This window comes from Streptomyces sp. DH37, assembly GCF_029813835.1.
Taxonomy (GTDB): Bacteria; Actinomycetota; Actinomycetes; order Streptomycetales; family Streptomycetaceae; genus Streptomyces.
The window spans coordinates 1-57045 of the sequence record NZ_JARVKV010000031.1; the positions used below are offsets into that span (position 1 = coordinate 1).

Annotated in this window: 48 protein-coding genes (1 of these 48 only partly in view); 28 read left to right on the forward strand and 20 right to left on the reverse strand. The window is 75.9% G+C overall.

The features are described from left to right. Positions 1-107: 107 nt before the first annotated feature. A complete protein-coding gene (locus QC029_RS17005; protein WP_279556567.1) occupies positions 108-701 on the forward strand; it encodes an HAD domain-containing protein in 594 nt (197 codons plus the stop codon). Positions 702-798: 97 nt separating this feature from the next. Here the strand turns inward: QC029_RS17005 and QC029_RS17010 are convergent, their stop codons facing one another. After that, a complete protein-coding gene (locus QC029_RS17010) occupies positions 799-1668 on the reverse strand; it encodes a hypothetical protein (protein ID WP_279556519.1) in 870 nt (289 codons plus the stop codon). A gap of 196 nt (positions 1669-1864) precedes the next feature. Between QC029_RS17010 and QC029_RS17015 the strand changes: the two genes are divergently transcribed. Further along, positions 1865-3052 carry a lactonase family protein gene (locus QC029_RS17015; RefSeq protein WP_279556520.1) on the forward strand — a complete coding sequence of 396 codons (1188 nt, stop codon included), beginning with the start codon at positions 1865-1867 and terminating at the stop codon, positions 3050-3052. Positions 3053-3322: 270 nt separating this feature from the next. Beyond that, a complete protein-coding gene (locus QC029_RS17020; protein ID WP_279556521.1) occupies positions 3323-4687 on the forward strand; it encodes an MBL fold metallo-hydrolase in 1365 nt (454 codons plus the stop codon). Positions 4688-4853: 166 nt separating this feature from the next. Here QC029_RS17020 and QC029_RS17025 read toward each other — a convergent pair whose 3' ends face one another. Next, positions 4854-5144 carry a metal-sensitive transcriptional regulator gene (locus QC029_RS17025; RefSeq protein WP_279556522.1) on the reverse strand — a complete coding sequence of 97 codons (291 nt, stop codon included), beginning with the start codon at positions 5142-5144 and terminating at the stop codon, positions 4854-4856. Positions 5145-5428: 284 nt separating this feature from the next. On the opposite strand from QC029_RS17025, the gene QC029_RS17030 reads away from it, so the two are divergent. The 3 genes from QC029_RS17030 to QC029_RS17040 all read left to right on the forward strand — a co-directional run bounded on the left by QC029_RS17030 (position 5429) and on the right by QC029_RS17040 (position 7967). Continuing rightward, positions 5429-6481 carry an NAD(P)-dependent alcohol dehydrogenase gene (locus QC029_RS17030; protein WP_279556568.1) on the forward strand — a complete coding sequence of 351 codons (1053 nt, stop codon included), beginning with the start codon at positions 5429-5431 and terminating at the stop codon, positions 6479-6481. Positions 6482-6601: 120 nt separating this feature from the next. Further along, on the forward strand, positions 6602-7264 hold the full coding sequence (locus QC029_RS17035; protein WP_336621596.1) for a pyridoxamine 5'-phosphate oxidase family protein: 663 nt from the start codon (positions 6602-6604) through the stop codon (positions 7262-7264). Positions 7265-7358: 94 nt separating this feature from the next. After that, the gene (locus QC029_RS17040) at positions 7359-7967 is read left to right on the forward strand and encodes a tyrosine-type recombinase/integrase (RefSeq protein ID WP_279556523.1); all 609 of its coding nucleotides are present in this window, start codon (positions 7359-7361) and stop codon (positions 7965-7967) included. Between the two features lie 13 nt (positions 7968-7980). On the opposite strand, the gene QC029_RS17045 is transcribed toward QC029_RS17040, so the two are convergent. Then, the gene (locus QC029_RS17045; protein ID WP_279556524.1) at positions 7981-9189 is read right to left on the reverse strand and encodes a cytochrome P450; all 1209 of its coding nucleotides are present in this window, start codon (positions 9187-9189) and stop codon (positions 7981-7983) included. A 133-nt stretch (positions 9190-9322) separates the two neighbouring features. On the opposite strand from QC029_RS17045, the gene QC029_RS17050 reads away from it, so the two are divergent. From QC029_RS17050 to QC029_RS17060, 3 genes are all read left to right on the forward strand, one after another. After that, complete coding sequence (locus tag QC029_RS17050; protein WP_279556525.1) at positions 9323-10003, forward strand: TetR/AcrR family transcriptional regulator; 681 nt, start codon at positions 9323-9325, stop codon at positions 10001-10003. 549 nt (positions 10004-10552) lie between these two features. Continuing rightward, positions 10553-10921 (forward strand): co-chaperone YbbN, encoded by a 369-nt coding sequence (locus tag QC029_RS17055; RefSeq protein ID WP_279556526.1) that lies wholly within the window; start codon positions 10553-10555, stop codon positions 10919-10921. A 58-nt stretch (positions 10922-10979) separates the two neighbouring features. Continuing rightward, complete coding sequence (locus QC029_RS17060; RefSeq protein ID WP_279556527.1) at positions 10980-11606, forward strand: bifunctional 2-polyprenyl-6-hydroxyphenol methylase/3-demethylubiquinol 3-O-methyltransferase UbiG; 627 nt, start codon at positions 10980-10982, stop codon at positions 11604-11606. 49 nt (positions 11607-11655) lie between these two features. On the opposite strand, the gene QC029_RS17065 is transcribed toward QC029_RS17060, so the two are convergent. After that, the gene (locus QC029_RS17065) at positions 11656-12132 is read right to left on the reverse strand and encodes a VOC family protein (RefSeq protein WP_279556528.1); all 477 of its coding nucleotides are present in this window, start codon (positions 12130-12132) and stop codon (positions 11656-11658) included. A gap of 366 nt (positions 12133-12498) precedes the next feature. Further along, the gene (locus QC029_RS17070) at positions 12499-13869 is read right to left on the reverse strand and encodes an endo-1,4-beta-xylanase (RefSeq protein WP_279556569.1); all 1371 of its coding nucleotides are present in this window, start codon (positions 13867-13869) and stop codon (positions 12499-12501) included. An 825-nt stretch (positions 13870-14694) separates the two neighbouring features. Here QC029_RS17070 and QC029_RS17075 point away from each other — a divergent pair. Both QC029_RS17075 and QC029_RS17080 read left to right on the forward strand, forming a co-directional pair. Further along, on the forward strand, positions 14695-15150 hold the full coding sequence (locus QC029_RS17075) for a TerB family tellurite resistance protein (protein WP_279556529.1): 456 nt from the start codon (positions 14695-14697) through the stop codon (positions 15148-15150). A 158-nt stretch (positions 15151-15308) separates the two neighbouring features. Then, a complete protein-coding gene (locus tag QC029_RS17080; RefSeq protein ID WP_279556530.1) occupies positions 15309-16286 on the forward strand; it encodes a TIGR03557 family F420-dependent LLM class oxidoreductase in 978 nt (325 codons plus the stop codon). 291 nt (positions 16287-16577) lie between these two features. On the opposite strand, the gene QC029_RS17085 is transcribed toward QC029_RS17080, so the two are convergent. From QC029_RS17085 to QC029_RS17095, 3 genes are all read right to left on the reverse strand, one after another. Then, entirely contained in the window at positions 16578-18068 is a 1491-nt protein-coding gene (locus QC029_RS17085) for an MFS transporter (RefSeq protein ID WP_279556531.1), read from the reverse strand. A gap of 318 nt (positions 18069-18386) precedes the next feature. Then, positions 18387-19172, reverse strand: a complete 786-nt coding sequence (locus QC029_RS17090; RefSeq protein ID WP_279556532.1) for an SDR family NAD(P)-dependent oxidoreductase — start codon at positions 19170-19172, stop codon at positions 18387-18389. Between the two features lie 128 nt (positions 19173-19300). Continuing rightward, positions 19301-20128: a phosphotransferase enzyme family protein gene (locus tag QC029_RS17095; protein WP_279556533.1), complete on the reverse strand. Its 828-nt coding sequence runs from the start codon at positions 20126-20128 to the stop codon at positions 19301-19303. Positions 20129-20295: 167 nt separating this feature from the next. Here QC029_RS17095 and QC029_RS17100 point away from each other — a divergent pair, with 167 nt between their 5' ends. After that, positions 20296-21069 carry an SDR family NAD(P)-dependent oxidoreductase gene (locus QC029_RS17100; protein ID WP_279556570.1) on the forward strand — a complete coding sequence of 258 codons (774 nt, stop codon included), beginning with the start codon at positions 20296-20298 and terminating at the stop codon, positions 21067-21069. Positions 21070-21084: 15 nt separating this feature from the next. On the opposite strand, the gene QC029_RS17105 is transcribed toward QC029_RS17100, so the two are convergent. Together QC029_RS17105 and QC029_RS17110 are read right to left on the reverse strand one after the other, a co-directional pair. Beyond that, positions 21085-22458 carry a GDSL-type esterase/lipase family protein gene (locus tag QC029_RS17105; RefSeq protein WP_279556534.1) on the reverse strand — a complete coding sequence of 458 codons (1374 nt, stop codon included), beginning with the start codon at positions 22456-22458 and terminating at the stop codon, positions 21085-21087. A 164-nt stretch (positions 22459-22622) separates the two neighbouring features. Beyond that, a complete protein-coding gene (locus QC029_RS17110; protein ID WP_279556535.1) occupies positions 22623-23780 on the reverse strand; it encodes an amidohydrolase family protein in 1158 nt (385 codons plus the stop codon). 306 nt (positions 23781-24086) lie between these two features. On the opposite strand from QC029_RS17110, the gene QC029_RS17115 reads away from it, so the two are divergent. Next, positions 24087-25388 (forward strand): alpha/beta fold hydrolase, encoded by a 1302-nt coding sequence (locus tag QC029_RS17115; protein ID WP_279556536.1) that lies wholly within the window; start codon positions 24087-24089, stop codon positions 25386-25388. Between the two features lie 217 nt (positions 25389-25605). Next, positions 25606-27501, forward strand: a complete 1896-nt coding sequence (locus QC029_RS17120) for a calcineurin-like phosphoesterase family protein (RefSeq protein WP_279556537.1) — start codon at positions 25606-25608, stop codon at positions 27499-27501. 121 nt (positions 27502-27622) lie between these two features. On the opposite strand, the gene QC029_RS17125 is transcribed toward QC029_RS17120, so the two are convergent. After that, positions 27623-27931, reverse strand: a complete 309-nt coding sequence (locus QC029_RS17125; protein ID WP_279556538.1) for an MW1434 family type I TA system toxin — start codon at positions 27929-27931, stop codon at positions 27623-27625. Between the two features lie 214 nt (positions 27932-28145). Between QC029_RS17125 and QC029_RS17130 the strand changes: the two genes are divergently transcribed. Genes QC029_RS17130 through QC029_RS17140 form a run of 3 tightly spaced genes read left to right on the forward strand, consistent with a single transcriptional unit; the run spans position 28146 to position 32560 of the window. Then, on the forward strand, positions 28146-28601 hold the full coding sequence (locus QC029_RS17130) for a hypothetical protein (protein WP_279556539.1): 456 nt from the start codon (positions 28146-28148) through the stop codon (positions 28599-28601). A gap of 6 nt (positions 28602-28607) precedes the next feature. After that, entirely contained in the window at positions 28608-31181 is a 2574-nt protein-coding gene (locus tag QC029_RS17135) for a substrate-binding domain-containing protein (protein WP_279556540.1), read from the forward strand. Beyond that, complete coding sequence (locus QC029_RS17140) at positions 31178-32560, forward strand: extracellular solute-binding protein (protein ID WP_279556541.1); 1383 nt, start codon at positions 31178-31180, stop codon at positions 32558-32560. Before QC029_RS17135 ends, QC029_RS17140 begins: the two co-directional genes overlap by 4 nt. Positions 32561-32734: 174 nt before the next feature. On the opposite strand, the gene QC029_RS17145 is transcribed toward QC029_RS17140, so the two are convergent. The 3 genes from QC029_RS17145 to QC029_RS17155 all read right to left on the reverse strand — a co-directional run bounded on the left by QC029_RS17145 (position 32735) and on the right by QC029_RS17155 (position 37552). Further along, positions 32735-34396, reverse strand: a complete 1662-nt coding sequence (locus tag QC029_RS17145; protein WP_279556542.1) for a DUF4139 domain-containing protein — start codon at positions 34394-34396, stop codon at positions 32735-32737. An 8-nt stretch (positions 34397-34404) separates the two neighbouring features. Further along, positions 34405-36561: a DUF4139 domain-containing protein gene (locus QC029_RS17150; RefSeq protein ID WP_279556543.1), complete on the reverse strand. Its 2157-nt coding sequence runs from the start codon at positions 36559-36561 to the stop codon at positions 34405-34407. Between the two features lie 175 nt (positions 36562-36736). Beyond that, the gene (locus tag QC029_RS17155) at positions 36737-37552 is read right to left on the reverse strand and encodes an NAD(P)H-dependent oxidoreductase (RefSeq protein WP_279556544.1); all 816 of its coding nucleotides are present in this window, start codon (positions 37550-37552) and stop codon (positions 36737-36739) included. A gap of 209 nt (positions 37553-37761) precedes the next feature. Here QC029_RS17155 and QC029_RS17160 point away from each other — a divergent pair, with 209 nt between their 5' ends. The 3 genes from QC029_RS17160 to QC029_RS17170 are packed head-to-tail and all read left to right on the forward strand — an operon-like array spanning position 37762 to position 40609. Further along, positions 37762-38919 carry a Gfo/Idh/MocA family protein gene (locus QC029_RS17160; protein ID WP_279556545.1) on the forward strand — a complete coding sequence of 386 codons (1158 nt, stop codon included), beginning with the start codon at positions 37762-37764 and terminating at the stop codon, positions 38917-38919. Continuing rightward, positions 38916-39851 (forward strand): PmoA family protein, encoded by a 936-nt coding sequence (locus tag QC029_RS17165; RefSeq protein ID WP_279556546.1) that lies wholly within the window; start codon positions 38916-38918, stop codon positions 39849-39851. The genes QC029_RS17160 and QC029_RS17165 overlap by 4 nt, the downstream gene beginning before the upstream one ends. Next, on the forward strand, positions 39845-40609 hold the full coding sequence (locus QC029_RS17170) for a cupin (protein ID WP_279556547.1): 765 nt from the start codon (positions 39845-39847) through the stop codon (positions 40607-40609). Before QC029_RS17165 ends, QC029_RS17170 begins: the two co-directional genes overlap by 7 nt. Before the next feature lie 771 nt (positions 40610-41380). Here QC029_RS17170 and QC029_RS17175 read toward each other — a convergent pair. The 3 genes from QC029_RS17175 to QC029_RS17185 all read right to left on the reverse strand — a co-directional run bounded on the left by QC029_RS17175 (position 41381) and on the right by QC029_RS17185 (position 43207). After that, positions 41381-41953 carry a peptidoglycan-binding protein gene (locus tag QC029_RS17175; RefSeq protein ID WP_279556548.1) on the reverse strand — a complete coding sequence of 191 codons (573 nt, stop codon included), beginning with the start codon at positions 41951-41953 and terminating at the stop codon, positions 41381-41383. A 405-nt stretch (positions 41954-42358) separates the two neighbouring features. Further along, positions 42359-42856 (reverse strand): YchJ family protein, encoded by a 498-nt coding sequence (locus QC029_RS17180; protein ID WP_279556549.1) that lies wholly within the window; start codon positions 42854-42856, stop codon positions 42359-42361. Between the two features lie 108 nt (positions 42857-42964). Beyond that, positions 42965-43207 (reverse strand): acyl carrier protein, encoded by a 243-nt coding sequence (locus QC029_RS17185; RefSeq protein ID WP_279556550.1) that lies wholly within the window; start codon positions 43205-43207, stop codon positions 42965-42967. 156 nt (positions 43208-43363) lie between these two features. Between QC029_RS17185 and ppk2 the strand changes: the two genes are divergently transcribed. Together ppk2 and QC029_RS17195 are read left to right on the forward strand one after the other, a co-directional pair. Continuing rightward, entirely contained in the window at positions 43364-44227 is an 864-nt protein-coding gene (ppk2, locus tag QC029_RS17190; RefSeq protein WP_279556551.1) for a polyphosphate kinase 2, read from the forward strand. A 265-nt stretch (positions 44228-44492) separates the two neighbouring features. Further along, positions 44493-45593 (forward strand): CapA family protein, encoded by a 1101-nt coding sequence (locus tag QC029_RS17195; RefSeq protein WP_279556552.1) that lies wholly within the window; start codon positions 44493-44495, stop codon positions 45591-45593. Positions 45594-45666: 73 nt separating this feature from the next. Here the strand turns inward: QC029_RS17195 and QC029_RS17200 are convergent, their stop codons facing one another. Further along, entirely contained in the window at positions 45667-46314 is a 648-nt protein-coding gene (locus QC029_RS17200) for a LysE family translocator (protein WP_279556553.1), read from the reverse strand. A 178-nt stretch (positions 46315-46492) separates the two neighbouring features. On the opposite strand from QC029_RS17200, the gene QC029_RS17205 reads away from it, so the two are divergent. The 5 genes from QC029_RS17205 (at position 46493) to QC029_RS17225 (ending at position 52963) form a co-directional block, all read left to right on the forward strand. Further along, entirely contained in the window at positions 46493-47833 is a 1341-nt protein-coding gene (locus QC029_RS17205; RefSeq protein WP_279556554.1) for a PLP-dependent aminotransferase family protein, read from the forward strand. 161 nt (positions 47834-47994) lie between these two features. Then, the gene (locus QC029_RS17210; RefSeq protein ID WP_279556555.1) at positions 47995-49179 is read left to right on the forward strand and encodes a PHB depolymerase family esterase; all 1185 of its coding nucleotides are present in this window, start codon (positions 47995-47997) and stop codon (positions 49177-49179) included. A gap of 215 nt (positions 49180-49394) precedes the next feature. Then, a complete protein-coding gene (locus tag QC029_RS17215; protein WP_279556556.1) occupies positions 49395-51008 on the forward strand; it encodes a substrate-binding domain-containing protein in 1614 nt (537 codons plus the stop codon). Positions 51009-51119: 111 nt separating this feature from the next. Beyond that, entirely contained in the window at positions 51120-52169 is a 1050-nt protein-coding gene (locus QC029_RS17220; RefSeq protein ID WP_279556557.1) for a hydroxyacid dehydrogenase, read from the forward strand. 128 nt (positions 52170-52297) lie between these two features. After that, positions 52298-52963 carry a hypothetical protein gene (locus QC029_RS17225; RefSeq protein ID WP_279556558.1) on the forward strand — a complete coding sequence of 222 codons (666 nt, stop codon included), beginning with the start codon at positions 52298-52300 and terminating at the stop codon, positions 52961-52963. On the opposite strand, the gene QC029_RS17230 is transcribed toward QC029_RS17225, so the two are convergent. Both QC029_RS17230 and QC029_RS17235 read right to left on the reverse strand, forming a co-directional pair. Next, entirely contained in the window at positions 52854-53645 is a 792-nt protein-coding gene (locus tag QC029_RS17230) for an SDR family NAD(P)-dependent oxidoreductase (protein WP_279556559.1), read from the reverse strand. The genes QC029_RS17225 and QC029_RS17230 overlap by 110 nt on opposite strands. A 140-nt stretch (positions 53646-53785) precedes the next feature. Beyond that, complete coding sequence (locus tag QC029_RS17235; RefSeq protein WP_279556560.1) at positions 53786-54811, reverse strand: helix-turn-helix domain-containing protein; 1026 nt, start codon at positions 54809-54811, stop codon at positions 53786-53788. 257 nt (positions 54812-55068) lie between these two features. On the opposite strand from QC029_RS17235, the gene QC029_RS17240 reads away from it, so the two are divergent. After that, positions 55069-57045, forward strand: the 5' portion of a protein-coding gene (locus QC029_RS17240) for a hypothetical protein (RefSeq protein WP_279556561.1). The gene runs 1677 nt beyond the window's last position; the window shows 1977 of its 3654 coding nt (coding positions 1-1977); its start codon is at positions 55069-55071; its stop codon lies beyond the right edge, outside the window.

The following is a 57045-nucleotide window of genomic DNA, read 5'->3' on the forward strand; positions in this document are numbered from 1 at the left end:
GCCCCGCTCCGACGGGGCGCCCGGCGGACCGCCGCTTCACGGGCCGGCCACCGGGCTGTATGGCCTGCCCGGCTCTCCCGCCCCCGGCGGCCCTCCGCCGTGAGGGGCTGTCGTGCCGCCGTGACCGGCCCAGCGCAGCGCCCCTCCTCTTCCTCGACGTCGACGGACCCCTCATCCCGTTCGGGCCGTCGGCCCGTCGGTCCCGGAGCGCGCCCGCCTCCGGCTCCGAGGCGTTCACCGAGCGGGGGAACCCGCTGCTGGGACGGCTCGACCCCGGCATCGGGCCGCGCCTGACGGCGCTGGGATGCGATCTGGTGTGGGCCTCGACCTGGACGGACGACGCGAACGAGGCCGTCGCCCCACGGGTCGGGCTGCCGAGGCTGCCCGTGGTGAGGTGGCCGCAGGAGTCCACCGGCGAGGGTCCGCGCGGCCTGCACTGGAAGACCCCCCACCTCGTCGAGTGGGCCGGACACCGCCCGTTCATCCGGGTCGACGACGAGATCGGCGCCATGGACCGCCTCTGGGTCGCCGCACAGCACCGGGCGCCGGCGCTGCTGCACCGCGTCGACCCGGGCAGGGGCCTCACCGACGACGATGTCGCCGTGCTCGCCGACTGGCTCCGCACCACCGTGCCGAACCGCGCGGCAGGAGCGGGCGCCCGGCGCTCCCCGTCCCCCGCCGATGCCGGACCCGGCCGCTGAACGCCCCGGACCGCGACCGGTCCGGGGCGCTCGCGCGCGTGCCCCGGCAGGACGCGGTCCGGGGCGCCCGCTCCGGGAGAGCGGCCGTCAGCGACCGTCAGCGGCCGCAGCCCACGCGCCCGGTGGACAGGGCCAGGTCGTCCAGGAGCAGGTCGTAGGAGTCCGGGGTGGGGTCGCCCTGGTAGAGCTGCCAGCCGATGCGGACGGTGTCGACGTCCGGGAGGACGAAGTCGACGGGGTGGCCGCCGTGGCGGGTGGTGGTGACGGTCAGGTCCGGCTTGGGCTCGCCGTCGATCCACACCGAGACGCGGTTGTCGTCCGCGTCCACCTCCCACTCCAGGCACGTCCACCTCCCGGCCTCGGCCGGGGCGGACTCGCGCCAGTCGGTCCAGTCGCCCGTGGGCCCGCCGTCGGAGCCCACGCCCCACAACTGCGCTCCGTCCCCGACGGTCGGCACGTACTGGCCGCCGAGGGGCCGCACCACGCTGCCGTCGCCGCGGCCGGTGGCCTCGACCAGGGTGAAGTGGGCCCAGTCCGGAGCGGTGGGGAAGGCGTCGACGCGGACCCGCATCCGGCCGAAGAAGCTGTTGCCGGGGGCGTCGAAGTCGTCGACCTCCAGGAAGGCGTGTCCGTTGCCCTCGGTGCGCAGGTGCAGCACCTGCCCCGGCCGGTGCCCGCCGCCGCGTTCGCGTCCGGCGGACCGCTCGACGGCCAGCGTGCCGTGCCGGGTGTCCACGCCCCAGTCCAGGCTGGTGCCCGCGCCGCGGGGCAGGTCCTCGAAGTCCTCGCAGAACAGCAGGGCGGGGGAGGGGGCGCAGGTACGGTGCGGCGGGCGGTCGCCGGGCCGGTCGTGCGCGGGGGCGGTGCCGGCGGTGCCACCGGTGCCGGCCACGGCGGTGACGGCGGCCAGGGCGAGGGCGCCGAGCAGGCCGGACAGCCGGCGGGAGGTGCGGGGTAAGGGACGCATGCGGTTCTCCTGCGGGAGGCGGGGGGCTGCGGACCCTTATGGGAGCGCTCCCATAGGGTCGTCCGGCACCCTACGGCAGCCCGCCGCTCCCGGCCAGGGGTGGCGGGGCGGAACGCCGGACGCCTACTTCCCCGGCCGGGAGCGGACGGTGATCCTTGACGGGCGCTCATGGAACCGATCCCAGACGGAGGAAACGATGAACGGACAGCGGTACCGCCCCACCCGGCGCACGGTCCTCGCCCTGGCCGGCGCGACGGCCGCGGGGCTCGCGCACGCACCGGGGGCCGCCGCGCGGCCGAGGGGGCCGGAGGGGCGGCGGGGGCGGCGCTTACGCGTCTACCTGGGTGCCTACACCGGCGGCGACGCCGCCCACGGCATCGGGGTGGCGAGCGCGGACCCGGACACCGGCGCCCTGCGCCTGGAGTCGGTGGTCCCGGCCGAGGACCCCTCCTTCCTGGCGCTGTCGGCGACGAGGCGCGTGCTGTACGCCGTCAACGAGGTGGAGGAGGGCGGGGTGTCGGCCTACGCGCTCGCCCCGGACGGCGCCGTCCGGCGCTTCCTGGGCCGGTCCCCCAGCGGCGGCGCCCACCCCTGCCACCTCGCCCTGCATCCCGGTGGACGCCATCTGTTCACCGCCGACTACACCTCCGGCACGGTCGGCGTCGTCGCGCTGCGGCCCGACGGCGCGCCGGGGGAGGTGGTCCAGGTGGTGCGCTACACCGGCTCCGGTCCCGACCCCGAGCGGCAGGACGGGCCGCACGCCCACATGGTGCTGCCCGACCCCGCGGGCAGGCGGCTGCTCGCCGTCGACCTGGGCACCGACACCGTCCACGTCCACCGCTTCGACGCCCGGCGCGGCCTGCTGACGGACGGCGCCGAGGCGCGGATGGCCCCCGGCTCCGGCCCGCGGCACCTGGCCTTCCACCCCTCCGGGCGGACCGTCTACGTCCTGGGCGAGCTGGACTCCACGCTCACCTCCTGCGCGTACGACGCCGCCCGCGGCACCCTCACGCCCGTCGCGACCGTCCCGATCCTGCCAAAGGACGCCGACCCGATCCCCTCCACCGCCGCCGAGGTGCTGGTCTCGGCGGACGGCCGGTTCGTGTACGCCTCCAACCGCGGCCACGACACCGTCACCGTGCTGGCCGTCGACGCCTCCGACACGACCCGGCTGCGTCCCGTGTCCCACCACCCCAGCGGCGGGAGCTCACCCCGCCACCTGGCCTTCGACCCCGCCCAGCGTCTTCTGTACACGGCCAACCAGCACTCCGGGACGGTCGCCGTGCTGCGGCGCGACCCGGTGAGCGGGGCCCTGTCCCCGGCCGGTGAGCCGCTGGCCTTCCCCCGGGCGGTGTGCGTGCTGCCCGCGGGGAGGGGCCGGTGAGGACGCCCCCGCCCGGAGCCGCCACGGCTCCGGGCGGGGGCGGGGCGGCCGGTACGGGCCGGTCAGGGGCGGTCAGCGCGGCCGGTGTGGTCGCGGCTCCGGCGTGCCCCCGGCGCCCGAGGGCGCGCGGATTCCGTTTCCGCCCGCCCCGGCGGGTACACGCCGGGAAGGGGCAGCGCGAGCCCCTGATTCCCGATGTGCCCCAGCGGGTATGCGCGTCACGGCGGTGATCACACCCCGGGGGTGGAACGACCCGGAAGGAGCGACACCGTGTTCTTCGTCGACACCGTGGAGATCCAGGGACTGGGCAACCGGAGCTATCTGGCCGGAGGCCGGTCGGCGGCCGTCGTGGTGGACCCGCCGAGGGACATCGACCGGATGCTCGTGCCGGCGGCCCGGCGGGGGGTGCGGATCGCCCTCGTCGCCGAGACCCACGTGCACAACGACTACGTCACCGGCGGCCTCGAACTGGCCCGTCTGACGGGCGCGGAGTACCTGGTGCCCGCCGACGCGCACGTGTCGTACCCCCGGACGCCGGTGGCCGACGGCGACACCGCCGAGGTCGACGGAGGACTGGCGCTGCGCGCGCTGGCCACCCCCGGGCACACCCCGCACCACACCTCCTACGTCCTGGAGGAGGACGGGCGCGCGGTGGCGGTCTTCACCGGCGGCTCGCTGCTGATCGGCACCGTCGGACGGCCGGACCTGGTCGAACCGCGGATGACGCGCGAACTGGCCCGCGCCCAGCACGCCTCCGCCCGCCGGCTGGCCGGGGAACTGGACGACGAGGTGCCCGTGATGCCCACCCACGGCTTCGGCAGCTTCTGCTCCTCCACCCAGGCCGAGGGCGACTCCACCACCATCGGCAAGGAGCGCGCCGTCAACGACGCGCTGGTCAAGGACGCGGACGCCTTCGTCGCCGACCTGCTCGCGGGCCTGGACGACATCCCCGCCTACTACGCCCACATGGGGCCGGTGAACTCCGCCGGACCGGCGCCGATCGACCTCACCCCGCCCCGGCGCGCGGACGCGGGGGAGATCGCCGCCCGGCTGGCGGCGGGGGAGTGGGTGGTGGACCTGCGCAGCCGCGTGGCGTTCGCCGAGGGGCACGTGGCCGGGGCGTTCAACTTCGAGGCCGACGGCAAGCTCGCCACCTACCTGGCCTGGCTGGTCCCGTGGGGCAAGCCGGTCACGCTGCTGGCCGAGAACTCCGGGCAGCTCGCCCGCGCCCAGCGGGAACTGGCCCGCGTCGGCGTCGACCGCCCCGCCGCGGTCGCCACCGGCGGCCCCGCCGACTGGCTCGGCGCCGGTGCGCGGCCGCGCACCTTCCCCCGGGCCGACTTCGCCGGGCTGGCCGGCGCCCGCGAGCGCGGTGAGGACGTGGTCGTGCTCGACGTGCGCCGCGACTCCGAGCGGGCGAACGGCTACGTCGACGGATCGGTCCACATCCCCGTCCACCAGGTGCACGGCCGCGTCGCCGAGGTGCCCGGCGGGACCGTCTGGGTCCACTGCGCCAGCGGCATGCGCGCGGCGATCGCCGCCTCGATGCTGGACGCGGCCGGCCGCGAGGTGGTCGCCGTCGACGACGCCTTCGACGAGGCCGAACGAGCCGGGCTGACCGTCGTACGGCCCTGACCGCGCCCCTCTGCGCCTCCGCCCCCCGCGTCCCCTCCGTCCCGCCCGTGCCCGTCCACCGGGGAGAGCACCGTGTCCCCCGTGCCGCCGTGTCCCCGTGCCGTCCGGCTCCGGGGCCGGACGGTCCCGGGCGCGGGCGCGGGCGCGCCGACGCCCGGGGAGCGGGTCAGGCCAGGGAGAGGAAGAGCTTCTCCAGCCGGGCCCGCATCTGCTCGCGGTCGAGCGCCGCGGCGGGGTCACCGTCGGAACCGTCGGCCAGGCAGCGCTGCAGACCGGTGGCGATGACCGCGAAACCGGCCTTGTCCAGCGCCCGGGAGGCCGCCGCGAGCTGCGTGACCACCTCCTCGCAGTCCCGCCCCTCCTCGATCATCTTGATCACCCCGGCGATCTGGCCCTGTGCCCGGCGCAGCCGGTTGACCACCGTTCTCAGTTCCTCGGCCGCCATCGCCAGTTCCACGGCACCTCTCCTCTCATACCCCTCGGGGTATCCTACCGGCTCGGTCGCTCCCCCGTGACGGGGGGAAACATCTCACACGTGCCCGCCGCGCCCGCGTTCACCGCCGAGCGGAGCGGCTCCCGCGTCCACGGGCCGACCGGCGCCGTCGCCGACGCGCACCCCGGCGCCCCGCGGCTCCGGTGGTGTCGCACCGGCACCGCCGGGGTACCGCGGTGCGGACGGACGCCGGGACGGCCCAGACGCCGGGACGGCGACGCACGGACGGGAGGAAGCCGATGTCCGAGATGACGGCCGTACGGTTCACCGGCTGGCAGAAGCCGCCCGAGGTGACCCGGATCCCGGTGCCGGAACCGGGCCCGGGGGAGGTCCTGCTCAAGGTGGCGGGCGCGGGAGTGTGCCACTCCGACCTGCACGTCATGGACTGGCCCGCCGGGGCGCTCCCCTACGACCTGCCCTTCACCCTGGGGCACGAGACCTCCGGCCGGGTGCACGCCCTGGGGCCGGGCACCCGGGCCACCGGGCTGCGCGAGGGCGACGCGGTGCTGGTCTACGGCCCCTGGGGCTGCGGGGTCTGCCACTCCTGCGCCCGGGGCGCGGAGAACTACTGCCTCCGGGCCGCCGAGCTCCGGGCCGCCGGAGGGGGACTGGGCCTGGACGGCGGGATGGCCGAGTACATGCTCGTCCCCTCCGCCCGGCTGCTCGTGCCGCTCGGCGACCTCGACCCGCGTACCGCCGCCCCGCTGACCGACGCAGCGCTGACGCCCTACCACGCCGTCAAGCGCTCCCTGCACAAGCTGGTGCCCGGCACGGCGGCGGTGGTGATCGGCGTCGGCGGACTGGGGCACATGGCCGTCCAGTTGCTCAAGGCGCTGAGCGCGGCCGACGTCATCGCCGTCGACGTCGCGGCGGACAAGCTGGACCTGGCCGCCGGCGCGGGCGCCGACCACTGCGTCCCCGCGGGGGAGGGGGCGGCGGAACGGATCCGCGCGCTGACCGGCGGACTCGGCGCCGCCCTGGTGCTGGACTGCGTCGGCGCGGACGCCACGATGGCCACCGCCGCCGCGGCCGCCGCCGTGGAGTCCGACGTCACCGTCGTCGGGCTGGCGGGCGGCACCCTGCCCGTCGGCTTCGGCGCCGTGCCCTTCGAGGCCGCGGTGTCCATCCCGTACTGGGGCACCCGGCCGGAGCTCGCCGAGGTCGTCGCCCTCGCCCGCGCCGGCCGGATCCGCCCGCACGTGGAGGTCTTCCCGCTCGGCGAGGCCAACGAGGTCTACCAGCGCCTGCGCGACGGCCGGATCGACGGCCGGGCGGTGCTGGTGCCCGGGGACGAGGGCTGATCCGCCGCCCGTCCGCCGCGTGCCCCTCCGGCCGGCCGCGGAGCGGCGTACGGACGGGTGCCCCACCACCGGGCGGCGGTCCGCGACGGGCGGAAGGCACGAGGGAAGGAGGCGGCTGCCGTGTCCGACAGGGAGCACCACGAGCCGGCCGACCCCGGTGACATCGGACGGCGGGTGGCCCTCCAGCGCGAGCGGCTGGGCCTCACCCGCGAGGAGACCGCCGTCCGGGCCGGCATGGCGCCGGGGTACCTGGAGTACCTGGAGGAGCACCCCTCGGCCCCGAGCGGCCCCGGGCTCCTGAGGCTGGCCGCCGCGCTGGAGACCACCGTCGAGTGGCTGCGCGGCGGCGGCACGGACCGCCCGCCCGGCCGCGCCCGGGCCGCGGCCCACCCCCGGTACCTCGAACTGGACGAGGAGGAGTGCTGGGCCCGGCTCTCCACGCACGGCGTGGGGCGCGTCGCGGTGACCACCGCCGACGGCCCCGCCATCATCCCGGTCGACTACCGGGTGACGGACGGCGAGATCGCCTTCCGCGCCAGGCCCGGCTCCGCGCCCTCGGCGGCCGTGGGGCACGAGGTGGCGTTCGAGGTCGACCACGTGGACGACGCCTTCCGGCGCGGCTGGAGCGTCCTCGTCGTCGGCCGCGCCCGGGCCGCCGGCGAGGCCGAGGCCCGGCGCCTGGCGGACGAGGGCCTCGGCGAGCCGTGGGCGGGAGGGGAGCGCAACCTCTGGGTGATCGTCCGCGCCGAACGCGTCACCGGCCGCCGGATCCGCACCGAGTGACCTCCGGGGCGTGACCGCCCACCCGGGGATGGACAGCGCCGTCGATGGGAAATAATGTGCCAAGCGCACAAAGATTTCGGAGGGGACGGAGACCATGGCGGCCGAGACGGTGAGAACGGCGAAGACGGCCGGGACGGTGGTCGGGAAGGCGGCCGGGGAGGCGCGCTATCCCCGGCCGCCGGTGTCCCTCGAGGAGGCCGAGTGGGTGTGGCGGACCCTGGCGTCGCAGGCCGTGGAGGAGGGCGCGAAACCGGAGACGGTGCGGCTGGCGGTGGTCACCGGGCTGGCCCGGGCCAGCGGCGCCCGCTACGGCGACCTGCTGCGGTGCACGGTGCGGTCGCTGGACCTGGGGGCGGGGTGGGTGGACGTCGAGCACGGCAAGCACCGCGTCCCGCGGCGGCACGGCCTGGACGCGGGCACGGTGCTGGTGCTGCGCCGCTGGATGGACGTCCGCGCCGACCTGTGCGCCGAGCTGGAGGGCTCGGTGCCCGAGGCGCTGCTGCTGACGGTGCACCACACCCACGACAACGGGGTCACGGTCGCGGCCGGGCTGCCCATCACCCGGCAGGGGCTGGTGCTCTCCTGGCGCCGCTTCGTGTACCGCACCAACGCCGCCCACGCCGGCCGGCGTCCCCCGCTGCCCACCCGCTTCGAGCAGCTCCGCCGCGCCTGGACCACCGCCGGGGCCGCGGCCGGGGCGTGACGCCGGGCCCTCCTCAGCGCTCTCCGGGCTCCCGCGGGCCGTACCGCACGGGCAGGCCGCGGAGGCCGCGCAGCATCCCGGGGTACCACTCCAGGCCGGCCGGGTCGGCGTCGAGTGCGAGGTCGGGGAAGCGCTCCAGGAGGCTCTCCAGCGCGACGGCGGCCTCCATGCGGGCGAGCGGGGCGCCCAGGCAGTGGTGGACGCCGTGTCCGAAGGCCGAGTGCCCCCGGGCGTCGCGGCGGATGTCGAAGCGGTCGGGGTCGGGGAAGCGCCGGGGGTCGCGGGACGCCGAGGCCAGCACGGCGAGCACGGACTCCCCGGCCGGGACGACGGTGCCGCCGATCTCCACGGGTTCGGCGGTGAAGCGGTGGGCCGAGGCGACCACCGGGCCGTTGTGGCGCAGGGTCTCCTCGACGGCGGCCTCGACGAGTGAGGGGTCGGCTCGCAGGGCGCCGAGCTGGTCCGGATGGGTGAGCAGGGCGTGGACGGCGCCCGAGATGAGGCCGGCGGTGGTCTCGTGCCCGGCGACGAGCAGCAGGAAGGCCATGCCGAGCAGTTCCTCGGGCGAGAGGCGTTCCTCCCCGTGGGCGGCGGTGGCGGCCAGGGAGCTGAGGAGGTCGCCGCCCGGCTTCTTCCGCTTCTCCGCGACGAGGGCGGTGAGGTAGGCCGTCATGGCCTGCGCGGCGGCGCCCCCGGAGGCCGGGTCGGCGGGGTGGACGATCCCGGTGGACCAGCGGTGGAAGGCGGCCCGGTCGACGGCGGGGACGCCGAGGAGTTCGCAGATCACGGCCACCGGGAGCGGTGCGGCGAAGGAGGCGACCAGATCGGTGCGCCCCTGCGGCGACACGGCGTCCAGGAGGTCTTCGGCTATCCGCCGGACGCGGGGGCGCAGCGACTCGACGCGGCGGCCGGTGAACTCCCGGGCGACCAGCCGCCGCAGACGGGTGTGGTGGGGCGGGTCGGTCTGGAGCATGTTCCGGCCGACGGCGTGGCCGCCGTCGTCCTCCCAGCCGGAGGAGTGGCGTATGTCGTTGCGCAGGCGTGGGTCCGTCAGGGCGGTGCGGACCTCGTCGTGGCCGAGGACCAGCCAGACGCTCCTGGAGTCGGTGGTGGGCACGCGGTGGACCGGGCCGCGCTCGCGCAGCAGGGCGTAGACGGGGTACGGGTCGGCGGCGAAGTGCGTGCCGGGAGGGGCCAGGTGGCCGAGGTCGGGCGTGGTCACGATCTTCCTCCGTAGGTCCGGCGGGGCGGGGGCGGAGCGCGGCGGCAGCCTAAGCGGGGAGTGCTCCCCGTTTCCTCGGGACGGTAGCAGCCAACCGGGGAGTGGTCCACGTTTTCCTGTTAGGGTGCCGTCCATGGGTGCGGCCGGACGAGGCGGGACGGAGGGGCCCGCGCCGCTGCGGCGGGACGCGCGGCGCAACAGGGAGCTGCTGATCGCCGCCGCCCGCGAGGTCTACGCGGAGCAGGGCGTCGAGGCGCCGCTGGACGACATCGCCCGCCGGGCCGGGGTCGGCAACGCCACCCTGTACCGGCACTTCCCCACCCGGGGGGCGCTCGTCGAGGCGGTCTTCCGCGACTCGCTCACCGCGACCCTGCGCACGGGGGAGGAGGCGCGGCTCGGCGAGGACCCCTGGGAGAGCCTGACCGCCTACCTGGAGCGGATCTTCGAGGGCCTGGCCGCCGACCGGGGCGCCAACGACCTGATGACCACGGGGGTGGAGGGGGTGCCCTCCCTGGAGGCGCTGCGGGCCCACAACCACGAGACGGTGGCCGTCCTGGTCCGCCGGGCCCAGGAGCGGGGCGTCGTACGGCCGGACGTCACCGCCGAGGACCTGCTGTTCGCCCTGGCGGCGCTGGGCCGGGTGGTCCCGGCCTCCGCCGCGGTCGAGCCCGCCGCGTGGCGCCGCTGCCTCGCCCTGCTGCTGGACGGCCTGCGCGTGGAGGTCGCCCGCCCCCTGCCCGCGCCGCCGGTCACCTTCGGCCGGCTGGAGGCCGTCCTGCGCGAACTGGGCCCCTCCGGTCCCGGCCGGCGGTAGGCCCGGCCGCCCGCGCCCGCCCGGAGCCGGACGGGCGCGCCTGTCTCACCTCCGTCCGCACGGACGCCTCCTCCCTCCACCCCGCGCTCGATCGCCTCGGGCGTGGAAGGGAGCCCGTCCCGTGGGAACCCGTGGCAACGCGGGACCGGGAACCGGGGGGCCGCGTGTCGGCGGCCCGGCGGCCCGGCAGGCCCGCGGGGCCTGATCCCGGGCGCGGGGCACCGCCGGCAGGGTCATGAGAGCGGTGAGGGCCGGGGCCGGGACGGAGGCGGCCCACCGGGAGCGGCCGGGGGGATGGCGGATGACGGGCGCCGCTCGGACTTCCTTCTCCGCGGGCGGCTCCGGCCGGTGTGGAACGCGTACCCCGCCGGGTACCCGACGGCGTGCGGCAGCGCACAGGACGGTGCCCGCTGCGGATCTCCTCCCCCCCGCCGTGCGGACGCGGCGCGGGAGGGGGAACGCGGACGCCGCCCCTTCCGTCCACGTACCCCCGCGGTACGGGGGCCGGAGGGGTCGGCGGGGACGACGCGGGAGGCGGAGGTGGCCGGCATGGCGACGGTGGAACTGACGCACGAGAACTTCGACCGGACCGTCACGGAGTCGGACATGGTGCTCATCGACTTCGGGGCCTCCTGGTGCGCGCCGTGCCGGGCCTTCGAGCCCGTCTACGAACGCGTCGCGGCCAAGCACCCGGATATCGTGTTCGGCACGGTGGACACCGAGGCGCAGCAGGAGCTGGCCGCGGCGTTCCAGATCACCTCCGTCCCGACGCTGGCGGTCGTCCGCGACCAGATCGTCCTGTACGCCCAGCCGGGCGCGCTGCCGGAGGCGGCGCTGGAGGAACTGATCGTCCAGACGCGCGAGGTGGACATGGACGAGGTGCGCCGGACGCTGGCCCGCGGGGCAGGCTGGACCTGACACCCGGGCCGCGGCCGGGGTGCGGCCGGGGTGCGCGGAGCGCGGAGGAGGAGAGGCGATGGACAGCAGGGCATGGGACGAGCGGTACGCGGCCGCCGAACTGGTCTGGGGAGGCGAGCCCAACCGCTGGGTGGTCCGGGAGACCGAGGGGCTCGCGCCCGGCCGCGCGCTGGACCTGGCGGCCGGGGAGGGGCGCAACGCCCTCTGGCTGGCCGCCCGGGGATGGCGCGCGACCGCCGTCGACTTCTCCGCCGTCGCCCTCGACCGCGGCCGGCGGCTGGCCGACAGCCGTCCGCCCGAGGTCCGCGAACACCTGGACTGGGTCCGGGCGGACCTGGCCTCGTACCGCCCCGACACCGGTGCGTTCGATCTGGTGCTGGTCGTCTATCTGCACGTCCCCGCCGCGGAGCGCCGCGCCGTGCTGCGGCGCGCGGCGGACGCGGTGGCCCCCGGAGGCACGCTGCTGGTCGTCGGGCACGACACCGCGAACCTCACCGAGGGCGTGGGCGGGCCGCAGGACGCCGCCGTGCTGTTCACCCCCGACGACGTGCTCGCCGACCTGGAGGGGACGGGGCTGGAGCCCCGGCGCGCCGAACGGGTCCGCCGCCCGGTCGCCGGTCCCGACGGCGGGCGGGCCCACGCGGTCGACGCCCTGGTGCGCCTGGAGCGCCCCCGCCCGTCCTGAGCGCCGCGTCCCCCTTCCCCCGCCTTCCCCCGCACGGGCCGGCCGGGCGTCACTTCCCGGCGGCCTCCCGCAGGGCCTGGACGTCGATCTTCCTCATCCCGAGCATGGCCTTCATGACCTGCTGGGACACCGCCGGGTCGGGGTGGGCCAGCAGTTCGGGCAGCTCCCGCGGGACGATCTGCCACGACAGGCCGTACCGGTCCTTGAGCCAGCCGCACTGGCTCTCCTCGCCGCCGTCGGTGAGCCTGGCCCACAGCTCGTCCACCTCCGCCTGGTCGGCGCAGTCCACCGAGAGCGAGACGGCCTCGGTGAACCCGAACTCCGGCCCGCCGTTGATCGCGATGAACTCCTGCCCGGCGAGTTCGAAGGTGACGGTCATGACCGATCCCGGCTCTCCCGGCCCGGCCTCGCCGAAGTGCTGGACGTCCGTGATCCGGGAGTCGGGGAAGAGGGAGGTGTAGTACCGAGCGGCCTCCTCGGCCCGGCCGTCGAACCACAGGTTGGTCGTGATCTTCTGCTTCTGCACGGTGTGCCCTCCTGGCGAGCGGGTGCCGAACGCTTCCGATGGGTTGACCGGGCGCGCGGCCGGAACTCATCGCTCGCCGCCCGGGTCGCCGCGCCCGAGTTGCTCAGCGCCGGGGTGGTGGGCCCGGTCCGCGGCCGTCCGCGGCGGCGTCCATGGCGGCGTCCATGGCGGCGTCCACGGCGCGCGGGCGCGGGAGCAGCCGCGCCGGCTTCCGCCGCCGGCGGCTGCCGCCCGGGAGGCGAAAGCCCGTGGAGCCCGTGGAGGGGGCCCGGTGCGGGCCCGGACGCGCCGACGGCGCGGCGGCTCGGGGCCGCCACGCCGTCGGGTGGGGTGGTGGATCGGGGACGCCGCCGTGGGCCGGCGGGGTCAGGAGGCGGTGCAGGAGCCGAGTCGGGGAGCGGACCAGTTGCCGTTGGCCATCACCGTGAAGCCGAAGCTGGTGGAGGAGCCGGCGGACAGGGCGCCGTTCCCGTTGGGCCGCATGGTCATGACGTTGCCGCTGGAGTCCCAGCTCGGGGTGCCGTTCCAGGTGGCGGAGATCTTCTGGGGGGAGGTGACGGTGACCGTCACCGACCAGTTGCTGATGGCGGAGCCGCCCGCCCTGACGGTCACCCTGCCGTTGAAGCGGTCGCCCCAGCGGTCGGTCTGCTCGTAGGTGACGGAGCAGGAGGGCGAGCCTCCGCCGCCGGTCGTCCCGCCGGTCGTCCCGCCGGTGGTGGTGCCTCCGGTGGTCGTTCCGCCGGTGGTGGTCCCTCCGGTGGTGCTTCCGCCGGAGCCGCCGAGGGCCTCCAGGACGGCGGTGTAGGCGGGCTTCTTGTTGTAGTTGCCGTCGAAGAGCAGCGGGGTGTCGGAGGAGCGCCAGGAGTACTTGTCGGTCACGCCCCAGACGGTGATGCCGGTGCAGCGGGAGACGGCCAGGCAGGCCTGGGTGACGCCGCGGTACTGCTCGGCCTGGGAGGAGCCGGAGCCGGCGATGTCCAGTTCGGTGATCTGGACGTCCACGCCGAGGTCGGCGAAGTTCTGCAGGGTGGTGTGGTAGTTGGACGGGACGGGGTTGCCGCTGTTGAAGTGGGCCTGGAACCCGACGCAGTCGATGGGCACGCCGCGGGCCTTGAAGTCCCTGACCATGTTGTACACGGCCTGGGTCTTGGCGTGGCTCCAGTTGTCGGTGTTGTAGTCGTTGTAGCAGAGCTTGGCGTTGGGGTCGGCGGCGCGGGCGGTGCGGAAGGCCTCCTCGATGTAGCCGTTGCCCAGGCGCTGCTGGAAGACGGAGTTGCGGCGCGCGCCGCTGGAGCCGTCCTCGAAGGCCTCGTTGACCACGTCCCAGGAGTGGACCTGGCCCTTGTACTGGCCCATGACGCGGTTGATGTGGTTGTTCATCGCCGAGCGCAGGTCGTTCCCGGACAGGCTGGTCACCCAGCTCGGCAGCTGGGAGTGCCACACCAGGGTGTGGCCGCGCAGCTTCATGCCCTGGCTGCGGGCGTGGTTGGCGATGCGGTCGGCGGTGGCGAAGTTGAAGGAGTTGCGGGAGGGCTCCAGCGCGTCCCACTTCATCTCGTTCTCGGCGGTCAGGGAGTCGAACTCCCGGTTGAGGACGCTCATGTAGTCCGACTCGCCCATGCGGTTGGCGGCGATCGCGGTGCCGAAGTAGCGGCCCTTCTCCGCCGCCGCCGCGCCCAGGGTGCTCGCCGCGGAGGCGGTGCCGGTCAGGGCGGTGAGGGTGCCCGCGGCGGCCATCGCGAGGGTGGCGCCCACCACCAGCGCGTTGCGCAGCGAGGAGCGGCCGCGTCTGCCCGACGGTTCGGGCTCCGGCGGGGTGTGGGGGGTGTCGATCATTGCGGTCCCTTCGTCCGTGGCCCGCACCCCCGCCGGGGCGGGGCGGGGGTGCTGTCGGGCCGGGTAGGTGTGCCACTCGCGGCTCTCTGGTCCGCCATCCGGCACGGCACCGGTGGCAGGTCCATGGCGATCGGCAACGATCGATGTGGAGTATGCGCGGGTTGAGGGCCACCGTCAACGGTTCCTTCCGGAAAAGTTCCGGAGACAACTACCGCTCCTTTCCCCGGCGTTGACGGGAGGGGAGGGTCTCGTCGTGAAGGGGAGCCCTGGATGCGCGCGCCAATCCGATCGAAACTTCCGGAATCTTTTCGGGGCATCCGCCGGGCGGTCGGCACCACGGGCAGCGGTGTGCGGCCCGGCTCCGGACAGCACGAGGCCGCGCCGACGACGAGGGGGAGGGGGGCATCGCGGGCGCGGCCGTACCGTGCGCATGCCCAGCGATCCGCCGCTCACACCTGGCCGGTGACGGAAAACCGGATCCGTCCGTCCCACCGGGCAGGGACCCCTGACGGGCGTTCACCCGCCCGGCGCGCCTTCCGGCCTCCCGCCCGTCCGGCGCCCCCTCCGGCCAGGGGCGACGTCGCCGGGACCGGCGGGGCCCTCCTATCCTTCCCCTGGAGCCGAACGGCGCGAGGGGCGGCCGTGGCTCCGTGCCGCCCCCACCAGGCGGACGGTCCGGGCCGTGGCGTGCGGCCCGGACCCCTCAGCGACATACGGAGTGTGCTCATGGCCCTGTGGGACCGCCTCAAGGAATCCGCCCAGACGATGCAGGCCCAGCTGGAGGAGAGGAGGAACGAACTCCGGGGCGGCGCGTTCCGTGACGCGAGCATGGCGATGTGCGCGCTCGTCGCAGCGGCGGACGGAACGGTCGACCCGGCCGAACGCCGCCGCGTCGCCTACCTGATCACCCACAACGAGGTGCTGAAGAACTTCCCCGCCGACGAGCTGCGGGACCTCTTCGAGGGCTGGCTCGACAGGCTCGCCGCCGACCACGAGCGCGGCAGGGCCGACGCCCTGGAGGAGATCGCCAAGGTCAGGAGGAAGCCGCTGGAGGCTCGCGCCGCCGTCCAGATCGGCATCGTCATCGGCGGGGCCGACGGCCGCTTCGACCTCGGCGAACGGGCCGTGCTCCGCGAGGCCTGCCAGGTCCTGGACCTGCTTCCGCACGAGTTCGACCTGTGAACCGGTGACCCACGGGGGCCCCGCGCCCCCGCACCCGTCCCACCCCCTCCTCCTCTTCCCCCGCATGGCCCACGGAGCCGTTTCACGCCGCGTCTTCCGGGCACTCACGGCGAGCGGAATCCGAACCGCACGACGCACAGCGAGGGACAGAGGAACAGATGCAGATCGGCTACAAACTGGCGGCGGAGGCGTTCGGTCCCGCCGAACTCGTCCGGCAGGCGGTACGCGCGGAGCGGGCCGGGTTCGACTTCGTGGAGATCAGCGACCACTACCACCCGTGGCTGGACAACCAGGGCCACTCGCCGTTCGCCTGGACGGTCCTGGGCACCATCGCGGCGAAGACCGAGCGCATCGGACTGGCCACCGGCGTCACCTGCCCGACCGTGCGGTACCACCCGGCGATCATCGCCCAGGCCGCCGCGACGCTCGCCCTGGTCTCTGAGGGCCGGTTCGTCCTCGGCGTCGGCTCCGGCGAACGGCTCAACGAGCACGTCGTCGGCCGCGGCTTCCCCGCCGTCGCCACGCGCCACGAGATGTTCCGCGAGGCGCTGGAGATCATCCGGCTGCTGTGGAGCGGCGGGTACCGGTCGTACGAGGGCAAGCACCTGCGCCTGGAGGACGCGCGGGTCTTCGACCTCCCCGACGAGCTCCCGCTGATCGCGGTGGCCGCCAGCGGCCGTCCGTCGGCGCGGATCGCCGCCGAGCTCGGCGACGGGCTGTTCGCGACCGAGCCCAAGCCGGAGATCCTCCGCCACTACCACGACGCCGGCGGTTCCGGCCCCGCCTACGCCGAGGTGCCCGTGGCCTGGGCGCCCGACGAGCACACCGCGGCCCGGGCGGTCCTGGAGACCACGCGGTGGGCCGTGACCGGCTGGAAGGTCATGAGCGAGCTGCCCAACCCGGTCAACTTCGAGGCCGCCACCACCACCGTCCGCGAGGAGGACATCCTCGAGAACTTCGCCTGCGGCCCGGACCCGGCCAGGTTCGTCGAGATGGCGCAGCAGTACGTCGACGCGGGCTTCGACCGGCTGGTGCTGATGAACGCCGGCCCGGACCCGGACGGGTTCATGGAGTTCTACAGCGGCGAGCTGGAGGGGCGCATCCGCGGACTGGTCCCGCACGGCACCGGATCCTGACCGCCACCGGATCCCGGCCGGGGCCGTGCCGTTCCCCCTGCCCGCACGTGAGGTCCGAGGACTCCGCGGCGTGCCGGGACAGCCCGGAGGGGGTTCCGGGGACGCGGTGGCGGAAGCCGGGGGCGGCCGGGGCGGGAGCGGCCGGAACCGGCGCGGTACCGGGCCGGTTCCGGCCGGGCGGAGGAGCCGGACGGCGACCTCGGTGAGGCGCCGTGCCCGGGCGGGCCGGAACGGGCCGGCCCGCCCGGCGGGAAGGGGCGGAGGCGGCTCCTCCCCGCCGGGCGGGCGGTCTCACCTCCGTTCGCCCGGCGAGGGCGTCAGCTGCGCCGACAGCGGTACGGCGATGTCCTCCAGCGAGCGCCGCTCGGCGGGTACCGCCAGGAAGACGGCCACCAGCCCGGCCAGGGTCATCAGGCCCGCGCCGATCTGGAAGGCGAGCACGGTGTCCGCGACGATGCCGGACTCGGTGAGCTCGGCGAAGATCAGCGGGCCGCTGATACCGCCCGCGGCCGTGCCGATGGCGTAGAAGAAGGCGATGGCCATCGCCCGCGTCTCCATGGGGAAGACCTCGCTGACCGTCAGGTAGGCGGAGCTGGCCCCGGCCGAGGCGAAGAACAGCACCACGCACCAGCAGGCCGTCAGCGTGGTGGCGCTCAGGTGGCCGCCGCCGAAGAGCCAGGCGGTCACGAAGAGCAGCAGTCCGGAGAGGATGTAGGTGCCGGAGATCATCACGCGGCGGCCGACGGTGTCGAAGAACCTGCCCAGCAGCAGCGGGCCGAAGAAGTTGCCGACGGCGATGACGGCGAAGTAGTAGCCGGTCGAGCCGGTGCCCACGTCGAAGAACGTGGTGAGGATCGCGCCGAAGCCGAAGGTGATGGCGTTGTAGAGGAACGCCTGGCCGATGAAGAGCGCCAGCCCCAGCACCGCGCGCTTGCGGTACCGGGAGAAGACCGTGCGGGCGATCAGCCCGAAGCCGATGCTGCGGCGCGTGTGGATGGTGATCTCGCCGGCGGGCGGCGGCAGTTCGGCGCCCTTCTCGGCGCGGATCTCCTCCTCGACCTCGCTCACCAGCTTCTCGGCCTTGTCGCCCTGTCCGTGGATGAACTGCCACCGGGGGCTCTCGGGCACGTGGCGGCGCACCAGCAGGATGGCCAGACCGAAGACGACGCCCAGGGCGAAGGTCAGCCGCCAGCCGACGTCGATCGCGAAGAGGTCGGTGTCCAGCATGACGATGGACAGCAGCGAGCCGCCCACCGCGCCCAGCCAGAAGCTGCCGTTGATGATCAGGTCGATGCGGCCGCGGTACTTGGACGGGATCAGCTCGTCGATCGCGGAGTTGATGGCCGCGTACTCGCCGCCGATGCCGAATCCGGTCAGGAAGCGGCACAGGAAGAACCACCAGCTGGAGAAGGACAGCGCGGTCATCGCGGTGGCGCCCAGGTAGACGGCCAGCGTGATGATGAACAGCTTCCTGCGGCCGTAGCGGTCGGTCAGCCAGCCGAAGAACAGCGCCCCCGAACAGGCGCCGGCCACGTAGAGGGCCGCCGCGATACCGGTGACCTGGGCGGAGGTGATGGGCAGTCCGCTGCCCTCCTCCGCCAGCCGCCCGGCGATGTTGCCGACGACCGTGACCTCCAGGCCGTCGAGGATCCACACCGTGCCGAGCCCGATCACGATCATCCAGTGCCAGCGCGACCACGGAAGACGGTCGAGCCGGGCCGGCACGGACGTTGTGACCGTGCCCGTGCCGGCCGTCGTCCCCAGGGTTTCGTCAGTCGCCATCACCACTCCCTTCGGCGCCGGGCCGAGGGGGTGCGCCTCGGCGCGCTTCCCACGGTTTCCCTGACCGTGGGTGATCCACACGTAGCGGTGGGGAAAGGGCGGGCGGACGGGGGAGGACGCGGAGACGGCCGCTCCGCTCCTGCGGACTCCCGGGCTCCTTCGGTGCGGGACCGCCAGGTCACGGCGGCCGGGGCGGGCCCCTGCGGGGAGCGGACGGCCGGGCGCGTCGCGCAGCCGCCCGTGGCGGGCGGCGCCCCGCCGCGGGCCGCTCCCGCTCCAGCGCCGTGACGGGGATCCCGGCGGCCCGGCCCGCGGGTGTCACAGGGCGTGGCCGCCGGCGACCTGGAGGATCTGCCCGGTGATCCAGCGGGCCTGGCGGGAGGCCAGGAACACCACGGCGTCGGCGACGTCCTCCGGCTCGCCCACCCGTCCCAGGGGCACGATCGCGCGGACCTCGTCGATCCGGTCCGCCCCGATCCAGCCGGTCTGCACCGGACCGGGGGCCACGGCGTTGACCCTGATGCCCGACGCGGCCAGATCCAGCGCGGCGGCCCGGGTGAACGCCTCCAGCGCCGCCTTGGACGTGCCGTAGCCGATCTGGCCCGCGAAGGCGCGCGCGGCGTCCGTGGAGACGTTCACCACGCACGGCGCGGTCCCGCCCCGGCCCCGGGCGCGGCGCGCGAGCTCGGCGGTGAGCAGCGCCGGCGCGATGGAGTTGACGCGGTGGTGGCGCGCCAGCGATTCGGCGGTGAGCGCGTCGAGGGTGTCCGGACTCTCGCAGTGCGCGGCGTTGTTCACCAGGACGCCGACCGGCCCCAGGCGCTCCTCCACCTGGTCGAACAGGCGTCCCGCCGCGTCCGGTGCGGCCAGGTCGGCGGCGACCGCGACCGCCCCGCCCAGTTCGGCGACCAGTTCCCGGACCGCCTCCGCCGGCGGAGTGGTGTGCTCCCAGCGCGCTCCGGGAGGCGGGGCGCCCTGCGCGGGCAGATGGTGCACGGCCACCCGCGCCCCCTGGGCGGCGAACGCGCGGGCGATCGCCGCTCCGATGCCCGCGCCCGCGCCCGTGACGAGTACGACCTGTCCGTCCAGTCCGGTGTCGATCACCACCGCAGCATCCGGGACCGCGCCCGCGCGGGCAACCGGATTACGCGCGGCCGGTCGTCCGCGCGGCCCGGCCGTCCCGGCCCGCCCGCGATCGGCCCGCGGCGGGCCCCGGTCGGCCTCCGGCCGGTTCAGCCGCCGAGCAGGGCCTCCAGCCACAGCCGCTCGCGCCGCTCGGTGTACTCGGCGTCACGCCGCCAGACGTCGCCGTGGCCCTCCTCCCACAGCCTCGTCCACGGCTGGTCGCCGAGCGCGGCCCGGTCCCGCAGGAAGTCGTGCATGGCGCGGGTACGGCGGCCCAGCAGGGGCACCAGGCGCCGGCGTTCGTCCTCGTCCAGCCCGTAGGCGTCGGCGAAGGCCCGCAGCCGCGCCCCGGCGTCCGCGCGCCGGAAGGCGGGGTTCGCCGACAGCGGGACGAAGCCGTGGGCGGCGTAGGCCAGGTCCTCCAGGCGGGAGCCGGGCGCGGCGCCGTCCCAGTCGATGAACGCCCATCCCCCGCCGCCGTCGAACACCAGGTTCCACGGGGCCAGGTCGTGGTGGGCGACGATCTCGTGCCCCTCGGCGGGAACGAGCCTCCGCCAGCGGGCGCCGGGCGGCGGGACGAAGTCCGCCACGGCGTCGTGGAACTCCCGGATCAGGCGCGCCACCCGCTCCAGCCGGTGGACCGGGTCCAGCAGGGAGAAGCGGTCCGGCCACACGGTGCGGCCCGGCAGGTACGTCAGCACCTCGCGCCCGCGGTCGTCGACGCCCAGCGGCCGGGGGGCGCCCCGGAACCCCGCCGCGTGCAGATGGGCGAGCAGGGCGTGCACGGCGGGGGTCCACGGGCCCGCGGGACGGCGTACGGTGCCGCCCACCCGGACGACGCCCGCGCTGACGTTCCCGCCCGGCAGCGGTTCCTCCCCCGAGCCCTCCCCGAGGTTCTCGGGCTCCTCCCCAAAGTCCTCCACGACGCGTTCCATGCCGCCCAGTCTCGTCCCCGCGCCCCCGCCCGCGCACCCGGATTAGGGTGTGGACGCCCGACGACCCCGACGACCCCGACGACCGAGCCCCGCCACCCACCCACCCACCGAGGAGCCCCGCCGTGCAGCACCCCGACCGTTCCGAGACGCCCGCCGCCGACGAGGCCGTGTCCCCGGGGTTCCCCGGCAGCGGACGGCGCGTCCTGATCAGCGGCGCGTCGCGGGGGCTGGGACGGGCGGTGGCGGAGGCGTTCGCCGCGAACGGGGACCGGGTGGCCGTCCACTACGGCAGCCGCCGGCGGGACGCCGAGGCCACCGTGGCCTGCCTGGCAGGCGACGGGCACGTCCTGCTCGGCGCGGACCTGGCGGACCCGCGGCAGACCGCGGACCTCGCGGACGCGGCGGCCGAGGCGCTGGGCGGCCTCGACGTCCTGGTGAACAACGCCGCCGTCAACACCCCCCACCCGCCCGCGACCACGGACTACGGCGACTGGTGCGCGGCCTGGCGGCGGCACGTGGACGTCAACCTGCTCGGCACCGCCAACCTCAGCCACGCCGCCGCCCGCCACATGATCACCCGGGGCGCCGGCGGCCGGATCGTCAACATCGGCTCGCGCGGGGCGTTCCGCGGCGAACCCGACCACCCGGCCTACGGCGCCACCAAGGCCGCCGTCCACGCGCTGGGCCAGTCCCTCGCCGTCGCCCTCGCCCCGCACGGCATCGCGGTCACCTCGGTGGCGCCGGGCTTCATCGACACCGAACGCGTCACCCACCGGCTGACCGGCCCCGAGGGGGAGGCCATCCGCGCGCAGAGCCCGTACGGGCGGGTCGCCACGCCCGAGGAGGTGGCCGCGGCGGTGCTGTGGCTGGCGTCCCCGCAGGCCGGATGGAGCGCGGGCGCGGTGCTGGACCTCAACGGGGCGTCCCACCTGCGGACCTGAGGGGATGGCCGCCGCTCAGGCGGCCCGGCCCGCCCGGACGTCGTCCGCCCGCCACCGGCCGAGGCCGAAGACGCCGAGGTCGATCGCCTCCGCCATCGCCGCGTGGCCCGCCGCGTTGGGGTGGTAGCAGTCCGCCTCGTACTCGGCGCGGAAACGGGTCGGGTCGGCCGGGTCCCGGACGGCGGCGTCGAAGTCGATGACGCCGTCGAACAGCCCGCCGGTGCGCACGAACTCGTTGACCGCCAGCCGGTTGGCCTCCCTGGCGCCGCCCGCGGCGTTGCACATCGGCATCAGGGTGGCGCCGACGACCTTCAGCCCCCGGGCCCGGGCGCGCTCGGTGATCTCCCGCATGGCGTCGACGACCTGCTCCGCCGGGGCCGGAGGCGCGAACTCGCCGCCCCCGAGGTCGTTGGTGCCCTCGAAGAGGATCATGTAGCGCGCGCCCGCCAGGCCCAGCACGTCGTCCTCCAGCCGGTCGGGCGCCGGGGGACCGCAGCACTGGCCCGTCGGGTCGTACGGGTTGGGCTGGCGGCTCACGGTGTTGCCCGAGATCCCGGCGTTGGCGACGGCCAGCTGCCGGTGCGGGGGAAGGGCGTTGATCCGGCGGGCCAGCAGGTCGGTCCACCGGTCGCCGCCCCCGGTGGCGTTGTGGCCGGAGGTGTTGGAGTTGCCCAGCGCGACGATCGCGCCCGCCGCGGGGGTGCGGCCGTCGACGACGTCCACCCACCACAACTGGCCCGGGTGGTAGCCCGGTTCGGCGGACAGCCCCCCGTCCTCCTCCGGGTAGGCCGCGTCGCCCGTGTCGCGGGTGTGGTCGCCGCCCAGCGACAGGAAGCTGCCGGGCGGGTTCGGGGACGGCGGCGGGAAGGTGTGGTCGTTGACCGGCGCGCCCGGCGCGTACAGGCTGACCGCCAGGTTCTGCTGGGCGGAAACGCGCAGCGGCACCGGGTCGCTGTAGACGCGCTCGCCCGGCGCCACGGTGACCTGCGTGCGCCCGCCGAAGGTGAGGGTGCGCAGCGAACGGGGCACCAGGTCGGCCTCCCCGACCCGGCGCTGCAACCCGATCGTGGCGGAGCGGAAGACCGCGGGGCGGTCGCCGTAGGGGTTCCCGACGCGCACCCGCAGCCAGGCGGCGGACACCGAGGCCCGGGCGATGTTGCGCACCGTCAGATCGGGGGAGGTGCCGTGCACTCCCTGGAGGCTCGCGCTCCAGATCGCGCTGCGGCCGTGCGCCGGGCCCGGCTCGCGCGGCCCGGCGGCGTCGCCGGAGGCGGCGGCCGGGGGAGCGGCCACGAGGGGCACGAGCAGGGAGACGAGCAGCAGCAGGAGCGGGACCGGCCACGCGCCCCGGCGGGCGCGGTGTCCGCCGCCTCGCGGCGAAGACGTCACGTCGTTCCTCTCGTTCGGCTGGTGCGGTGTGCGGACCGGGCGTCGAGGAGCTGGGAGCCGTGCGTGGTGGCGGGCGGTCCGGGCGGACGGGACCGCGGCGGGCGCGGTGCGCCGGCCGTGCCCCGCACAGTAGGAACGCCGCCGCGCCCGCGTCAACACCGCGCTCAACCGGTCGAGCCGGGCCGCCGGTCCCGGTCCCGGTCGAGCCGGTACACCCGGCGGGCGTTGTCCGCGCAGACCAGGGCGGCCACCCGCTCGGCGTCGCGGTACGACCAGGCGCCCTCGGCGGTCCAGCGGGACAGCAGCCGGGCCAGGGCGGAGCGGAAGAGCGCGGCCCCCGTCACGTACAGCTCCGGCAGGCCGTAGGCGTCGGTGGAGAACAGCAGCTTGCCGAACGGGGCCAGCTCCAGCGCCTCGGCCAGCACCTCCTCGGCCCGCGCGCCCGTGTGGTTCAGCGCCAGGCCGACGTCGGCGTACACGTGCGGATAGGCGTGCGCCAGGTAGGCGGCGTGCCGGTGGTACGGATAGCCGTGCAGCAGGACCAGCGCGCAGCCGGTGGGCCGCACCGCGCGGACGAAGTCGGTGAGCAGCAGCGGATCGCAGTGGTCCAGCCGCAGGTCGGGGTCGCCGAACCCGGTGTGCAGTTGCAGCGGGAGGCCGGTGCGGGCGGCGGACCACAGCAGGTGGCGCAGCAGGACGGGATCGGTGACCCGGTCGCCGGCGGAGCGGCCCGTGAGCCAGCGGCCGGCCGCCGCCCACAGCTCGGTGACGGCGGGCGGATCGGGTGCCAGGGCCAGCCCGTGGCGGTAGGCGGCCACCGACTTGAACCCCGCGGCGGTGCGGGCGGCCCGGTCGACGGCGGCCTCCAGGGCGGACAGGAAGGAGCCGACCGAGCCCGTCGCGTCGGCGGTCAGCTCGGCCAGCCGCTCCAGCCGCACGATCTCGTGGGCCCGCGCGCCGCCCTCCGCCGCCAGCTCCGCCGGGCCGGTCAGATCGGCGACCGGCCCGGTGTCCACCACGTAGTCGCCGATGCCGTCGGCGCGCAGCAGCCGCCGGGTGACCTCGTGCGCGCCCAGTTCCCGGCGCCGCGCCAGGTACTCCCCGGGCGGGCAGTGCGCCTCCAGGTCCAGCAGCGGCGGGCACCAGCGGCGCACCGCGAACCCCAGCTGGGTGTCGAGGAACGTGGTGCCGGGCGCGGCGGGCGCGTCCGACTCCGTCAGGTACGACGCGAACGTCGTGTCGTCGAGGTCGCCGCGCACCACGCCGTGGCAGTGGTGGTCCACCAGCGGCGGCAGGTCGGACGCCCCGATCGCGCCGGTCACCGGTACCCCCTCGGGGCGGCGGCCGTGACGCCCTCCGCCCCCGGCCGCACCGCCTCGCGGCGGGCGTGCCGCCGGGCGCGCCCGCGCCGGTCCACCGCAGCCGTCTCCACGCTCCTCCTCCCCGGCCCGCCGCCCGGCCGGCGGCGCGTACGCCGCCGCGGACGCGGCCGTGAGGCGATCATGACGCAGCCGGTGCGCCGCGGCCGCCCGGAGGCGCCCGTTCGGAGGGGCCCGCGCCCGGGAGGGGGTACGGGCCGCGTACGGTGCGGGGAGCACACCGCCGCAGCACGAGGAGCCCCCAGCGCCATGGAAGCCGCCGTCTACCGCCACAACGGGCTCGTCTGCGCCGACCACACCCTCCAGGTCCCCCTGGACCACGCCCGCCCGGACGGCGGGACGATCACCCTGTTCGCCCGCGAGGTGACCGCCGCCGGACGAGAGGGGGAGGACCTGCCCTGGCTGCTGTGGCTCCAGGGCGGCCCCGGCCACCGCGCCGAACGGCCCGACGCCCCCGGCGCCTGGCTGCGCCGGGCGCTGCGCGACCACCGCGTCGTCCTGATGGACCAGCGCGGCACCGGCCGCAGCACCCCGGCCGACCGCCGCACCCTCGCCGCCCTTCCCGACGCCGCCGCGGCCGCCGGGTACCTCGCGCACTTCCGCGCCGACTCCATCGTCCGCGACGCCGAGCTGCTGCGCCGCCACCTCGCGCCCGGCGGCGAGCAGGACCGCCCCTGGACGGTGCTCGGCCAGAGCTTCGGCGGCTTCTGCGCGCTCACCTACCTCTCCCTGGCGCCCGAGGGACTGGAGAAGGTGCTGATCACCGGCGGGCTGCCCGCCCTGACCGCGCACGCCGACGACGTCTACCGCGCCGCCTACGCCCGCGTCCTGGACCACAACGAGCGCTACTTCGACCGCTACCCCGGCGACCAGCGCCTCGCCGACGCCGTCGCCGCGCACCTGGAGCGGCACGACGTACGGCTGCCCACCGGCGAGCGCCTGACCGTGCGCCGCTTCCAGACCCTGGGCACCGCCTTCGGGACCGCCTCGGCCTTCGACCGCCCGCACTACCTGCTGGAGACCGCGTTCGTGCCGGGGGCGCGCGGCCCGGAGCTGTCCGACACCTTCCTGCGCGGGGTCGAGGCGGCCGTCTCCTTCGCCGAACACCCCCTGTACGCCGTCCTGCACGAGGCCATCTACGCCCAGGGAGGCCGGCCCACCGCCTGGTCCGCGCACCGGGTCCGCGAGGAGTTCCCCGCCTTCGACGCCTCGCGGGGCGGGCCGCTGCGCTTCACCGGGGAGATGGTCTACCCCTGGCACTTCGAGGAGGACCCGGCCCTGGCACCGCTGCGGGAGGCGGCCCACCTGCTCGCCGAGCGCACCGACTGGCCTCCGCTGTACGACGCCGACCGCCTCGCCGCCAACCGGGTGCCGGTGGCGGCGGCCGTCTACCACGACGACATGTACGTCGACCGCGAGCACTCCCTGCGCACCGCCGCCGCCGTGCGCGGCCTGCGCCCCTGGATCACCAACACCCACGCGCACGACGGGGTGCGGGTCGATCCCGCCGTCTACGACCGGCTGCTGGCCATGGTGCGCGGCGAGGTCTGACCCCTCGGCGCGGTCCGGCCCCTCCGGGGCGCCCGGCGCCCCTCCGCCGGCGGGGCGCGGTGTCCCTTCTGTCCCCTCCCGCGCGCTCCCGGTCCCGATGGGGTCCCGCGGTCCCCGGGGCTTCGCCTGCCGCTCGCCCGCCGTTCAGCTCCGCCGGTCAGTGTCACTGCGGCAAGCCGACGAAAGTCAGCGAAGACCAACGGAGGTGTCAGGAGCAGTGCCAGTCTCTCGCCCCTCGTCCAGGCCCGTGCGCGCCGCGCTCGCGGCGGCCGGAGCGATGGCCCTCGCGGGTTCCGCGTTCACCACCACCCTGGCCGCGCCCGCGGCGGCCACCCCCGCCGACCGCGGCGACTGGAACACCGGCGCCTACCGGGGCCAGGTGGAGGTCGTCCCGGCCGACGGAGAGGACCGCGGCGACCGAGGACGGGTCCTCACCGGCCGGGTCTTCCTCGACGGCGACCGCGACAGCAGCAGCGACCGGCGCGAGCGCGGCCTGGCGGGGGTGACGGTCTCCAACGGCCGCGACGTCGTCACCACCGACCGCCACGGCCGCTACCGGCTGCCCGCGTTCGACAACATGACCGTCTTCATCACCCAGCCGTCGGGCTACCAGGTGCCCGTCGACCGGCACAACGTCGCGCAGTTCCACTACAACCACCTGCCCGCCGGCTCCCCCGAGCTGCGCTACGGCGGCATCGCGCCCACCGGCCCGCTGCCCAAGGCGGTGAACTTCCCGCTGGTCAAGAGCAAGGCCACCGGGGACCGCGAGCAGAACTGCGTCATCGCCGGCGACCTCCAGCCCTACGACAGGGAGGAGGTCGGCTACGCCCGCGCCGGAGCCATCGCGGACCTGGCCCGGCGCACCGACTACACCGGCTGCGGGCCGCTGTTCATCGGCGACGTCGTCGGCGACGACCTCTCCCTCTACCCGGACGTCAGGGAGCTGACCGCCGAACTCAACGGCCCGGTGCGCTTCCTGCCCGGCAACCACGACCTGGACTTCGACGCGAGGACCGCCGAGCACTCCTTCGACACCTTCCGGGCGCAGCTGGCCCCGGCGTACTACTCCTACGACGTCGGCCGCACCCACGTCATCGCCCTCAACACCGTGCGCTACCCGTGCACCCCGGACGTCGACAACGCCGACGGGAAGCACCCCAACTGCACCGACCCGGAGAACAGCCCGTCCTACAACGGGCGGCTCGGCGAGCAGCAGCTCAAGTGGCTGGAGCGGGACCTGGCCCGGGTGCCCTCGGACCGGCTGGTCGTGGTGGCGAGCCACATCCCGCTGCTGACCTTCGCCGACGAGGGCAGCACCCGGCACCAGACCGACGAACTCCTGGACGTCTACCGGCTCCTGGAGGGCCGCAGGGCCGTCTCCGTGGCCGGGCACACCCACTCGGTCGAGAACATGAGGACCGGCGACCTGTTCAAGGGCTGGCGCGACATCTTCGGCGTCGAGGGCCTGCCGTTCCCGCACATCACCGCGGGCGCCATCTCCGGCGACTGGTACTCCGGCGCGGTGACCGAGAAGGGCTACCCGGTCGCCGTCGGCCGCGACGGCGCCCGTCCGGGCGTGCTGACCCTGAACATCAGGGGCAACTCCTTCACGGAGCGCTTCACCGTCACCGGCGAGAGCGACGACGTCCAGACGCAGCTCGGCCTCAACTCGCCCGCGTACCGCCAGTGGTACGCCGAGCGCCAGGCCTGGAACAAGGACAGGCGGGGCCCGGCGCCGGAGCCGGTCGACGGCCGCGTCGTCAGCCGGGCCGACCTGGCCGGCACCACCTGGCTGACCACCAACTTCTGGATGGGGTCCACCGGTTCGAAGGTGAGGGTCCGCATCGACGGCGGCCCGGCGCGCGAGGCGGTGCGCACCCAGCGGGCCAGGGGCGAGGACCAGTTGGTGGGCCCGGAGTGGTCCGACCCGCACGCGGTCGCCCAGCAGCTCGTCCACGGAGGCAGCGTCGCCGACCGCACGATGCACCTGTGGCGCCTGGAACTGCCCGCCGACCTCGAGGCGGGAACCCACCGCGCCGAGGTGACCGCGACCGACGTCCACGGCCGCACCTTCACCGACACGATGGAGTTCAGGGTCGTCGAGGAGCGCTGACCGCCTTCCCCGTGATCCCAGACCGTGATCCCAGCCCGTGCCCCGGCCGCCGCCCAGGCGGTGCGGGGCACGGGCGCACCGGACTCCGCACCGCCCGGGCGCCGGCTGGACGGTCCGGGGCTCAGGCCCCGTCGCCGGCCTCGGCTCCGGCTCCAGCGCCGGCCCCCGCCTCGGCACCGATATCGCTGTCGCTGTCGATGTCGTACCAGTCGTCGGCCAGCAGCCCGGCGTGCGACGGCTGCACTCCGGCCTGCACGGTGCCGTCCGCGGTGACGAACCGCAGATGGGCGGCGAGCGTCCGGCTCCGCCCGTCGGGGGAGACACACGCCGACTCCGGCTCCAGATAGACGTACTTGCCGGGCTGGATCCAGCTCCGGCGCGCCATGCGGCGGCCGTTCTTCAGCGACTCCAGGGCTGCGGAGAAGTCCATGCCGCGAGCGTAGTCGGCCGCCCGGAAGGGGCTTGAGGAGACGGGGACTCTGTGCTAGATGGCTCTCGGGACGGGTGTCTCCGTGCGGAGGCGGCGGCATATGCCAGATCAGGCATTTCCGTTACCGGCCGTGACAGAGCGTCATGTCCGTGGAAGGATTCAAGGACCCACTGCACACGGTTTCGACGGCTGCGAGCCGATGAGGGGGGCGACGATGCCCGACGGGGGCGGAGCACGGGCGGTCCGGGTCCGGATCAGCGGCACCTTCGACAGCGAGACGGACCGGGCCGACCTGGAGGAGTGGCTCCTCCAGGAGGACTGGTTCAAGGAGCACGCCCGCAAGGGGCTGCTGAGGGTCGAGAGGCCGGACGGCGACCCGGGCGGGCAACCGGGTTCGTCGAGGGACGACGGCCCGCCGATGGGCGGCCTCCTCAGGGACGTCCTGCTGATCGTCGTCTCGGCGAGTCTCCAGCCGGTCTTCAGCGACCTCTACAACTCCATCAGGACCTCGGTCGACGCCTGGCGTGAGAACCGCCGGGTCACCAGGAGCGGGGGAGAGGACCCCCGCACACGCGTGGAGGAGACCGACGCCCCGGACGGCGCCACCGGAGACGCTCCGGAGGACGAACCCGGGACGGGAGGCGCGGAGCCCGACCCCGACGAGGAGTAGGCCGCCGTGGAGCCTTACGACCCGCGCAGGCCGGGCAGCAGGGCGGTCCTGCTGGGGGCGAGCGACTACAAGTACCGGGACCAGTGCCCGGACCTGGTGGACCTGCCCGGGGTGAAGCGCAACCTCGACGAACTGCGGAAGGTGCTCACCGACGAGAGGACCGGCATCCTCGGGGAGGAGCAGGTCGAGACGGTGGCCGCGACGACGCACGACACCTTCGTCGACGCGCTCGTCCGGGCCGTCGACGAGGCCACCGAGCTGCTCCTGTTCTACTACGCGGGCCACGCCTGGCTCTCCTCCAACGGCCAGGAGCTCTTTCTGACCGTCGAGAACTCGCACGTCAGCGAGGGGCCGCGGGTCGAACGCCTCAACGTCGTGTCGTGGGAGCGGGAGATCCTGCCCCGGTTGCTGAACCCCGGCACCCGCGCCGGCCACGTCCTCGTCGTCCTCGACTGCTGCTACGCGGGCAACGCGCTGCTGCGGTTCCAGCCGGACGCGAAGTCGGTGACGGTGCTCGCGGCGGTGCAGAGCAACCGCAGGATCCGGGCCGGCAAGGGCGACGCGTGCACGCCGTACACGGGGAAGATCGTCGAACTCATCCGCGGAAGGGCCGGGGAGGAACCCGTCACGGCGGCGTGGCTCGCCGGCGCGCTGGGCGAGGCGTTCGAGAACCGCACCACCGTCAACGGGGACCGATGGCGCCCGCAGAGCCGGCTGAGCCACCACCCGCTCCTGCTCTCGACGTCCCCGCGGCCGTCCCCGCCCGGGCCCCCGGACCCCCCGCGGTCCCCCGGGCCGCCGCCTCCCCTGCCCGCCCGTCCGGCGAAGGCCGCGCGGCGCTCCCCGAACCGGGCGTTACGGCGCCTCGGAGCCCTCTCCGGGCCGCTCCGCCTCGTCCTCGTCGCCGGAGTGGCGGCCCTGCTGGCGACGGGCGTCCGGCTGTGGTGGGCCGACGAGCCGTCCGCGTGTCCCTCGCCGCTGGAACTGCGTCTGCTCGCCGACCCCGAGGTGCGTCCGACGGTGCAGGCCGTCGTGAACGGATTCCTCGACTCCGGCGAGAACAAGGACGGGGACGGCTGCCGGCGCAGCGGCGTCACCGTCTACGACGCCAAGGCCACCGGCGCGGTCGACTTCCTGGCGGGCAGGCACTCCGAGAGCCTGCTCACCCAGCCCGACGTCTGGATCCCGGCCGCCAGGAGCGCCCACGCCCAGGCCGCCGGGAACGGCGCGGGCCAGGCCCGCCTCGACAACCTCGGCCCGATCGCGTACACCCCGCTGGTGGTCGCCGTCCCCGACACCCTGTCGTTCAGCCCCACCCTCCGCAACGGGTTCCAGCTCGCCCCCATCCTCGCCCGGCTCCGGGAGGACAACGAGGAGCAGACGCTGCTGCGCGCCGACCCCGAGCACACGCTCCCGGCGCAACTGGCGACCGTGGCCCTCTACGGAGAGCACTCCTCGGCGAAGCCCGTGGACAGCGGGGAACTGTCCGGATACGAGCAGGGGATGGCCGAGCTGAGCCCCGCACCCCGCACCTCCCACTCCCTGATGTGCGCCCTGGCCGAGGACAACGCCCTGGAGAGCAGGTCGCCCGTCCTGATCCCGGAGCAGACCATGGCCCGGTTCAACCTGCCCGCGGGGCACCCCGAACGCCCCGGCTGCGCCTCGGTCGTCCTCAACGAGCGCATCGCCCTCTACCCCACCGACACCCCCGTGCTCGACCACCCCTTCGTCCACGTCACCTGGAAGGGAGCCGACCGGGACGCGCAGGCGCGGGAGGCGGCGGTCCGGCGTCTCCACCGGTGGTTCACCGGGGAGGAGGGGCAGCGGATCGTCACCGGCGCCGGATACCGGGGGGTCGGGGAGGGCGGGCCCGCCCTCCCCGAGCGGGGCTCGCCGCTGGACGACCCGCAGACGGTCCTGGAGTCCCCCAAGCTGGCCTCGGGCACGCCCGGGCCCGGGGCCGTCGCCCGGACCCTGAAGCGCTACCGCGAGGCGCTGGGGCCGGGGAGGGTGCTGTACCTGCTCGACAGTTCCGGCTCCATGGCCGAGGTCTGGGAGGGCGAGGGCCGGGCCAAGGCCCTGGTGTCGCGGTCCCTGGACTCGCTCGGGGACGAGGACGAGTACGGGATCCGGGCCGTCGCGTCGGCCCCCGGCGCCCCCTCGGCCCATCGCGGCCTCGTCGGCTTCGGCAGACACGACCGCGACCGGGTGCGGAGGGAACTGGAGGAGGCCGGGACCCACCCGGAGGAGGCGGACGTCGACCGGGCGCTGCGCGAGGCGCTGGACTACCTCGACGCCCGTTCGGAGGGCGACGACCGCCCGGGGCTGATCGTGCTCGTCACCGACGACGAGGACTCGGCGCGGGTGACCGAGGACAGGCGCATCGCCCTGCTGGACAGGGTCGGGGAGGCACGGGTGCGCGTCGTCACCGTCACACTGCGGCGCGGAGGTTGCGTCAGCGGCAGGCTCGGCCAGCAGATCGCGGCCGAGTCCGGCGGCCGCTGTCTGGCCACATCGGCCGACCAGGCGCAGGACCTGGCGGACGAGGTCGCCAGGGTCGGAACGGGAGACGCGCGATGAGGCGCCCCGGCGCGGTACGGGCCGCCGTCGCCTGCCTGCTGGCGGTGCTGCCGGCCGCCGCGTGCGAACGCGGTGCCACCACCGCGCCCGCCCCGCCGCCGACCGGAGCCGCGGGCGGCACCATCACCGTGGCCAGCGGGCTGGACGTGACCGGCACCGACGGAGTGCGGCACCGGCTGATAGAGGAGTGGAACCGGCGGAACCCGGAGCACCCGGCGCGGCTGGTCCAGCTGTCCGGGGCCGCGGACCAGCAGCGCAGCCAGCTGCTCGGCGCGCTGCAGTCGGGGAGCGCCTCGTACGACGTGGTGAACCTGGACATCACCTGGATCCCGGAGTTCGCCGAGGCCGGACTGATCAGCCCCCTCGACGGCCGGGTCGACCTCGGGGACTTCATCGACCGCGTCGCCGACACCGCCTCGTGGAAGGGACACGTCTACTCCGTCCCCTTCAACAGCGACGTCGGGCTCCTCTACTACCGCAAGGACTACCTGGAGGAGGCCGGCATCGGCCCGTCCCTGTGGTCGGGCGGCGAGCGGCCCTGGAGCAAGGTGACGGCCGCGATCGACGCCCTGGACGCCCAGCGGAACCGGCCCGAAGCCTACGAGCACGGCTGGACCGGCCAGCTGGGCGCGTACGAGGGCCTGACGGTCAACGCGATCGAGGCCTTCGCCTCCGCCGGGGTCCGCCTCACCGACGACAAGGGGAACTACACGGCCGACCGGGCGGACCTGGAGGAAGGGCTGCGGGCCCTCGGGGAGCGGGTGGCGGAGAGGCGTCTCCTCCCCGACGCCCTCACGTCCGACGAGACCACCAGCCTCGACGACTTCACCGAGGGCAGGACCGCCTTCCTGCGCCACTGGCCCTACGCCTACGGACTGCTGTGGAAGGACCTCCCCCGGGGCTCGTTCGACGTCACCCGGCTGCCGGGGAAGGCGGTGCTGGGCGGTCAGAACCTGGCCGTCGCGGCCGGCTCCCCCCGGGCCAGGTGGGCCCTGGAGCTGGTCGAGTTCCTCACCGGCAGGAGCAGCGAACGCTGCCTGCTGGACGCCGGGTTCGCCGCCACCCGGGAGTCGGCCTACGCCGACCCCGGCGTCACCTGCGGGATCACGGACGGGACCGGTGGCGAGAGCACCCGCGCGCCCACCGTGGAGGGCTCCGGCCCGGTCCCGGCGGACGCCGAGGGCCGCCCCGCCCACGCGGCCGAACTGCTCGTCTCCCTGAAGAACGCCGAGCAGCGTCCCCGCACCCCCTACTACGGCGCGTTCACACAGGCGCTGCAGTCGCACCTCCACCGGTGGCTGGAACGGAAGGCGCCGGACCCGGAGGCCGCCGCCGCGGAACTGGACGAGGCGCTGCGCAAGGCGCTCGAAGGCCGCTGACCCGCGGGGCCGTGGCGCACCGCGCGCCTCCCCGGCCGGTTCCGTGTGGTTCTGTGTGACCTCGCGCTTTTCTGTGCGGTTCCGTGATGTTCCGTGATGTTCTGTGTGGACATCCCGGTCGTGCCGCCGTCCACGGCTCGGACCGTGCCGTCCGGCCCCGGCTCCGGGCGCCCCTCAGAGCCCCACGACGCCGCCCGCCGCCGTCAGTTCGTACTCCAGCGCGATCTCGCGCCTCTCCCCGGGCGCCAGGTGGAGCGTGTAGCGCACCATGCCCTCCGCGTCGGCGTCCTCGTCGGGCTCCGGCCGGCACGCCTCCTTCCGCAACCGCACCTCGACGGCGGAGACCTCCGAGACCGGGACGCGTTCGCGGACCACCACCTCCGCCGCCTCCCCGCCGGGGGCCGAGTCGAGCCGGGAGACGAACAGCCGCACCCTGCGGACGATCACCGTGCGCTGGTTGATGCCGGTCAGCCCCGCGGTGTCGCGGCTCTCCTCGACATGGCGCACCACCCGGTAGGTGTCCTCGCTGCCGAAGGCCAGCAGCACCTCCTCGCCCACCCCCGCGAACGGCAGCTCGCCGCGGCCGGCGAACCCGCCGCCGCGCACCAGGTCCACCGGTCCGGCCAGCAGGACGTGCCCGGCCTCGTTGGACAGCCGGGCCACCCGCGTCACCAGCGGCGACAGCTCGGGGGCGCACGTCAGCCCGGTGCGGCACGGCGCGGTGAAGGCCGACAGGCCCACGCGGTGGGGACGGCCGTCGGACACCACGCTGACGGGCGCCGGAGCGGTCATCATCCGCACCTCGCCCCCGTCCGAGAGCCCGGGAAGCTCCGCCTCCGCCTCCGCCCGCGCCGCACCGCCCGGGGCCGATTCGTCCCCGACGGTGCGGACCTCCTCCTCGCGCAGATCCACCTCGACCGTCCGCCGCTCCTCGGCCGAGCGGTCGCGCAGCACCAGGGCGTCCTCGCGCAGCGCCGGGGGACCGGCGGCGAGGGTGGGGCGGGCGGTGGACAGCGACAGCCGCACCCCGTTCCAGTCCTCGCCGGTGCGCTGCCACACCACCGCGTCGGTCTCCAGGCGCACCGACCGCTCGTCCCCGGCCAGCGTCGCCCGGTAGGCGGGCCGCCACAGGGCGCAGGGCACCAGGTGGGTCAGGCGCAGCAGGGCGGGCCCGGCGCGGTCGGCCTCGACGACCACCTCGACGGCGGCCGTCAGCTCCTCCGGCTCCTCCTCGGTGCGCCTCAGGGCCCGGCGCGCGTCCTCCAGCTCCTCCTCCAGGCGGCGCAGCCGGCGCCGCAGCAGGCGGAACTCCTCGCCGCGCCTCCCGGCCTCCTCGTCGACCCGCTCCAGACGGTCCGCCCAGCGCTCCGGGTCGGCGCTGCCGGCCCCGGCGCCCTCGGCGACGTCGCGGTACAGGTCCGCCCTGGCCTGGGCGACGACCGCGAGGCGGCTCTCCAGCCGCTGCCGCAGCAGGCCGGCGTCGCGCAGCTCCGCCTCCAGGTCGTGGACCCTGCGGCGCAGTTCGGAAGCGTCCTCCCCCGGCCCGTCCGGGCGCGGCGGCGCGTACGTGCGCACCACGCGGGCGTCGACGACCCGGACGGCGGGCGCGCCGGGACCGTCGCGGAGGACCTCCGCGCGCAGCGAGCGGTCCACGGCCAGCGGCGTCACCGGGCCGACGAGCAGCCGCTGCGCTCCCGCGGCCAGCTCGACGGTCCCGTGCCGCTCGACCTGGGCGCGGTCCTCCATGCACGTCACGGCGGTGACCGGCAGGGGGGTCGGCCCCCCGGGGGCCGCCGCCGCGCTGCCGTGGGCCGTGTCCTGTGGTGCGTCCGTCATGGTGTGGCTCAGTCCCTCCGGTTCCCGCCGACCAGTGCCTTCCCCGCGGGGATCCGGACCTCGTACCCGCCCCTGAGCACGGTGGTGCGGCCCGGCTCCAGCTCCACCCGCCAGATGCGGGCCCCGCGCACGTGGCCGTCGCCGCCGTCCTGGTCGTCGAGCGGTTCGCCGGGGGCGGTCCAGGGCGGTTCGGCCCGGTGCTCCTCGATCCGCACGTCCTTGTCGGTGCTGACGGGCACGCGTTCGCGCACCTCCACCGTGACCCGGTGCGCGAGGCGGTTGGCCAGCTCCACCTCGACGGTGTGGTCGAGCACCGTCGTCCCGCCGCGCAGCCCGGCCGCGGACTCGCGCAGGTGCGTGCGCCGCGCCACCCGGACGCTCTCGACCGCGCCGATCCCCACCCGCCTGCGCTCCCCGGGGGCGAGGGTGGGCAGCGGCGCGGTGAGGACGAAGTCGCCGTCCACGGTGACGTCGGCCGGACCGGCCAGCAGCGCGTGGCGGGAGGCGTTGGTCAGCAGCACCGTGCCGTACACGGTCTGGTCCACCGACGGCACGCACACGTACTCCGGCACGGTCTCCATCGGGACCTCGCACACGGGGACCGTGTGCCAGGCGCCGTCCGCGGCCACGTCCACCGGCGCGGCCGTGTCGTAGCGGTGGTGGAACGAGCCGGCGGCCCGCCGTACGTCGACCGCGTGGGAGGGCCGCTCCAGCCGCGCCACGGACTCGGCCCGCCGCCGGTACTCGGCGACGACCGCGCCCTGTCCGGCCGGCGCGGGCCGCAGTCTGCCGCGGTGGCCGGGCTCGTCCGGGCCGGCCAGCGTCAGACCGGAGTAGTCGAGCAGGTCACCGCTGGGACCCGGCGGCTGCGAAGGCGGCTGAGGGGGAAGTTGCGGGGAAGGAAACACGGCTCCGGCCGGCGGCGGCGCCCCCGGGGACGCCGGGAGGAGCGGCGCGGGGGCCGCGGCAGCGGGGGCCGCGGGGGCGCCGTATCCCGAGAACCCGCGCTCCGGCCCGTGAGCCGCCGCACCCGCCCGGGGCAGCGGTGGCGGGGCGGGGGAGGCGGGGAGCGGCGCTCCGGCCGCCCCGGCCCCGACAGCCCCGCGGGGGCGGCCTTCCGGCCGGGCGCGGGGGAGGCGGGGTCCGGGCGCGACGGCGGCGTCGTAGCCGGCGAACAACTCCTCCAGCCCCGGCGGGGGTTCGCGCCACCCCCGCGAGGAGGGCTCCTCCTGGCGCCGCCCGATCCGCAGCGACCGCAGCCGGGGGACGTCCGTGCGCCGCAGCAGGTCGGCGGTGGACAGGCCCAGCCGTACGCCCGTCCAGTCCTCGCCGGTGCGCTGGGCCACGCAGGCCCGCAGGACGAGCGTCCCGCCGGAGCCGGCGCCCGTGCCGTCCAGCCGCAGCTGGTACACCGGCGACCAGGTGGCCCCGGGCACGTGGTACCCGACCTCCAACTCCACCTCGGCGAGGTCCCGTTCGTCCCGGCCCTCGGCGTGCGGCGGGACGTCCCCGGCCCGGTCCAGCGTCAGGACGGCGGCGGCGGACTCGCCCGCCCGCGCGGCGGGCAGCGCGCTCGACGCCGCCTCCAGACGGTGGACGAGGACGTCGACGTCGTGTTCCGCGCCGCGCAGCTCGTCCTCCACCGCCCGCAGCCGCTCGTGGAGCAGGGCCAGCCGGCCGTCCACGAAGTTCGCCAGCGCCAGCAGGGACTCCACCGGCGCCCAGCGGGGCGGATCCCCGCGGCGGGGCTGGGGCGGCACGGCCCGCAGAGCGGCCACCTCCGCGACCTCCGCCGCGAGCCGGTCGCGCCGCTCGCGCAGCCCGTCCCGGCGGGCCTCGGCCTCCTCCAGGTCCAGCCGCAGCCGGGGAAGCCCGTCGTCCCGCCGGGGCGCGGCCGTCCTCGCCACCCGTACGTCGGTCACCCGCAGGCCGGGCGGACCGGAGACGACCCGGCCGCGCAGCGAGTGGTCGTACAGGGCGATCGGCAGACCCTCGACCCGGACGCGCACGGCGGCGCCCGGGGCCGACGGGGGACGCGGCGGGAGGACGCAGCGGGCGCGCCGGGCGCACACGGCCCCGACGGCGTGCACCACCACGGACTCCAGCACGGACTCCGCGCACAGCGCCGTCTCCGCGCCGCCCTCCGCGACCGTCCCGTCCGTCATGCCGCCCCCTCGCGCCCCTCACCCGACCGGTGACCGCACCATAGCCCCTGGACGGTGCGGGGCATGAGGTGTTGTGACGGGTCCGGGACGTTTTCCCCTCCGGTCGCGGGTGCGGGCCGGTTCCGTCCGCGCCCGTGCCCGGCGCGCCGCCCCGCCCGGCGGCGCGCGGCACCGGTCAGAGCGCGTAGTGCACGCCCAGCCCCGTGGCGCCCGGGGCCAGTTCGGGACGGAGGACGAGGTCGTCGTCGTAGTCGCCGCCGTTCTGGAAGCGGAAGGGGAGGGGCTCGGTGTCCTCGGCGGTGAGGACCCGGTCCCGCAGCAGCGCCGCGGCCTCCTCGTACTGCCGCGGGGTGAGCCGGTCGGCGCCGTACACCGCGACCGGGGGCAGGACCGTCATCCCGGTGTACCAGAGGGTCCCGTGCAGCAGCGGGAACAGGACGTGGTCGAGTTGGCCGTTGATGCCGCGCGGGCCGAGAGCCGGTTCGGGCGAACCGGCCGTGACGACGACCAGGGCGCGTTTTCCCGCGAGGAGCCCCTGGCCGTAGCGCAGGGTGCGCCCCGGACGCTCCGGATCGGTGACCCCGTAGGCGAACCCCTTGACGAAGACGCGGTCGAACCAGCCCTTGAGGATGGCGGGCATGCCGTACCACCACAGCGGGAACTGAAGGACCACCGTGTCGGCCCGGGCGAGCTTCTCCTGCTCGGCGCGGATGTCGGGGCTGAGCGTCCCGTCGCGGTGGGCGCGCCGTGACGTCGAGGTGACGACCAGCCGCTCGTCGGGAACGCACTCCCCGCCGTCCTCACCGCCCCCGCCGTCCTCCGGACCGCCGCCGAAGTCGCCGCGGTCGACGGTGGCCTTCCACCCCATGGCGTACAGATCGGACAGCCGGCAGGCGTGGCCGGCCTCGGCCAGGGCGCGGACGCCCTCGTCGCGGAGCGAGCCGCTGAGCGACCGCTGCTCGGGATGGGCGAACACCCACAGCACGTTCATCGAAGATCCTCCCGGTTCGGCGCTCCTGGCTGCCTGCCCTCCGGCGCGACGCCTCAACCCCCGGCGCCCGCCCGCCGCACCGCGTCCGGGACGCGGTGCGGCGGGCGGGCGCCGGCGCACACGCTCTTCCCAGATGCCCGTGCCGCTTCTAGGGTCTTCGCTGGTAAGCGCTTTCCATCACTGTCGACCGACGAAGGAGCCCGTCCCCGATGCCCGCAGCCACCCCACGCCTCCGCGCCGCCGTCGTCGGCACCGGGGCCATCGCCACCGGAGGCCATCTGCCCGCCCTCGAAGCCCACGCGGACGAGGTCGAGACGGTCGCCGCCGTCGACGTGGACGCCGGGCGGCTCGACGCCTTCCGCGCGCGGGCGGGCGAGGCGGTGCGGGGCTACACCGACCTGGCCCTGATGCTGGAGCGGGAGCGCCCCGACCTGGTGCTGATCGGCACCCCGCCCTCCCTCCACCGGGAGCAGGCGGTGGCCGCGCTGCGCGCCGGCGCGTGGGTGCTGTGCGAGAAGCCGCTGTGCCTCTCCCTCGCCGAGTGCGACGAGATCGCCGCAGCCGAGGGCGCGGAGGAGGACGGCGGCCCGTACGCCACCGTCTTCTTCCAGCACCGCTACGGCTCCGGCGCCGCCCACGCCCGCGAGCTGCTCGCCTCCGGAGCGCTGGGGGCGCCGCTCGTCGCCCACTGCCAGACCACCTGGTACCGCGACACCGCTTACTACGCCGTCCCCTGGCGCGGCAGATGGGCCACCGAGGGCGGCGGGCCCACCATGGGCCACGGCATCCACCAGACGGACCTGCTGCTCCACCTGCTCGGCGACTGGGCCGAGGTGCGCGCCATGGCCGGACGCCTGGTGCACGACGTGGAGAGCGAGGACGTCTCCACCGCCCTGGTGCGCTTCGAGAGCGGCGCCATGGCCACCGTCGTCAACAGCGTCCTGTCCCCCCACGAGGTCAGCCGCATACGGATCGACTGCTCCGACGCCACCGTCGAACTCAGCCATCTGTACGGGCACTCCAACGACGACTGGGTCTACACCCCCGCCCCCCACGTGGCGCGGGCCTCCGACGCCGCCGAACGCGTCCGCGCCTGGCGCACCCCCGCCGCCGACCTGCCCAGCTCGCACACCGCCCAGCTCGCGGCCGTCCTCGCCGCCCGGCGCGCGGGCGTCCGCCCGCCCGGCAGCGGCCACGAGGCCCGCCGGACGCTGGAGTTCACCGCCGCCCTGTACAAGGCGGCCTTCACCGGGCTGCCGGTGCGCGCGGGCGAGATCGCCCCCGGCGACCCCCACTACACCGCCATGCACGGCGACCACCCCGAATGGGCGCCGCGCACCCCCGCGAACGCGAAGGAGAGCCGATGAGCGCGCCCATCACCGTCACCCACACCCACGGCGAGCGGGTCTCGTTCGCCTGCGGCGGGGTGGAGCTGATGTCCTACGTGTACCGGCCCGACCCGGACGCCTTCGAGTCCCGCAAGCCGTACGTCCATCCGCTGCGCACCCTGGCCGGCCGCACCGTCACCGGCTACCGGCCCAGCGACCACCGCTGGCACAAGGGCCTGCAGATGACCGCCAGCCATCTGTCCGGGCAGAACTTCTGGGGCGGCAACTCCTACGTCCACGGCCGGGGTTACCTGCCCCTGCGCGACCGCGTGGGGTCGATGCGCCACGACGCCTTCGGGGCCGTCGAAGCGGCCGGGGACCGGGCACGCCTGGTCGAGCGGCTGACGTGGGTGGAGAACGGCGGCGGGGAGTGGGCCCGCGAGACGCGCACGGTCGAGGTCCACTCGGCGCGGCCGGAGGAGGGCGCCTGGGCGCTGGACTGGTCGATCCGCCTCACCAACGTCCGCGCCGAGCCGCTGGTGTTCGGCTCCCCGACCACCGCCGGACGCGAGATGGCCGGCTACACCGGCCTCCACTGGCGCGGGCCGCGCGACCTCACCGGCGGCGACGTCCTCGGCCCCGGCGGCCGGGGCGGCAGGGGGGAGGAGGGCGCCGCGGCCATGATGGGGACGCGGGCGCCCTGGCTGGCCTTCACCGCCGAACGCGACGGCGAGGACGCGCACAGCACCCTCGTCTTCGCCCACGCTCCCGAGAACGACGGGGCGATCCACGCCTCCCACTGGTTCGTGCGCTCCGAGCCCACCCCGGTGGTGGCCTTCTCCTGGGCGTTCTTCGAGGAGTTCGAGCTGCCGCCGGGCGAGGACCTCGCCTACCGCTACCGCGTGGTCGTCGCGGACGGCGCCTGGGACCGCGACCGGGTGGAGTCCTGGCTGGGGGCGCACGGATGGTGAGCGCGCCGCGGGGAGGGCCGCCGCCCGCCCCGCTGCCGGGCGCGGTCGGCCTCTCCCACGTCGACGCGTACGACTGGGAGGCCGCCGACGGGGTGTGCGGCGGCAGCCCGCACCTCCACCTGGTGTGCACGGAGGCGTACGTCGTCACCGGCGGGCGCGGCGCCGTGCAGACCCTCACCCCGAGCGGCTGCCGGGAGACGGAGCTGGCGCCCGGCTCGGTGGCCTGGTTCACCCCCGGCACCGTGCACCGCATGGTCCAGCACGAGGGGCTGCGGGTCACGGTGCTGATGCAGAACGGCGGTCTGCCCGAGGCCGGGGACGCCGTCTTCACCTTCCCGCCGCACGTCCTGGCCGACCCGGAGCGGTACGCGGCCGCCGCCGCCCTGCCCGCGCGGGAGGGCCCGGAGGCGGAGGAGGCCGCCCGGCGCCGGCGGGACCTGGCGGTCGAGGGCTACCTCGCGCTGCGGTCCGCGCTGGCCGGAGGCGACCCCGGCCCCCTGCTGGACCTCCACCGAGCGGCGGCCCGGCTCGTCGCGCCCAGGGCGCCCGGCTGGGAGCGCCTGTGGCGGGCCGGCGCGCTGGCGACGGCGGAGCGCACCGGCGCGCAGCTCGCCGCGCTGGCACGGGGCGAGGCCGGACATCTGGCGGAGGCCGCGGCCTGGTCCGCTCACGCGACCCGGCGCGGCGGCCTCGGCATGTGCGGCCGCCGCGACGAGTACGAGATCCCCGGCGCCACCCTGCCGTACGGCGGCGAGTGACGGCCGGCGGGCCCCGCCGTCGGCGGAAGCCGGAGGGTCCGGTCGGGCCGCGACGCCCACGGCACCACGTGCCCCGGGGGGACGCGTGAACAGCGCGGATCGCGGGATCGCGGGATCACGGGGACGCTCCGGCGGATCGCGGGTCAGGACGTGGCCGAACCCGGTCGCCCGCCCACGGCCGCGAAGGAACTCGCCTCCCGTGCACATCGCCGAGCACCACGGCTTCCGGTACCGGCGGGCGCACCGGCCCGGCCCGGAGGACGGGGAGGTCCGCGTCGGCCTGTACCGCGACACCCGCCCCGATGCGCTCGCGCCGGCGGGGGCCCGCCTCCGGCGCGACGTCCAGGGAGGCGGCGCGAACGCGGGGCAGAGGGCGGTCGCCCGGGGCGCGGGGCCGTCGCCCCGCCGGCGTCGCTGCTGGACGGGAAGCACAGCACGGCCAAGCCGGTCCGCGGGGCCGTGCCCGCCGTGCTCCCGGCGGCGTGCTTCGGGACCGGGGCCGTCCGGCGCGAACGGACGGCCGAGCGGCTGCGGCGGGCGGGGTTCGACCCGGGCGCGACGCGCCCGGCCGGGACCGCCTCCTCGCGCCCGGCCGGCGACCGCCGGAACACGCCGGGCCGTCCGGGACCGGCGCCCCGGGCGCACGGTGATCCGCGCCGCACCGGGCCGGCCCTCCCCGCCGCCCTGCCGCCCCGCCGGGGGGCCGTACGGTGAGGTGAAGGGCCCGTCGCCCGCGCACGGGCGGTGCGCGGACCCGCCGGCCCTCGCGGGTCAGGTGCGCGCCTCCAGGTCGCGCCGCGTGTCGTCGCCGTACACGCCCTCCTCGTCGCCCCGGACGCCGTACCACTGCTGGAACCGGGCGACGGCCGCGGCGACCTCCGCGTCGTAGCGGCCGTCGACGTCCCCGTCGGGGTAGATGTCCGGGACCCGCCGCAGCCGCTCCTGCAACTCCTCCACTCCGGGGCCGCTGTCCCCCTGCCGCAGCACGCCGGAGTCGGCGGCCCGCGACTGCCGGGAGGCGGGGGTGGGCGACGGCGGGACGGACGCCGGTGGCGGGGACGGGGCGGCGGACGGTGTGGGAGCCGGTGTGCCGGGAGTCGGCGTGCCGGGGGACGGCGGGCCGGACGCGGGCGCCGGGGTCTCCGGCGCGGACGTCGCCGGAGCCGGGGGAGCGGGGGGCGGGCCGAACAGCGGGAGACCGGGACCGGTGGGCGTCAGGACACCGGAGGCGACCAGCAGGGCCGCCAGGGCGGAGCCGATCGCTCCGGTCGTCAGGATCAGGGCGGTGGTGCGCGGGCCGCGCCGCCCGGTCAGGAAGCCCGTGCGCGGTTCGGGAGGCGCCACGGGCCCGGCCGGCGCGGCCGGGCCGTCGCCGGACCGGTGCGGTACGGCCGGCCGCGGACTGTCCCACGGACCCAGGGACCGCGGTCGCCCGCCGGCCGGGCGGCGGAACGGCGGCCTCGGATCGGGACGGATCGCCATCTCCCCCTCCTGTCGCTCCTCTGCCCTCGTACGGCGGGGCACGGCAGGGCACGGCGGGGTACGGAAAGCCGCCGGACGCCCGCCCGCGCGAACGCTCCGAGGCCGGTGCGCGACCCGCCGCGACACCGTGCCGCAGAGTACGCGATCGCTCACGGATGGTCCCCCGGACGACGATACTCGGTCACGGCCCCACCGGAGCCGGTCGTGCGCCACCGGTGCGCGCCTCTTTCCGCGGCCCGCCGGGAGCCCGGCCCGCGCCGGGAGCCGTCAGTGCGCGCCGGAGGCGTCGAGGTAGACCCACTCGCCGCCGTGGCGTACGAAACGGCTGTGCTCCTCCATGACCTCCGCGCGCCCCCGCTCGGTGAAGTGGGCGCGGAAGGAGACGGTCCCCTCGGTGTGGAAGGGGCTGCCGCCGGTGGTGCCGAGGATCTCCAGGCGCCGCCACCGCACCTCCGGGTCCGGTTCCAGCCGCTCCGGCCGGGTGCCGGGGTGCCAGGTGCGCAGCAGGTAGGCCCGGTCGCGCACGGCGAAGGCGCTGTAGCGGGAGCGCATCAGCGCCTCGGCGGTGGGGGCCGGGGCGGTGCCCCGGTGGAACCGGCCGCAGCAGTCGCCGTAGGAGGAGGGCAGCCCGCACGGACAGGGCGCGTCGGGGCCGAAGGAGGAGGGACCGGAGGAAGAGGGACCGGGAGAAGAGGGGCCGGAGGAGGAGGGGGAGGACGGGGCGGAGGGCGCGGTCGGCCGCGGACGGGATCGGCGTCGTGACATGCCCCCATGGTGACCGCCGCGCGGGGGTGCGCGCGGGCCGGGGCGCCCGCGACCGCGGACGGCGGGGCCGCGGGCGCCCCGGCCCCGCCCGGGGAAGGGCTCCGCGCCCTACTGGACGGCCGGGCCCGCGTCCTCCGTCCCGGACAGTTGCGCCAGGTACTTGTGGCACTGGGCGGCGCGCCGGGAGTCCTCCTCCATCACCGTGCGGAAGAAGTCGGCGATCTCCTGCTTGCCCGCGTTCTCGGCGTCGCGGACGTACTGCCCGTAGTCGTGTCCGGCCTTCAGCGCGTGGTACTGCACCGAGATCAGGTCGTAGACGACGTCGCTGAATCCGGTCTCTCCGGTTGCCATACTCACCATCTCCGAGGTCGGGTCACGTGGATCGAGCATCCGTGTTTCCCGGTATCGCACGGGAAAACAGCCTTTGTTCGCGGGAAACGGGCAGAAGGGTCGAAGGGCGTGCCGCGACCGGCGGCCCGCCGCCGGCCCCGCGCGGGAGGGACGCAGATGCCACGACAGGACGACGGGAAGCGGTCGCGGAAGAAGCACGGGGGCCGGCCCGCCCGGCTGCCCCGCCCGGTGTACGAGAAGGAGCTGGGCCGGCTCCAGGAGCAGCTGGTGGTGATGCAGGAGTGGGTGCGCTCCACCGGCGCCCGGCTGGTCGTCGTCTTCGAGGGGCGCGACGCGGCGGGCAAGGGCGGTGCCATCAAGCGCGTCACCGAGTTCCTCAACCCCCGTGTGGCCCGCATCGTCGCCCTGCCCGCGCCCACCGAACGCCAGCGCACCCAGTGGTACTTCCAGCGCTACGCCGAGCAGCTGCCCGCGGCCGGCGAGATGGTGCTGTTCGACCGCAGCTGGTACAACCGCGCGGGCGTGGAGCGCGTCATGGGGTTCTGCACCGAGGAGGAGCACGCGCGCTTCCTGCGCCAGTGCCCCGTCTTCGAGCGGCTGCTGATCGAGGACGGCATCCTGCTGCGCAAGTACTGGTTCTCGGTCGGCGACGAGGAGCAGGAGCGGCGGTTCCAGTCGCGGCTGGAGGACCCCGTGCGGCGCTGGAAGCTGTCGCCGATGGACCTGGAGTCCCGCGTCCGCTGGGAGGCGTACTCGCGCGCCAAGGACGAGATGTTCGCCCACACCGACACCCCGGAGTCCCCCTGGTACGTCGTCGACGCGGACGACAAGCGGCGGGCGCGCGTCAACATGATCGCCCATCTGCTGTCCAGCGTGCCGTACCACGAGGTCGAACTGCCCGAGCTGAGCCTGCCGCCCCGCCCGGAGCCCACCGGCTACCGGCGCCCGCCGCGGGAGACCCAGACCTACGTCCCCGACCACGCCGCCTCCCTGGAGCGGGCCGCGGAGGAGGGCGCGTAGCGCCGCGCGCGCCGTGTGCCCGGCGTACGGGGTCCCGCCGGGCACACGGGGCCGCCGGGAGGCCGCCCGCTCCCCGCGGGCTCCGGCGGCGCGGTGCGCGGTCCCGCTCCGTTCCGTTCCCCGCGTCCGGTGGCCGCCTCCGGGGCCGCCACCAGGACACCACGCGCGGGGCCGTGACCACAGGGCCGACGGTCCCCGCCCGGGGACCGGCCGGCCCCCGGGCGGAGCACGGGACTTTCCGGGCGGGCGCTCCTACGCTGGAAGCATGCGCGGGGACCCGGTCACCCTGTTCCTCTGCGGTGACGTGATGCTCGGCCGGGGTGTCGACCAGATCCTCCCGCACCCCGGTGACCCGGCGCTGCGGGAGGCGTACATCAGGGACGCCCGCGCCTACGTCGAGCTGGCGGAGGAGGCCAACGGGCCGATCCCCCGGCCGGCCGGCTTCACCTGGCCCTGGGGCGACGCACTGGAGGCGATCGACGAGGCGGCCCCCGACGTCCGGGTGGTCAACCTGGAGACCGCCGTCACGCGCGCCGACGCGTTCGCGCCGGGCAAGGGCGTCCACTACCGGATGAATCCCGCCAACCTCCCCTGCCTGTCGGCCGTCCGCCCGGACGTCTGCGTCCTGGCCAACAACCACGTCCTGGACTTCGGCCGCCCCGGCCTGGAGGAGACGCTCGACGCCCTGGCGGACGCGGGGACGGCCACGGCGGGGGCGGGACGCGACCTCGCCGCCGCACGGCGGCCCGCCGCCGTGCCCGCCGGCGTCGGACGCCGGGTGCTGGTCCTCGCCTTCGGCATGCCCTCCAGCGGCATACCGCCCGGCTGGGCCGCCGGCGCGGGCCGGCCCGGCGTGGACGTCGTGGCCGAGCCGTCGCAGGCCGCCGCCGTGTCCGACCGGATACGGCGGGTCAAGCGACCGGGCGACATCGCGGTCGTCTCGGTCCACTGGGGGCCCAACTGGGGGTACGAGGTCTCCCGCGAGGAGGTCCGCTTCGCGCACGCCCTGGTCGACGGCGGCGCGGACGTCGTCCACGGCCACTCCTCGCACCACCCCCGCCCCCTGGAGGCGTACCGCGGCAGGCCGGTGCTGTACGGCTGCGGCGACCTCGTCGACGACTACGAGGGCATCACCGGCCACGAGCGGTACCGGGACGACCTGCGGCTGCTGTACTTCGTCCGGCTGGAGCCGGACGGCCGCCTGGCGGAGGTGCGGATGGTGCCCCTCCAGGCGCGGCGGATGCGGCTGCACCGCGCCTCGCGGGAGGACTCCCGGTGGCTGCGCGCGGCCCTGGACCGGACCGGCCGCGGCCTCGGCTCGCGCGTCGGCCGCGAGCCGGACGGCGCACTGGTCCTGCGGCGGTGACGCGGGCGGCCGCCGGGACGGCGGGAAGCCGGGGCGCGCCGGGACGCCCGTCCGTCAGCGCACCGCCGTGGTGTCAGGCGGCCCGTGCGGGACGGGCGTTGTCGACGGCCAGGGTGACGGCCAGCACGCCCAGGACGGACCCCATGGCGTACCGCTGGAGCCGGAGCCAGGAGGGGTGCCGGGCGAGGAGGACGGCGATGGAGCCGGCGGCCAGGACGATGGCGAGGTTCACGGCCAGGCTGACCGTCGTCTGGACCGCTCCGAGCACGAATCCCTGGAGGAGGACGTGCCCGGCCCCCGGATCGACGAACTGGGGTATGAGCGAGAGGTACATGACGGCGATCTTGGGGTTGAGCAGGTTCGTCGTCAGACCCATGGCGAACAGGCGCCGGGGCGAGTCGTGCGGGACGTCCCGCGGGGCGAAGACGGACGCGCCGCCGGGCCTGAGCGCCTGCCAGGCGAGCCACGCCAGGTACGCGGCGCCGGCGAGCTTCACGGCGGTGTAGAGCCCGGGGACGGCCAGGAAGACGACCGACAGGCCCAGGTTCGCGGCCGTCAGGTAGACGAGGAAGCCGAGGGCGACGCCGCCGAGGGAGACGAGCCCGGCGCGCCGTCCCTGGGTGATGCTCCGGGAGACGAGGTAGAGCATGTTCGGCCCCGGGGTGAGGACCATGCCCAGCGAGACCGCCGCGACGCCGAGTACCGCCTCTGCTCCGAGCATGGCTCGCATCCGCCTCTCCACGGGCCGGTCCGGGGCGTCGGGCCGCCCGCGGGGTCGTCGTCCGCCGAGCGTATGCACCGTCTGTGCGTCGGTGCAATAAGGAATATTGATCTCGGTGCAATGTTGTGCTTGGGTTGCCTCCGGCGCCGCGCGGAGCCGGCGGGAGGGAGCGGGCCCCTTGGACGACTACCGGCGGATCGCCGACGGCGTGGCGGCGGACGTCGCCGCGGGACGGCTGAGACCGGGCGACCGCCTGCCCCCGCAGCGGGAGTTCGCCCGGCGGCACGGCATCGCGGACTCCACGGCCGCCCGCGTCTACCGCGAACTCGCCCGCCGCGGCCTGACGGTCGGCGAGGTCGGCCGGGGCACCTTCGTCCGCGCGTCCGCGCGCACGGCGGACCCGGCGCTGGCCGAGCCGGCCGAGGGCCGGATCGACCTGGAGCTCAACGACCCCGTGGTTCCCGGGCAGTCCGCGCTCCTGGCGGCCGGCATCGCCCCGCTGCTGCGCCCGGACGTGCTGGAGTCCGCCGTGCGGCCCGTGGGCGCCGCCGGTACGGCCGCCGCGCGCGGCACCGCCGCCGAACTGCTCGCCCGCGGCGGCTGGCGGCCGGACCCCGGCCGGGTGCTGTTCGCGGGCGGCGGCCGCCAGGCCGTCGCCGCCGCGATCGCCGCGCTGGTCCCGCCCGGCGGGCGGCTGGGCGCCGAGGAGCTGACCTATCCGGTGGTGCGCTCCGTCGCGGCCCGGCTCGGGGTGGAGGTCGTCCCGCTGGCGGTGGACGAGCAGGGCCTGGTCCCCGAGGCCGTCGCCGCCGCCCACCGCGCCGCGCCGCTGCGGGCCGTCTACGCGCAGCCCACCCTGCACAACCCGCTGGGCCTGGTGACGCCCGAGCGGCGGCGGGCCGAACTGGCCGACGTACTGGGGCGGCTGGGGCTGGGCGTGGTCGAGGACGCCGTCTGGTCCTTCCTCCGCGGCGACCTGCCGCCGCTGGCCGCCCTGCTCCCGGAGCGGACGGTGCTCGTCGACAGCCTCTCCAAGCGGCTCGTCCCCGGTCTGACGCTGGGGTACGCCGTCGCCCCCGGCGCCCTCGTGCCCGCCGTCGCCGCCGCGCTGCGCTCCGGGGGATGGGGGCCTGCGCGCTTCGCCCTGGACGCGGCGGCCCGCTGGTGGGCCGACGGGACGGTGGAGGCGGTCGCGGAGGCCAAGCGGCGGGACGCGGCGGCCCGCCAGGAGATCGCCGCCCGCGGGCTGGAGGGCTTCGCGGTGCGCGGCGGCCCGCTGTCGTACTTCTGCTGGTGGGAGCTGCCGCGCCCGTGGCGGGCCGACACCTTCGTCGCCGCCGCGGCCCGGCAGGGCATCGCCGTGACCCCGGCCGCGGCGTTCGCCGTCGGCGGGGCCCGCGCTCCCCACGCGGTACGGATCGCCCTCGCCTCACCGCCGCCGGACGTCCTCGCCCGCGCCCTGGACACCCTCGCCGCCCTCGCCCGCTCGGCGCCGGAGGACGCCGCCCCGCTCGAGTGACCGGCGTGACCGGCGGCCGGGGCGTCGGCGTCCGGGGCAATGTGGGCGGGCGCCACCGGCGCGACGGCGGCTCTGTGACACCGGCACGTTCGAGCGGCCCCGGTCACGGGCCTACGGTGCGACCGTAATTGTCAGGTCCCTTTCAGGCAAAGGACCCCCGCATGAGAGCCCCGAACCTCCTGCGCCGGGCGGGCGTGCTGCTGGGCACGCTCGCGCTGGCGCTCACCGGGCTGTCCGCCGTCCCGGCGGCGGCCGCCGACCTCGAACGCGTCACCGGCTTCGGTTCCAACCCGGGCGCGCTGACCATGTACCGCTACGTCCCCGGCGACCTGCCCGCGGGCGCTCCCGTCGTCCTCGTCCTGCACGGCTGCACCCAGGACGCGCCCGGCTTCGTGACGGCCCACGGCTGGCGCGCGTACGCCGAGGAGCGCGGCTTCGCGCTCGTCGCCGCGCAGCAGGAGACGGCCAACAACACCTCCCGCTGCTTCAACTGGTTCCAGAGCGGCGACGCCTCGCGCGGCCGGGGGGAGGCGCTGTCGCTGCGCCAGATGGTCGCCCACACCGTGGGCGCGGTGGGGGCCGACCCGTCCCGGGTGTACGTCGCCGGGTTCTCCGGCGGCGGCGCGATGGCCGCGAGCGTGCTCGCCGCGTACCCCGACGTCTTCGCGGGCGGCGCGGTGCTGGCCGGCGTGCCGCACGGCTGCGCCACCGACATGGTCCAGGCGTTCGGCTGCATGAACCCGGGCGTCGCGAGGACCACCGCCCAGTGGGGCGACCTCGTCCGGGCGCAGAACCCGGGCTACGGCGGCCCCTGGCCGTCGGTCGCCGTCTGGCACGGCACCTCCGACACCACGGTCGTCCCGGCGAACGCGAACGAGCTGGTGAAGCAGTGGACGAACGCGCACGGCACGGACGCCGCCGCGGACGGCACGGCCTCGCTGCCGGGCGGGGTGACGCGGAAGGACTACGGCTCCCCCGGCGGCACGGCCGTGCGGGACTACCGGGTCTCCGGCATGGGGCACGCCGTCCCGGTGCGCCCGTCGGAGGGCTGCGGCACGACGGGCGCGTACACCGCGGACCTGATCTGCTCGACCGCGTACATCACCGCCGACTGGGGCCTGGGCGGCGCCGCGCCCGGTCCGGGCGACCCCGGGGACCCGGGGACGCCCGCCTGCTTCACGGCGAGCAACTACACCCATGTGCGGCAGGGCCGCGCCACCGTCCGCTACGGCTACGCCTACGCGGTCGGCTCCGGCGACGCCCTCGGGCTGTGGAACGTCCACACCGTCACCTCCCTCGCCGAGACCGGACCCGGCCGGTACGAGCGCACGGCGTCCTGCGGCTGAGGAGCCCCGCCTCCGGCTCCGCGGGGAGCGGCCCCCACCGCGCCTCCGCGGAGCCGGAGGCGGCGCCGTGCGTACGGCGCGCCGTACACCCGGCGCACCGTCCCCCAACAGCCGGTGAACACTCGCCGGAAGCCGTGCGCACCACTTCGCCGGAGCACCGTCCGCCCGTATGTTGACGGCCCTCACCATGTTCTTCGCGGGGGGCGGAACAGATCATGGACGTGCTTCGGTGGGAAGTCCTTCTCGCGGTGCTCGGTGTGCTCGTGCCGATCGCCGCCGCGCTCTACGAGTTCGTCTTCGTCGGCCGCAAACGGCTCGGCTACCGGGTGCAGATGGACACCACCGCCACCGACGCGGTCCACTCCCGGTACGCCGGCGTCCAGTACGCGGGCGCGCTGCAGCAGTTGCAGGACGGGGACGGAACGCGGCTGACCGACCCGTCGTTCGTCCTGCTGCGCATCGAGAACAGCGGCGCGACCCACATCGACATCGACGACTACGCCGTCCTCCCCGACGACAAGGTCGGCATCCGGGTGAGGTTCCCGGGCCGCCGGGTGGCCGGGATGGTGGTGACCGAGCTCAGCGACGACTTCCTGCGCCCCTGCTTCAACGACGACTCGGGGCTGAACGTGCGCGACGGCGTCATCGAACTCCCCAAGGTGCCGCTGAACCGTTCCGCCCACTACAAGGTCCTGGCCGCCCTGGAGCGCACCGACGGGACGGAGGCCGACCCCCGTGCGGAGTTCGCGCCGCCCGAGGTCATCGGCGGCATCAAGGGCGGGGTCGGCAACGGGGGCGTGCAGGAGACCAGGAGCCAGACCGGGACGTCCTGGCGGGCCGTGGCGCTGATCTGCTTCCTCGTCACGGTCATCCTCGGTCAGCTCGCCTTCTCGGTCCTCGGCCGCGACGGCGCCGGGGCGCCGCTGGACTGCGCGGGGGGCGAGCTCACCCTCACCGGATCCACGGCCTTCGAGCCCGTGCTGCGGGACGCGGCGAAGGCGTACGGCGAGACCTGCGCGCAGCAGGGCGTCGAGTTCCACTACGCGTTCGAGAGCAGCGACGAGGGGCTGGACGCGCTGGAGCGGGAGGGGAAGCGCAGGGGCGCGGGGAAAGCGGAGATGCTGGCGTTCACCGACGGGACCAAGCGCGACGACCAGCCGCTGCTGCTGCCGCGCCCCGTCGCCTTCACCCTCTTCACCCTCGTCGTCCACCGGGACGCCGGGGTCCAGGACCTCACGCCGGAGCAGATCAGGGACCTGTACGAGGGGAGGATCACCAACTGGCGGGAGGTGGGGGGCGAGGACCTGCCGGTCCGCCTGGTGAGCCGCCACAGCGACTCCGGCACCCGCAAGGCCTTCGAGCGGCGGGTCCTCGGCAGGGCGCAGAGCCTCGCCCCCACGTCCGACGACTGCGAGAACCCGCGGCCCGGCGCACCGCGCGGTCCCGTCTCCTGCGAACGGGGCTCCACCACCGGGGTGCTGGACGAGGTGGCGGAGACGCCCGGGGCGATCGGCTACAGCGGGCTCGACGAGGCGTCGACCCGGAAGGACCTGCTGCCGGTGCGCATCGGCGGCCGGCGGGCCACGCTGGAGGAGGCCGACCACGGGGCCTACCCCTTCTGGGAGACGGAGTACGCCCACACCTACGGGGAGCCCCCCGCCACGTCGCTGGCCGCCGCCTTCCTGCGCTACCTGACGAACGAGGTCGGCAGGGACATCGTGCGCTCCCGCGGCCACCGCCCCTGCGCCGAACTGCAGAACCCGGTGCTGTGCCGCCCCGTGCCGCAGACGGCTCCCCCGGGGGCGGAGGGGGCGGGGGCCGCCGGGTGACCGGACGGCCGCCGGCCCCCGTGTGGCGGCGGCCCCTCGCCGGCGGTCCGTAGGAACCTGGACCGTCTCCCGCGAACCGCCGGAGACGTCCACCCACCCGGAGGTGCCCCCATGCCACCCGGCCGCTTCCCGACGGCGCCCGCAGCCGGACCGCGCAGGCCCGAGACGCTGCTGGTGATGGACCGCGACACGCTGCGCACCCAGTTCGGCGAGGCCGAACTGGCCAGACTGCGCGCCCTGGCCTCGCTCGGCGAGCCGCTCGCCGCCCACGAGCTGGAGTCACCCCGGGTGCGCCGCCGCCTGGCCGGGACGGAGGTGCTGATCACCTCCTGGGGATGCCCGCCGCTGGACGAGGGGGTGCTGCGGGCCGCCCCCCGGCTGCGCGCCGTGCTGCACGCGGCCGGCAGCGTACGCCACCACGTCGGCGGCGCCGTCCTCGACCGCGGGCTGCTGGTCACCACCGCCGCCGGGGCCAACGCCGAACCCGTGGCCCGGTACACGCTGGCCGCGATCCTGTGGGCGTTCAAGAAGGCGCCGTTCCTGGCCGCGGAGGCCCGCCGCTTCCGCGACGACTGGAGCTACCGGGACCGGCACGGCGAGCTGAGCGGCGCGGACCGCACCGTGGCCCTGGTGGGTTTCTCCCGGACCGGCCGCCGGGTCGCGCGGCTGCTGCTCGGACTCGGCCTGGCCCGGGTCCTGGTCGTCGACCCCGTGGCCGACCCGGCCGAGATCACCGCCGAGGGGGCCGAACCGGTCACCCTGGAGCAGGCGCTGCCGCGGGCCGACGTCCTCAGCCTGCACGCCCCCTCGCTCCCGCGGACCCGCCACCTGATCGGGGCCGCCGAGCTGGCCGCGCTGCCGCCCGGCGCGGTGCTGGTCAACACCGCCCGCGGCGCCCTGGTGGACACCGCGGCACTCGAACGGGCGTGTGCGGAGGACGGGCTGTACGCGGTCCTGGACGTCACCGACCCCGAGCCGCTGCCGCCCTCCTCGCCGCTGTACGACCTGCCCAACGTGGTGCTCACCCCGCACGTCGCCGGTTCCCTCGGCTCCGAGACGCGCCGGATGGCCGCCGCCGCGCTGGACGAACTGGAGCGGTACGCGTCCGGGGCGCCGCCCGCCGACCCGGTCACCCGGCAGACGCTGGAGGTGCAGGCGTGAGCGCGGCCCGCGGTGGTGGTCCGGGCGTACGACTTCGAGCGGCGGACCCTCTGAACCTCTGGTATGCCTTGAATGCCATGAATCTCACGAATGTCACGAAAGCGGCATAAGGCGAACTGGAGATCATCGTGTCCGAACGCAACACGCTCGCCCGCAGCCTCCACGACCTGGGGATGGGCGCATGGTTCGGCGGCTCCCTGATGGGCGCCGTGGGTCTGAACGGCGTCGCACGGGAATGGGAGGACGCCAAGGCCGGCGACAGGATCGCGAGCATCGGGTGGGCGAAGTGGACGCCGGTCAACGGGGTGGCCATCGCCGCCCACCTCGCGGGCGCCGTCTCGCTGCTCGCGTCCAACTTCTACCGGGTCGAGCACCAGCGGGGAGTGGGCGCCTCCTCGGCGATCAAGACCATCCTCACCGGCGCGGCGCTGGCGGCCACCGCCTACAGCCGCGTCCTGGGCAAGAAGCTGGAGATGGCCACCTCCTCCGACCCGGGCAAGTCCGCCGCGGCCCAGGACCACCCCGTCTCCGTGGAGGACGCCGAGCGGCAGCTGCGCTGGGCCCAGTGGAGCATCCCCGTCCTGACCGGGGCGCTCACCGTCGTCAGCGCGCTCCAGGGCGAGCAGCAGAAGCCGGTCGAGCAGAAGATGGGCATGCTGCGCAAGGCCGCCGCACCCGGAACCCTCACCCGGGCAGCCGGACCCCGGTCAGCTCCGCGCAGGCGGCCAGCAGGCCGTCCTGGACGGCCGGGTCGTACGCGGCGGGGTTCGCCCTCAGCTCCCGCCTCCGCTTGAAGTACCGCCCCGTGACGGTGGCCGCCGGCTCGTCGGAGGTGGCCAGCCACACCTGCGTCTCCGCGCCCTCGGGCAGGCTGTCCGGGGCGTTCGGCCCGCCCATCCTGGTCTTGATCCAGCCGGGGTCCACGGCGTTGGACAGCGTGTCCCCCCAGCGGCGCGCGACGGCGAAGGCCAGGACCACGTCGTACAGCTTGGAGTCCGAGTAGGCCTGCATGCCGTCCCACGGCCGCCTCTCGAACCGCAGGTCGTCCAGGGCCGCCGTGCCCCGCGCCTCCAGACCGGACGTCAGGTAGACCAGCCGGCGCGGCCGCGGCATCAGCGCGGTGAGCAGGTAGGGCGCCAGGACGTTCACCTGGAAGACGCGCTCCAGGCCGTCCTCGGTCACGACGCGCTCCGCCGCCCCGCCGCCGACGCCCGCGTTGTGGATCACCACGTCGAACGGGCCCGCCCCGGCCGCCGCCCGCGCCAGCTCCCGGGTCCGCGCCAGCGACGCGAGGTCCCCGGTGAGCACCCCGGCGGCCTCCGGCACCGCCTCCCGCGCCTCCCGCGCCCGCGCCTCGTTCCGCGCGTGCAGGACGACCCGGTGGCCCGCCGCGGCGAGGGTGGCCGCGGTCTCGCGCCCGATGCCGTCCGCCGAACCCGTCACGAACACACTGATGCCGGCACCCTCGGCCGCCATGGCTCCTCCTCGTGGTCCGCGCACGTCCCGGCCGGTCGCCGGGACCGTGCTGCGCTTCCGATCATGCCCCGGGGATGGGAGCGGTACCACCGAACGGCCGCGCGGCGTACGGCCGTCCGGGGGTGCGTGCCCGGCCGCGCTCAGCGCCCGGCGGCGTTCGCCACGAGACCGTTCCGCGCGACCGCCGGCGTCCCCCCGGGAGCCAGGGCCCGCTGCCGGTAGTCGCTGGGCGAGGTGCCGTAGGCGAGCCGGAAGGCGCGGCTGAAGGCGGAGGGGTCGGTCAGGCCCCACCGGGCGGCGACGGCGTGGATGGGCGTGCCGTGCAGGCCGGGGTCGGACAGGTCCTGCCGGATGCGCCGCAGCCGCTGGTCGCGCAGGAACGCAGAGACGGTCGAGCCCTCGTCCCGGAACAGGCGGTGCAGATGGCTCAGGGAGATGTGGTGCGCCGCCGCGATCGTCCGCGGGGACAGGTGGGGGTCGTGCAGATGCCGGCGGATGAAGGCCTGGACGCGCCGCAGGAGGGCCCGCCGCTGGTCCTCCGGCGGCAGGGAGCGGTCGGTCTCCAGGGCGTGGGCGAACAGGGCGGACAGCAGGTCGACCGCGACCGCGGCCAGCCGCGGCCCGTCGGAGGGCCGGTAGCGGGCGGCGTCGGCCGCCACCGTGCTCAGGAACTGCGCCAGCAGCGCCCCCAGCCCCTCCCGCGCCGACAGCCGGTGGCGGGTCACCTCGGCCAGCCGGCCGGGCGGCAGGTTCAGCAGGTTCCGGGGGACCTCCAGGCCGATGCCGCTGTACGGGCCGTCGCCGTCGCCCGCCCAGACCTCGCAGGGGCACGAGGTGTCCAGGACGCACAGGGAGCCGGGGCCGTAGCCGTCCGCGCGGCCTTCCCGGGCGACCCTGAGCCGCCCCCGCAGCGGCAGGGACACGTGGACGGCCTCCGGGTCGTACCGCCGGATCAGCTCGGGGGTGCGCCGCAGGACGGCGGGCTGGAACGTGGCGGGCCACACCGTCACGGCGCCGACGCCCAGGACGCGCAGCCGGCCCTGGAAGTCCGCGCGGTGGGGGCTGTCCGCCTCCAGGGGCGCGTGGGCCCGCTGGACCAGTTCGCGCCAGCGGCCGAACCGCTCCGCCGCCGGAAACTCCTCGCTCCTGAACGCCGTCTCGTACACCGTGCTCCTCCTTCTCCCGGTCGTGTCTCCCGCCGCCGACCCGGCCCGAGCACACCGGTCCGTTCGGCCACGCCCGGCACCGAGTCTCGGCGGACACGGGTTGTCAGGCAGGCCCGTTCCGCCACGCCGGACAATTCGCGGCCGGTCCCGCGGCGTGCGCCGCGGCGGAACCGGAGGGCCTGCGCGCGGACTTGTCGGCCGGGCACGGGCGGCCTACGGTGACGCCGGACCGCGGACGCGGCGGGGGAGGGCACGCGATGGGGCGTCGGGAGAAACCGCTGGATCCGGCCGCGGGACCGGTGCAGCGTTTCGCCGCCGAACTGCGCGGGCTGCGCCGGGAGTCGGGCGGCGCCACCTACCGGGCGATGGCGCAGCGGGCCCCCTACTCCGCGGCGACCCTGGCCGAGGCGGCCGCCGGCCGGAAGCTGCCCACGCTCCCGGTCGCCCTGGCCTACGCGGAGGCCTGCGGCGGGGACCGGCGGGAGTGGGAGCGGCGCTGGCGCCGGGCGTCCGCCGACGTACTGGCCCAGCCGGCCGGCGCGGACGTCGCCGAGGCGCCCTACCCGGGACTGCGGCGCTTCCAGCCGGAGGACGAGAAGCGGTTCTTCGGGCGCGAGCAGCTCACCGGCGACCTGGTGCGCCTGGTGGGGGAGGGCCGGTTCACGGCCCTCGTCGGCGCTTCCGGCAGCGGCAAGTCGTCGCTGCTGCGCGCCGGGCTGATCCCCGCGCTGCGGTCCGGCGCCACCGGGACGCGCCCGGCCGCCATCCGCGTCTTCACGCCCGGTCCGCACCCCGTCCGCACCCACGCCCACCTGCTCGTACCGGCGTCCCGGGCCTCCGGTGAGGACACCGTGGTCGTCGTCGACCAGTTCGAGGAGGCCTTCACCCTCTGCCGCGACCCGGAGGAGCGGACGGAGTTCGTGGACCTGCTGCTGGAGGCCCGCCGGCCCCGCAGCCGGCTGCGGGTCGTCGTCGCCGTCAGGGCCGACTTCTTCGGGCACTGCGCGGGCCACCGGGCGCTGGCCGACGCCCTGCGGGACGCCACGCTCCTGGTCGGGCCGATGACGCCGGCGGAACTGCGCCGGGCCATCGTCCGGCCGGCCACCGACGCGGGCCTGATCGTCGAACGCGCCCTCACCGCGCGGCTGGTGGACGAGGCGACCGGTGAGCCCGGCGGACTGCCCCTGATGTCCCACGCCCTGCTGGAGACCTGGCGCCGCCGCCGCGGCCGCGCGCTGACCCTGGCCGCCTACGAGGCGGCCGGCGGCATACGCGGCGCCATCGCCCAGACCGCCGAGGACCTCTACACCCGGCTGGACCCCGCCCGGGCCGCCGCCGCCCGCAGGGTCCTCCTGCGGCTGGTCAACCCCGGTGAGGGCGCGCCCGACACCCGGCGCCCGACCGACCGCGGCGAGCTGGGGGCGGACGGCCCGGGCCGCACCGCCGAGGGGGAGGTGCTGGAGCGGCTGGCACGCGCCCGTCTGGTCACCCTCGACGGCTCCACGGTCAACCTCGCGCACGAGGCCCTGATAGGGGCCTGGCCGCGGTTGCGCGGCTGGATCGAGGAGGACCGGCGGCGGCTGCTCGTCCACCGGCAGCTGACGGAGGCCGCGCAGGCGTGGCGTTCCCTGGACCGCGACGCCGGGGCCCTCTACCGGGGCGCCCGGCTCGCGGCGGCGCGGGACCGGCTCGGCGGCACGGAGGCCGACCTCACGCCGCTGGAGCGGGAGTTCCTGCTGGCCAGCGAGGCCGCCGAGAACGAGGAGGCCGAGGAGGCCCGCGCCCGGGCCAGGCGGCTGCGCCGGCTGTCGGCGGTGCTCTCCGTCCTGCTGGTGTTCTGCGCGGCCGCGGTCGCGGCGACCTTCCAGCAGTACTCCATCGCCCGGGAGCAGCGCCGCGTCGTCACCTCGCACGAACTGGCCGCCCGGGCGGACTCGATGGCCGGGGAGCGTCCGGAGGCGGCCATGATGCTGGCCCTGGCGGCCTTCCAGCGGGCCGACGTCACCGAGACGCGCAGCAGCCTGCTGGGCGCCTACGCCCGGTACCGGGCCGACCAGTTCGCCGGGCACACCGACACCGTGGCGGCGATGGAGTTCTCGCCGGACGGCCGGACCCTGGCCACGGTCGGCGGCGACCACGGCGTCAAGCTGTGGGACGTCCGCACCCACGGCGTCGCCGCCACCCTCACCGGGCACACGGACCGGGTCAACGACCTCGACTTCTCCCCGGACGGC

What these genes read in the sequence shown, in the direction of transcription:
- QC029_RS17095 (WP_279556533.1), bottom strand. Translation starts at nt 20,128, where the DNA reads ATGGAACGCGTCGTGGAGGACTTTGGGGAGGAGCCCGAGAACCTCGGG.
- QC029_RS17015 (WP_279556520.1), top strand. Translation starts at nt 1,865, where the DNA reads ATGAACGGACAGCGGTACCGCCCCACCCGGCGCACGGTCCTCGCCCTG.
- QC029_RS17155 (WP_279556544.1), bottom strand. Translation starts at nt 37,552, where the DNA reads ATGAACGTGCTGTGGGTGTTCGCCCATCCCGAGCAGCGGTCGCTCAGC.
- QC029_RS17150 (WP_279556543.1), bottom strand. Translation starts at nt 36,561, where the DNA reads ATGACGGACGGGACGGTCGCGGAGGGCGGCGCGGAGACGGCGCTGTGC.
- QC029_RS17185 (WP_279556550.1), bottom strand. Translation starts at nt 43,207, where the DNA reads ATGGCAACCGGAGAGACCGGATTCAGCGACGTCGTCTACGACCTGATC.
- QC029_RS17125 (WP_279556538.1), bottom strand. Translation starts at nt 27,931, where the DNA reads ATGGACTTCTCCGCAGCCCTGGAGTCGCTGAAGAACGGCCGCCGCATG.
- QC029_RS17200 (WP_279556553.1), bottom strand. Translation starts at nt 46,314, where the DNA reads ATGCTCGGAGCAGAGGCGGTACTCGGCGTCGCGGCGGTCTCGCTGGGC.
- QC029_RS17085 (WP_279556531.1), bottom strand. Translation starts at nt 18,068, where the DNA reads ATGGCGACTGACGAAACCCTGGGGACGACGGCCGGCACGGGCACGGTC.
- QC029_RS17040 (WP_279556523.1), top strand. Translation starts at nt 7,359, where the DNA reads ATGGCGGCCGAGACGGTGAGAACGGCGAAGACGGCCGGGACGGTGGTC.
- QC029_RS17130 (WP_279556539.1), top strand. Translation starts at nt 28,146, where the DNA reads ATGCCCGACGGGGGCGGAGCACGGGCGGTCCGGGTCCGGATCAGCGGC.
- QC029_RS17055 (WP_279556526.1), top strand. Translation starts at nt 10,553, where the DNA reads ATGGCGACGGTGGAACTGACGCACGAGAACTTCGACCGGACCGTCACG.
- QC029_RS17215 (WP_279556556.1), top strand. Translation starts at nt 49,395, where the DNA reads ATGGACGTGCTTCGGTGGGAAGTCCTTCTCGCGGTGCTCGGTGTGCTC.
- QC029_RS17140 (WP_279556541.1), top strand. Translation starts at nt 31,178, where the DNA reads ATGAGGCGCCCCGGCGCGGTACGGGCCGCCGTCGCCTGCCTGCTGGCG.
- QC029_RS17165 (WP_279556546.1), top strand. Translation starts at nt 38,916, where the DNA reads ATGAGCGCGCCCATCACCGTCACCCACACCCACGGCGAGCGGGTCTCG.
- QC029_RS17210 (WP_279556555.1), top strand. Translation starts at nt 47,995, where the DNA reads ATGAGAGCCCCGAACCTCCTGCGCCGGGCGGGCGTGCTGCTGGGCACG.
- QC029_RS17220 (WP_279556557.1), top strand. Translation starts at nt 51,120, where the DNA reads ATGCCACCCGGCCGCTTCCCGACGGCGCCCGCAGCCGGACCGCGCAGG.
- QC029_RS17080 (WP_279556530.1), top strand. Translation starts at nt 15,309, where the DNA reads ATGCAGATCGGCTACAAACTGGCGGCGGAGGCGTTCGGTCCCGCCGAA.
- QC029_RS17180 (WP_279556549.1), bottom strand. Translation starts at nt 42,856, where the DNA reads ATGTCACGACGCCGATCCCGTCCGCGGCCGACCGCGCCCTCCGCCCCG.
- QC029_RS17030 (WP_279556568.1), top strand. Translation starts at nt 5,429, where the DNA reads ATGACGGCCGTACGGTTCACCGGCTGGCAGAAGCCGCCCGAGGTGACC.
- QC029_RS17060 (WP_279556527.1), top strand. Translation starts at nt 10,980, where the DNA reads ATGGACAGCAGGGCATGGGACGAGCGGTACGCGGCCGCCGAACTGGTC.
- QC029_RS17075 (WP_279556529.1), top strand. Translation starts at nt 14,695, where the DNA reads ATGGCCCTGTGGGACCGCCTCAAGGAATCCGCCCAGACGATGCAGGCC.
- QC029_RS17115 (WP_279556536.1), top strand. Translation starts at nt 24,087, where the DNA reads ATGGAAGCCGCCGTCTACCGCCACAACGGGCTCGTCTGCGCCGACCAC.
- QC029_RS17195 (WP_279556552.1), top strand. Translation starts at nt 44,493, where the DNA reads ATGCGCGGGGACCCGGTCACCCTGTTCCTCTGCGGTGACGTGATGCTC.
- QC029_RS17010 (WP_279556519.1), bottom strand. Translation starts at nt 1,668, where the DNA reads ATGCGTCCCTTACCCCGCACCTCCCGCCGGCTGTCCGGCCTGCTCGGC.
- ppk2 (WP_279556551.1), top strand. Translation starts at nt 43,364, where the DNA reads ATGCCACGACAGGACGACGGGAAGCGGTCGCGGAAGAAGCACGGGGGC.
- QC029_RS17160 (WP_279556545.1), top strand. Translation starts at nt 37,762, where the DNA reads ATGCCCGCAGCCACCCCACGCCTCCGCGCCGCCGTCGTCGGCACCGGG.
- QC029_RS17070 (WP_279556569.1), bottom strand. Translation starts at nt 13,869, where the DNA reads ATGGCCGCCGCGGGCACCCTCACCGCCCTGACCGGCACCGCCTCCGCG.
- QC029_RS17050 (WP_279556525.1), top strand. Translation starts at nt 9,323, where the DNA reads ATGGGTGCGGCCGGACGAGGCGGGACGGAGGGGCCCGCGCCGCTGCGG.
- QC029_RS17170 (WP_279556547.1), top strand. Translation starts at nt 39,845, where the DNA reads ATGGTGAGCGCGCCGCGGGGAGGGCCGCCGCCCGCCCCGCTGCCGGGC.
- QC029_RS17145 (WP_279556542.1), bottom strand. Translation starts at nt 34,396, where the DNA reads ATGACGGACGCACCACAGGACACGGCCCACGGCAGCGCGGCGGCGGCC.
- QC029_RS17230 (WP_279556559.1), bottom strand. Translation starts at nt 53,645, where the DNA reads ATGGCGGCCGAGGGTGCCGGCATCAGTGTGTTCGTGACGGGTTCGGCG.